The following is a 54,855-nucleotide window of genomic DNA, read 5'->3' as shown; positions in this document are numbered from 1 at the left end:
TACCGATGGGAGTCGTCATCCCCCGTGACGCCGAGGATGTGGAGACGGTGGTGCGGCTCGCCGGAGAGGCGAACGTGCCCCTTGTGCCCAGAGGGGGAGGCACCTCGCTCGCGGGACAGTCGATCGGCGAAGCCATCGTGATCGACTTCGCGAAGTACATGAATCGTGTCCTCTCCATCGATCCCGATCGTCGAATCGCCGTCGTCGAGCCGGGTGTGAGGCTCGACCGCCTCAATCGGGCGACGTCGAAGTACGGGCTGCACTTCGGTCCGGACCCGCAGACCATCCGGCAGTGCGCGCTGGGCGGCATGATCGCGAACAACTCGTGCGGCTCGCGCTCCCTGGTCTACGGGAAGACGGGCGATCACGTGCACTCGCTGAAGTGCATGCTCCCGGACACGCAGTGCCTGCACTTCAAGCCCGTCGAGAGGGGCGCGGTGGCGACCATGCCAGGCCGGGAGGGCGAGATCGCGCGGGAGGTCATGTCGCTGCTCGAGCCGCATCGCGATGGCATTCTGGCGCGCTACCCCAAAGTCCCACGGCGCGTCAGCGGCTACAACTTCGACATGCTGCTCGAGGAAGAGAAGCTCAACCTGTCGAAGCTGATCGTCGGGTCGGAGGGCACCCTCGCCACCATCCTGGAGGCGGAGCTCGGGCTGGTGCCCCTGCCCCGCGCCCGCAGCCTGGTGCTTCTCTCCTTCCCCGAGCGATGGACGTCGATGGACGCCATCCCCGCCATCCTTCCCGAGCCGGGGCTCTCTGCGCTCGAGATCGTGGACTCGCGCGTGCTGCGCGGTGCGCGCGAGATCATCCACTACCGGCCGGCCGCCGCTTTTGCCGCGCCGGACGCGCTGGGTGTGCTCTTCTGCGAGTTCTCCGGTGACACACCCGAAGAGGTGGCCGCGCGCGCTCAGGACTTCGCCGCCCGGGCGCCGAGCCTGCCCGGGTCTCCCTCGGCGCGGGTCTACCTCGACCCCCGTGACCAGACGGCGGCGTGGGCGCTGCGCCAGGCCGCCACGGGCCTGCTCTATCGCACGACCTCCAGCCGGGACGTCAAGCCTCACGAGTTCGTGGAGGATACAGGTATCCCGCCCGAAAAGCTGGGCGCCTACACGCGGCGCTTCGAGGAGATCGTGCATCGCAACGGCACGACCCTCGGCTTCTTCGGACATGCGGGCCAGGGCTGTCTGCACATCCGCGTCGACCTCAACCTCAAGCAGGGTGAGGACGTGCGTCGCATGCAGGCGATAGCCGAGCAGGTGGCGGAACTGGTGGTTGAGTTCGGCGGGTCCCTCTCGGGCGAGCACGGCGACGGGCTTTCCCGGTCGCAGTTCCTGCCGGTGATGTTTGGCCCCGAGATCATGGACCTCCACCGGAGGGTGAAGACGATCTTCGATCCGCAGGGACGCATGAACCCGGGGAAAATCGTCCCTCCAACGCAGCGGATGTCGGAAAACCTCCGCTTCGGCGAGGGCTACTCCGCGTTCGCTCCGAAAACCTATTTCGACTACTCGGCCGACGGGGGATGGGACCTGGCGGTGGAGAAGTGCACCGGCATGGCGGTGTGTCGCAAGCTCGACGCGGGCACCATGTGCCCCTCGTTCATGGTCACCCTGGAGGAGGAGCACTCGACTCGGGGAAGGGCGAACAGCCTGCGGGAGGCCATGAAGGGCGGACTTCCGGGGATGAAGAGCGAGGAAGTGCTCGAGGCGCTCGACCTCTGCCTGGAGTGCAAGGCGTGCAAGACCGAGTGTCCCGTCGGGGTGGACATGGCGCGGTACAAGTCGGAGTTCCTGGCGCAGCACTACCGCGCGACGGGGCGTATCCCACCCTCGGCGCTCTTCGCGGGGAAGATCCACGACCTCGCACGGCTTGGAAGTCTGGCTCCGGGGCTGGCGAACCTCGGCAATCGGCTTGTCGGACCGCTTTTGAAGCGGGTGTCGCACACGGATCAGCGTCGCAAGCTGCCGGAGCTCGCCCCTCGCACCTTCCGCGAGGAGTTCCGGGGGATTCCCCGCAGTCGCAGCGCCCCGCGTGGCAGGGTGATCCTCTTCGACGACACCTTCCACAACTTCTTCAACCCCGCGCCGCTACACGCCGCGGTGCGGGTCCTGGAGCGTGCGGGCTTCAGCGTGGAGCTGCCGCGGCGTCAGGTCTGCTGCGGACGGCCGAACATTTCAAAAGGGTTGCTGGACGAGGCCAAGCGGCGGCAACGCGAGCTGGTCGCCACGCTGGCGCCGCAGATGGAGGGCGGCGTCCCCCTTGTCGGGCTGGAGCCCAGCTGTGTCCTCACCTTCCGCGACGAGCTCCCCGATCTGATCGGGCGCGAGCGCGGCCGGGTCGTGGCGGAGAACAGCTACACCCTCGAGGAGTTCCTGGATTCCCTGCCGGACTACGCGCCGGGGAGACTCGAGCGGCAGGCCATCGTCCACGGTCACTGCCACCAGAAGGCGCTGGTGGGGATGGAGCCGACGCGACGCCTCCTGGACCGCGTGGAAGGTCTCGACTACCGGATTCTCGACTCGGGGTGCTGCGGAATGGCCGGATCCTTCGGGTACGAGGAAGGGCACTACGAGATCTCGAAAGCCATCGGTGAGCGGGTGCTCTTCCCTGCGGTGCGAGGCGCTCCGGACGCAATCGTGGTGGCGCCCGGCTTCTCCTGCCGCTCTCAGATCGCCGACTTCTGTGCTGGCCGGAGGGCGCTGCACACCGCCGAACTGTTGGCGCTAGCCGGGTGAGCGGCTCGATGGTGGCACCGCGGCGAAGCGGAACACGCCGCGTGGAGAGAAGCGCGGACCGTCATCTTCTGCAACAAGGCTGGCGCGCGTCGCTGCACGGCAGCCTGATCGCCGTGCTCGTCGCGCTTGCGGGCGCCTGTGCGCCGCTGAGTGCTCGATCTGGCGCCCCCGCTGGAGAGAAGGGGCTGACGGCGCAGATCGATTCGATCCTCTCCGACACCGCCTTCTCGCACGCGCACATTGGTGCGCTGGTAGTCTCGCTCACCGACGGCGACACGCTCTACCAGCGGAATGCGAGCGAGGTCTTCCTTCCTGCGTCGAATCAGAAGCTGTTGACCGGTGCGGCGGCGCTGGCGACGCTGGGTCCCGCCTACCGCTTCGAGACCACGGTGTGGGCCAGCGGGCAGGTTCGGGACGGGGTATTGCGGGGCGACCTGATCGTTCGCGGCAGCGGGGACCCGACCTTCTCCGGGCGCTTCTACGCCGACGCCCGTGCAGTCTTCTACGCTTGGGCGGACTCCCTTCGTGCGCGGGGGATCACTCGGATCCAGGGCGGCATCGTCGGTGTGGACAGCGTCTTTCCCGGGCCGACGCTGGGTGCCGGTTGGGCCTGGGACGACCTCGATCAAGGTTACGCGGCGGAGTACGGAGGGCTGCAGTTCAACGAGGGGATCGCCACCCTTCAGGTGGTGCCGAGCCGCGACGTCGGGTCACCTGGCGTCGTGATCGTGGACCCGCCAACGCAGCACGTACGAATCTACAATCTGACGCGCACGACGCCGCCAGGAAGCGAGGTCCAGCTCACTCTGCGCCGCGACCCCTCGGGTCCGGGGGTCACGGTGGAGGGATCCCTGCCCGCCGACACGACCGCGGTGACGCTACGCCTCGCCGTACGCGATCCGACCGCTTACTTCCTCACGGCCCTGCGCGAGACCCTGCGAGAGGTGGGTGTCGCCGTGGAGGGGCCGGCACTCCCGGCAGACCAGTGGCCGGTAGACCGAACCGGCGTGGTGGAGGCGCTGCTCTTCACTCATCGATCGCCCCCACTTTCCGAGATCCTGGCGGGGATGATGAAGCCGAGTCAGAACCAGATCGCGGAGAGCCTCCTGCTCACGGTCGGGCGCGAGCTGAAGGGCGAGGCGACCGCGGAGGCCGGAGCGGCGGTGGTGGACAGCCTGTTGCGTGCGTGGAACCTCGCTGCCGACGAGCTGCGAATGGCGGACGGCTCGGGGATGTCTCGCTACAACCTCGTATCCCCGCGTCTGCTCGTGGGACTGCTGACGGCGATGGACCGGACGGGGAGTAGAGAGGAGTGGCGGGCTGCGCTGCCGGTTGCGGGGATCGACGGGACCCTCGCCGAACGGATGCGAGAGCCGCCGCTGCGTGGCAACGTGCGGGCGAAGACGGGAACCCTCACCGGGGTGCGCACCCTCTCGGGTTACCTGACAACGGCGGGTGGGGAGGAGGTGATCTTCTCGTTCATGGTCGACCACCATCTGCGGCGCGCCGCGCGGGTTGACGAGATGGTCGAGGCGGCGCTGGAAGCCATCGCGCGCCAGCGCTGAGTCGCTGGCAGGCCGCTGTTCTTCAATCCCCGCCGCGTGGGTGTCGCAGAGACGGATTGGCGGCGCGTTGCTCCAGCTCGTCGAGCTCGATGTCGGTGAGTCGTTTCATCTTCGCGTTCAGGCGACCGAGCAGGATCCGCGTGGCGCGCAGGTCGTGGTTCGACTCGATCAGCATCAGGGCGATGTCTCCGGCTCCCCATAGGAAACCTGCGAAGACGATCAGGCGCGTCGCCTCCACCACCAGGGTAGCGACAGCGTCCCCTCCCCGCTGAACCAGACCGATCACCACCTCGAAGACGAGCATCAGCAGGAGCAACACGGCCAGAACCTTGAACAATCGGGCGATGTACCGCAGGCCCTCGTGCGGCTCCAGGTCTTCGTCGCGAACCGTCGCCTCCGGAGGCGTCCCGCCCGGACCCTGCTGAGATCTGCGCTCGTCGAGGCTGTCCTCGGGGAACTCCCGCGCGCTGTGGCCCGACCTCTCTGCGCGTTCGTCCATGCTTACTCCTTCCACTCGATCCCTGGTGTGAGGCCAAGGCGTCCGCGCGACCGCGCGCCTACCAGCGCGCCCGATAGCCCCGGGTATCCAGGTGCACGAAGCCCGCGTGGGCTCCCGTGGGCGCGTAGATGCCGATCCCGCCGATCATCTCCGGGTAACGCTTTTCGACCTCTTCCGCGGCGGCCGCGATTACGCGTGCGTCGGCGACGGTCACCCGGCCATCGCCGTTGAGATCGTCCATTCTGCCGTCGCGGTCGTTGTCGACGGCGAAATCGATCGCATCGCCATACATGTGCCGCGACAGAGCGCCTCGCCCACTGGTATCGCCGCCGGTCTCGTTGTACCACGGCGTTCGAAAACCGCTGATGACGAAGATGTTGTCCACCGGGTGCCCGCGTCCTTCCAGCTCCTGGATCGTCAACTCCACCTTGTCGAGCGCGCGAGGCGAGACCACCACGTACTTCGGCCAGACATCCTCCTGCCCCTTGGTGAGCAGGTCCGCGAGCCGGACGTGCTTCGAGACCCGGGTGTTCATGTTTTCCGGGGTTACCCGCACGAAGCCACGGGGTGGGACATATGCACCCGATTCCTGCGGCCAGGAGCCGATCCGGTACGATCCGATCCTCCCCTCGTTCAGCTCGCTGGCCGGGACCAGGGTGACCAGGTTGAGATCAGAGACCGGTCGCAACGCGTCGCGCGCGCGGGCAAGGATGGCCCAGATGCCGGCAGAGGATGGCGGGGCGCTGCGAGCGGCCCGGCTGCTGCCGGCTATCGCGCCCATCGAGTCCACCGCTTCTACCGGTGCATAGACGATCTCGACGCCGGAGGGAACGGAATCGGGGAGCGGGAGCGTGTCCCCGGGCTCCTGCACGACGATACGCACCTGGCCGCTCTCTCCTCGAAAGCGCTCCTCCCAGTCCGTGAACGCGTTGATGGCGGCCTCGAGCAGGAAGGTGGCCGGGGCAGGAGAATTCCGTGAAAGGAGTGATGGCTGCTGGCTGATCCGCCGCGCGATGGAGGGGACGCCACCGGTCTCGATTGCGTGGATGGTGGCGTAGATCCAGCCGGAAAGGAGCAGCAGGGTGATCGCCACCATCACCAGGGTGAGGTAGCGCTGCTGCCGCGGGTTGAAACCCCTTCGTTCCCAGATCGAGCGCGGTTCCCGCCAGACGGGGAAGAGCTCCTCGTTCGATGCGTAAGTCATGGCGTCCGAAGCACTTCATTAACCGTGCCCGGCGCAAGCACGAGGAGATCCGCCCCGTGAGGCGGATCCATCGGGGTAGCGCGCTCAGCCCACCTGGAGCAGAGCCGCTAGCTCTTCGGGGCTGAGCTCCTTGCGCGCCCGCGAACCCATCCGGAAGCCCCGACTGGCCCGGACCGCCTTGCGATCGAGCGTCGGCAAGGGTCGGTCCTCGGTGGTGAGACCGAAGCCGTAGCCCTCCAGCTCGACCTTGGGGAGCTCGCGCCCGATGTGGTACTCGATCGCTCGCACCTCACCGATCTCAGCGGGCGACATGAAGGTGATCGCCTCGCCCGTCTGCCCCGCCCGCGCGGTCCGTCCGACGCGGTGGACGTAGCTGTCGGGATCCTGCGGGACATCGTAATTGATGACGTGCGAGATCCCCTCCACGTCGAGGCCTCGCTGAGCCACGTCGGTGGCGACGAGCACTCGTGCACGTCCCTCGCGGAAGTCGTCGAGGGCTTTGACCCGCTCCTTCATTCCGCGGTCCCCATGCATCACCACCGCGCTCACGTTGGCGCGCTCCAACTGGGCGATGACCCGATCAGCGCCCACCTTGGTGCGGGTGAAGACGATCACCGAATCCATGCCGGGGCGCTTCAGCAGCTCCAGAAGGAGCTGCGTCTTCTTTCGCCCGTCGACCGGATAGACGAACTGCTCCACCCCCTCGGCGGTGGTCCGGTGCGGCGCCGCTTCTACCGAGACCGGGTTGTGGAGCGAATCGTAGGCGAGCGACTTCACGTCGTTGGGAAGCGTCGCTGAGAAGAAGAGAGTCTGTCGCTTCTTCGGAACGTGTCGCAGGATCTCGTTGATCTGCGGGCGGAAGCCCATGTCCAGCATCCGGTCGGCTTCGTCAAGAACCAGCACCTCGAGCTCCGACAGGTCCACGTTCCCCCTCTCCAGGTGATCGATCAGGCGGCCGGGAGTCGCGACCAGGATGTCGAAGCCGGCCCGGAGATCGCGGACGTCCTTCTGCACCGGGGTGCCCCCGTAGATGCACCCCACCCACATCTCGCAGTATTTCGCGTAATCGCGGGCCGACTCGGCTACCTGAATGGCCAGCTCTCGGGTGGGGCAGAGTACCAGCGCGCGGAGTCCGTCTCCGCCGCGCAAGCGGTGAATGATGGGGAGCATGAAGGCTGCGGTCTTGCCCGTGCCCGTCTGGGCCCGACCGAGTACGTCCTTGCCAGCGAGTGCTTCCGGGATCGCCATCGCCTGAATCGGCGTCGGCAGTTCGTAGCCAAGCTCCTTCACGGCCCGCACCAGCTCCGGCGCGAGCCCGAGTTCCTCGAATGTCATCCAGTATCCTTGTGTGTGGCGGCCCGGGCTCTCACTTCCGGGTCCATCGCAGGGCGGGAACAAAGGAGGCGCCCCCGGGGCGCCTCTTCCCGACGCAAAAAGGCTCGCACCGACGCGTACTTGCGAGCCTGACCTCGTACACCCCGCAGTTATGAATGTTCACTACATGTTGCCCGCGGAATGATGTGGCCCTACCCGGGACCTGCGAGGCGTGCAACCTCCGAGTCGCGACAAGGGGTCTCGTCTCTTCGAGAATGGGTGAGCGCGTGGGCTCCCGCTGAGCGCCTTCACCCGAGCGGCGACGATCAACAGGGCAAGAAACCTATTGACACATATTATCCCCCCACGGGGTGTAGCAGTCTGGATGGGGTCGCGCGACGAAAGGGCAACGTTCCGGGGAGAGCGACCCCGCCCGGACTGTTGCCCCCCGAACAAGCCCGCCGCAGGCGAAACTCATGAGTTCCAATTCAATCCGCTCGCTCTGGCAACGAACCAACAGCTTGCCAGCCGGCAATCTCATTTTCAGCCGTCTCCTCGGCCGCTTCGTGCCGTACACCGGAACGATCGGACCGAGGGTGGAGGCGCTTTCCGACGGGTATGCGCGCGTGTCCATGCGGGATCGTCGACGCGTGCGCAACCACCTTAACTCGATTCATGCCATCGCCATCATGAACCTGGCGGAGGTGGCGGGCGGGCTCGCTCTGAATTATGGTCTCCCCTCGGGCGCTCGCGCGATCCTGATGTCGCTGGGGATCGACTACCTGAAGAAGGGGCGCGGCACGCTGACGGCTGAAGCGCGCATCGAGCTGCCGGACACGACCCAGCGGGCGGAATACGAGTTCGAGACCATCGTGAGGGATCGAAGCGGCGAAGTAGTCGCTCGAGTTCGCGCGCGCTGGCTCGTGGGTCCGGAGGAAGAGCGCGTTGGAGACGCCCCCGGTTAAAGCCGAGCCAACCCGATGCCGATCAACTAGTTGGAACATCAAGCACAGAAAGCCGGTAGAAGGGGTCGACTCCCGACAACTCCACCGGATCATCCAGCCGCGGCGGCGAAGGCGCGAACGGCCCGCCGCGGCGCTGTCATCCTACGTTCGCGGAAGGTGCAGTAATGAACCGTACCGTACTCCTCACCGTTCTGCTTTTGCTGGCGATCGCCGCTCCGTGCGTCGCCATGGAGCGAGCGACCCTCGCGGGATCGCCCGCGTCGATGGTCCGTCAGAACAGCGTCGCGAAAGCGAACGAATTCAGCTTCATCAGAACCGCCGACCAGGTCGAGCGGTTCGTCGAGGAGGGGTACCTGGTACGGATCGAGCCGACCGGCCCACTGCAGGTAGACGACGATGTGTCGTACCCGGTGGGCCGGCCGGAGATGAAGCTCTTTCTGGAGCGACTCGCCGAACAGTATCAGGACGGTTGCGGTGAGCCGCTGGTCGTGACCAGTCTGGTACGCCCCACCACCGAACAGCCAAGGAACTCGCACCCGCTCTCCGTCCACCCCGCCGGAATCGCCGTCGACCTGCGAGTGAGCTCCCGGGCGGACTGTCGTAGCTGGCTGGAATCGGCCCTGCTGGGCCTCGAGACGCGGGGCGTGCTGGATGTGACACGGGAGCGCCACCCACCGCATTACCATGTCGCGCTCTTCCCCGACCGGTACGCGGAGTACGTGAAGCCCCTGCTTGCCCGCGACTCGGCCCTGGCCGCCGAGAAGGCGCGTGAGGAGGCGGCCCGGCTGGCCATGGCGTCGCTCGAGCGAGTCGGCACTCCCCTGGCGGCCACTCCGGCTACCGAGCAGCCCCGCTCAGAGGGAGAGGTGAGCCCTTTTGCGTGGCTCAGCGGCGTGGTTCTGGTGCTGGGTGCGCTGGGGACGAGGCGGCTAGCGAGCACGCGGAGGCGGGAGGAGCGCGAATAGAAGCGGGGTAGGTTGGCGAGGCAAGTGACCAGGCTGTAGGGGGACCCGACCCTGTCAGCCCGGGCGCAGCGAAGGATCCCGCCGGAGGCCGGCACGAAGGTCCTTCGCTTCGCTCAGCAGAACATCGAGGCCTCAGAGCAACTCCGCCTGCATCACCGAAACCGCTTGCCCAGCGAGGATAGCGCGATCCCCCCGGACCCGCGTCCGCACCTTCCCGCCCCGTGCGGACACCTGATATCCGATCAAGCCCATCCGGCCCAACCGCTCTTCCCAGAAGGGTGCAAGCGTGCAGTGGGCGGACCCGGTCACCGGGTCCTCGTCGATCCCCACCCGGGGAGCGAAGAATCGCGAGACGAAATCGCTCCCGCCGGAGACCGCTTCCGCGGTCACGATCACCCCGCGTACATCGATGCGGCGCAGGAGCGAGAAGTCCGGCGTGAGGGAACGCACCTGCTTCTCGTTGTCCACCAGCACCAGCAGATCCGACTGGCTGGCGCCGACCCACCGAGGCACCACCCCGAGGGCTTCCACCAGGTGATCCGGCACCGGACACTCGCGCGCCGGAAGGAGCGGGAAGTCCAGCTCGATCCAGTTCCCATCCTGCCGCGCGGTGAGCAGCCCGCTGCGGGTGTAGAAGCGCGCCGGTGTGCCGGGGGATAGGTGCCCCTCGGTCCAGAGGACGTGCGCACTGGCCAGGGTCGCGTGACCGCAGAGATCGACCTCCGCGGTGGGCGTGAACCAGCGCAGATCGAAACCGTCATCGTGGGGAAGCAGGAAGGCGGTCTCGGAGAGGTTCATCTCCCGCGCCACATCCTGCATCCACGAATCGGAAGGGATGTCCGACAGGATCGTCACGGCCGCCGGGTTCCCGGTGAACGGGCGGTCAGTGAACGCATCGACCTGGGTAATCCGGATGCCCATGGGTATGGTGACAGGGTGGCGGTGAGACCGTTGCTTCAGGCGCTGCGCGGAGCACCCGAGAGGCGCGGCCGCTCGGCCGCCTCCAGCTCGCGACGGAGTTGCGCCCGCCCGGCAATGATAAGGTCGCGCACACGGTCGCGGAGGGCCGGCACGTCGGCGACCGTCAACCCCTCCGTGGAGATCGGCTCGAGCGCGCGAACCTCGGCGACGGCGCGACCAAAGACCAGCGAACCTTTCTGCATCGCCCCGCGAGTCCCCGCAACCACCAGCGGCAGGATCGGAACCCCTGCTTCGATCGCAAGCCGGAAGGCCCCGTCCTTGAACGGCAGGAGGTCGTCGGTACGGGAGCGGGTTCCCTCCGGGAAGATCATCACCGAAACGCCTTGCCGGAGTCGCTCGCGACAGCCCTCGAGCGCCTGGGCGCGGCTGTTCAGCTCGTTCCTGCGAACAGGGATATCGCCGGCCATCCGCATCATCCAGCCCATGACGGGAATGCGGAAGATCGACTCCTTGGACAGCCACTTCATCTCCCACGGGAGATGGCTGATCAGGAAGATGTCCGCCAGCGATTCGTGATTGGAGACCGCCACGTAGGGCCGTCGCGGATCAGTGACCCGTACCCCCGATGTGCGGAACTTCCAGAGTGGATTCAGAGCTACAGCCACCACCGCCGCCCTCCTGAACCAGCGGCCGACCACGTACCGCCCCGGATCGAAGGGGACGGTCACGGCGTAGATGAGCGCCAGCCAGGGCAGCCACAGAATCGTAATGATCGCGGTGACCGCCCAGACCCAGACCGACAAGATGCGCTGCAGCATCCTCGGAAGTTAACAGACGACCGGATGGCGCGGAACGGGGGGTGACCGCAGAGTCAGTTTCCGCTGCCGCAGGCGGCGCAGTTCAGCGTCTCGGGAAAGACGAGGAGGCGCTCGAAGCGGATCGGGGCCCGACAGTCGGCGCAGTAGCCGAAAGTCCCGTCCTCGATTCGCTCCAGGGCTTTCAGCACCTGCTCGAGCTGCAGCCGCTCGCGCTCGTGCAGGTTCTGCGTCATGCCTTGATTCTGGAGCGCTTCAATGCGGGAGAGGCGCCCCACGGCGGACTGATCGAGATCAGGCGTCCGGCTGGCGCCGTTGGATCTCATGCTCCGCTCCAGGCGGGCCAGGCTTCGCTGCAGCTCCTGCCGGATCTGTTCCAGCTGCTCGGGCGTCAGGAAGGACTGAGGTTTGGTCATGCTCGTTCCCGCGGTGAGTCTTGCGGCTTCCCCCTTCGGATGGGCACCAGGGGGAAGCGGGCATACGTGTCCGGGGCGCAGAGCGCTGCGCTCCGGGGTGAGAATCATCGTGCGAGCTGTCCCGGCAGGTTGTCCGGCAGCACGTCCGCGCCGCCAGAACCCTCCGCGCTTCGCGCCCCGTCCACCGAGCGCCGCCTGCTCGCTTCAGGGGCGTTCCGCTGCGCGTCCTCCGGCCGTGGCGGCAAGAGGGCGCGGCCTCCTCCAGCCTATTCGTCGATCAGGTAGAGCCTGTTTTCCTCGACCTTGTAGAGCATCGGCGCGACCAGCACTTTGGGGTAGCGAAGCCGGAGGCGGTTCGCTTCCGCGCAGACGAAGTCGATCTCGCTGCCGATCTCGAAGATGGGTGCGAAGTGGTGAAAGTGCTCCGCCGCCGCGCCGCGGTCCCACCCCGCCTCCACCAAGCCATCCACGAACGCCTGCTCGCGGGCCATCAGGTTGACCATCCCGCAGTGATTGTGGCCGATAAGGACGATCGCCCGCACACCACCCACCGCGATCGCGTACGACACCTTGAACTCAGACGGGCGCATGTTCGCCCCCCCGGCCCGAAGGATGTACGCGAAGTTGTCCGGAATGCTCAGGTGATTCCGGTTGTCCATGCACATGCCGATCAACAGCTCGGCCTGTGTGTACTGATCGTGAGGTCTGCGAAGGTTATGGTACTCCAGGAGTCGGCTGACGGGGGTGTCGCGGTACCGCGGGAAGATCTGGTCGACGCTATCGACGGGGTAAACTCGTTCCAATGCCTCGCCTCCTGCCTGAAATGAAAGCAAGGCCCGCGGGGTTGGCAGCTCCAGATGCCCGCCCGGGACGCTCGCGTTTCGTGGCGCCCCGACTGCCGACTGCCCGCGTACGGCTGCGGAACGACGTTCTCCAAAATCGGCGGGATGCCCGCCGCGCTTCCAGCGGAAGCCGCGGACACCCCGCGTCTACTCGTGCTCGGACCCATCGGCGCCGGGGCCGACGCGCGGCGGCTGCCCTGGCAAGCCGCGTGCGGTTTGCACGATCGGGACCCCGCCGCTCTGTGTGAAGTATGCTGACGCGATTGGCGTGCGTCAACGGGGAACCTGCGAGACGAGACTGTCCTATCGATTCGCAGACCAACGGTTTGCCATGATTAGACCGCCCGTCTGGGTATTCGGTGCTGCGTTTCTCTGCGCCTGTGGAGGGAACGCTCCCCCTGCGGTGCCTCCCAGCGACGACCCGGCTCGCGTGGAATGCGATCGCCTGGCGGCGCGCGCGATCCAGCGAGGTGATCCTGACGAGGCCGCCCGCCTTTCTTCGGAGGCGTCACGTTGCTATGCAGCCCTGGATTCGCTTACGACCTGAGCCGATTCCCAGGCACTCCCTTCCGCCGCCAGCATTCGACCACCTTCCACAATTCGCGTGGTGACTCACCCGATCATATCACAGCGGACCACCGACCATGACCCTCTCGCGACGCGACCTGCTGCGAAACGCCATCGGCTTTGCCTCGGCGATGGCCATCCCCGCGCCACTCCTTGGCTGTCTGGAAGGGGGGCGCGAGGGCTCCGCCGCCGCGGCGACCGACGGCGCCGGTCCCGCGCTCAGCGAGTCTCCCTTCACGCCACCGCCGTCGCCCGAGGACGAAGAGCGGCTGATCCGCTGGGCGGGCGTGCTCCGCGAGGAAGGGCTGGTCGACGCTGACGACTCCACCGGTAGGGCCGCCACGCGGGTAGGGGAGCTGGCCGCCGGCACTCCATACGAACCATATACGCTGGAGCAGTACATCCGCGTGGCGGACGGTCCGCCGCGGGCTGAGCCGCTCACCCTCCACCTGGACCGCTTCGACTGCGTCACCCTGGTGGAATCGTGTCTCGCCATCGGGCGAGTGGCGCACGCGGAGGGTCCCGTGCAATGGCAAGCCTTCGCGCGGGAGATGGAACGGATGCGTTACCGCGGGGGCAAGCGGGAGGGCTACACGAGTCGCCTCCACTACTTCAGCGAGTGGCTCAGCGACAACGAGCGCCGCGGCCTGGTGAGGCTACTGGGAGAGGAGCTCGGCGCTCGTCCGGACACGCGGCCCCTACGATTCATGTCTTCACACCCCGACTCGTACCCTGCGCTCGCGTACCCGGAGATTCTGGCCGAGATCGAGGCGATGGAGCGGACGCTCGACGACGAGCCGCGCTGGGTGGTCCCGACCGACCGCATCGCCGCGGTGGAGACGCAGATCGAGACCGGTGACGTGCTGGCGTTCGCGACCTCGATCGAAGGGCTGGATGTAACGCACTCCGCCTTCGCCTACCGCGACGACGGCGGGGTACTGCGTGTCCTCCACGCTCCGTTGTCGGGCGGCGTGGTGGAAATCACCCGGAGCACGGTACCTGAGTACGTAGCCGCGATTCGGTCGTCTACCGGGATACTGGTGGCACGCCCATTGTGGGGGTTAGCACGCTGACGGGTCAGTGCCAGCGGTACACATCAACTTCTGCGATTGACATCAGCTCTGGAAGCGGCGACGCGCGAAGGCGCCGGAAGCGAATCGGGCGACTTCGATTCGCTCCCGACGCCTCTGGATTATCCGACCTGATCCTTACCGTGAGCCGCTCGGCTCAGGGATCGTTGCCCTCGGTCGGGTTGACGTCGATATCCGGGGTCTCGACCTGCTGGGTGTCGGTGCCCACCTCGACCTCGGCCGGATCGACGTCTACTTCCGGAAGGTTGCCCTCATCCGTGACCTCGACGTTCGGGAGATCACCTTCCTCCTCGACTTCGGCGGTGCATGCGGCGAAAGCCGCCGAGATTGCGAGAACTGGAAGGGCACGAAGGATTCTGTTGCGGAACATGTGATCTCCTTTGCGAGGGCACTGGCCAGGACCGTCGGTCCTGTTCCGGACGATCCGGCTGCTTGGAATGGCGGTGCCTTCGGCAACTCGCATGCCGTACCGGGTGGCCCCGAGGATCCGGATCGCTGAAAAACGCGCGCGCAGGCCTGCCTCGCGCTCGACTTCCAGGCTCTGGGGAGAAAGCGATGGAACCCTTTCCGCGGCTTCTAGTCCTTGGTGACCGAGGAGCTCCCGATGTGGCTCTGGAGAACACACTGGAGTCGTTGGCGCGCGCCCGTGCCCAGGGCGCCGACGGAGTAAAGGTAGATATCCGCATCGCTGCGGACGGCGTCCCGGTGGTCATCCACGACGGAACTCTCCAAAGGACCTTCGGCCGGCGCGAGGAGGTAGCCAGAATCACCTGGCCCGCGTTGCAGCAACTCACCGGGGCCCGCCTTCCGGACCTGCAACAGGTGGCGGCCTGGGCCGCGGCGTCGGAATCGTGGCTGAACGTGGAGATCAGGGCGGGCGGATCCGAGCAGACCGTCGTTGAAATCCTTCGCGATCATGGTCTCACCGAACGCTGCTTTCTCTCTGCGTCCGACGATGCGGTCCTGACCAAGCTGGGACGCATTGCTCCCTCAGTGCGACGTTTTCTGGTGGCCGAGAGCTGGAACGAAGCGGTAGCGGAGCGAGCGGCCCATTGCGGAGTGAACGGCGTCTGCCTGCGGGTCGATGAGGCCTCGCCGTTCACCATCGAGGTCGTGCGCCGGGAAGGGTACGCCGTGGCGGTCTGGACAGTGGATGACCCCGCTCACTCGGTCACGCTGGCGCGCGAGGGCGTCGCGGCGATCATCACCAATCGACCAGGAGAGATCGCGGAGGCGCTGATTGCGTCGGGGTACCGCTGAGGATGGCGCAGGGATTGCCGGGGCGCAGCGGGGTTTTCGACTGCGGCGATCGCCGCGATCTCTCTTGCTCAATCGACCGGAACGCAGCCGATGATCGTTGCCGCCGCCCTGGCCCTCCTCTTCCAGCAAATCGACACCCTCCCTCCTCCGTCGTTCGATTCGCCGGAAACCCAGGCCCTGGTCGAGTTCACCATCGGCCAGTCTGGTCAGATTCCAGCAGACCTGCTGGATTACCGCGCGGACGTGCAGACCTCGATGTACATCACCCTGGCCACCGATTCGGTGGGAGGAGGCGACCTTCCTGCCACGGTGGACGAGGTCGTCTCCGAAGTGCGGTGGCACCGAGGGGAATTCGTGCGGCAGGAGGTGAAGGGGCATCGGGCGCGCGTGCTGATCCCGCTGCCCTACACGCTCGCGACGATCATGGAGGACCCCTGGATCGTTCCGCACCTGTACGGGATCGAGATCTTCACGCCTTTCGCCGGGCGGAGGGCGGTGAACCCCTTCGGTCAGCGAGGTCCGGAGGTCTACCGCTACGACGCGCTGGAGCCGGTGCGTCTGCGGGTGCAGGAAGAGTTGATCACGCTGATCCCCATCTCCGTACGCCCCCGTGGGGGTCGTGCGCGCGAGGACGACCTCCTGGTCGTCGGAACCTTCTACCTGGACGCCGATCGCGGGGCGGTCGCCAGGGCTAGGTTGGGCTTCGTCGGCGGAGGCAGCGAGGTGCCCTCTTCGGTGGCCGAAATCGGCACCTTTGTGGAGCTGGAGAACGGCCTCTGGGAGGGCCGCTACTGGCTCCCTTATCGCCAGCGGCGGGACGTCATCTTCGAATCGAAGGTCCTGGGAGGGGCGATCTCCGGTCGGGTCGTGAGCCAGTGGATCGACTATGACCTCAACACCGGATGGGAACCGCAAGGGCCACGCGAGCAGCTGAGCTGGAATCTACAGCCGGCCTCGGAGGCCTTCGTGGGTTGGCGATCGCAGGTGGGCGAAGATGCGGGACGCTACTCGATGGACGACTTTGCCGACCTGCGGCTCGCCACGGCCACCGCGGCCCGGTCGGAGAACGCGGGACCCACGGTCGGGCTTCACTTCGAGCGCGGCAGTCACCTGTTCCGCTACAACCGGGTGGAGGGACCCTTCCTGGGCGTGGGCGCCCGGTTGCTGCCGTCCGATCCGCAGCGTCAGCCGTGGCAGGTGTATGGTACGGCGGGGTGGGCCTTCGCCGAGTCGACCGCCCGGGGCGAGGTCGGCCTCCTCTGGGGGGAACCAGTCGCGCGGGCCGGCGCCGGTGTCAGCGATTTCGGATTCGGCCTCTCCGCCTATCGCCGGCTGATCGACATTCAGCCATTCCGGCCCACCTACGACTGGGAATGGATCTACACCTTCCCGGCGCTGCTCTTCGGCTCGGACGAGCGCGACTACTACGACGCAACCGGGGTCGAGTTGTTCGGTTCCGTCCGTCACGGGCGGTGGGATGGCCGCCTCGGCGCGCGGTACGAGCGCCACGACTCGGTCACCGTGAACACCTCGCGCTACCTGTTCGGCACGGCCGACGAGTTCGGCCCGCTGGCGGGAATCGAACCGGGCAACCAGGTGGCGGTGGAGGGATCGGCCGGGTACTCGCTCGGGCCGGGTGCGTTCGGGATGGGAAGAAGCCTGGTGTTTCGCCTCAGCGGCGAGGCGGGGCTCGGCGACTTCAGGTATCAGCGTCTGTGGGCTTTGAGCAGCGCTCGCTATCAGCTCGGACCCATCACGGCGGCGGCCCGGATCGATGGCGGGCACAGTTGGGGTTCCGTCCCGCCCCAGCGGCTCTTCCGCTTCGGCTCGCTGGAGGGACTGCGCGGCTACGAGAGCAACGAGTTCGGCGGATCGACCGCCCTGCTCGCGCGCGGTCGGGTGACCGTAGGTCTGCCGCCCCGGTCCACGCAGCCACTGGGGCGTGTCGATATCTTTCTCATCCCGCCTCTGCGGCCGGCGCTGGTGCTGCTGGCGGAGAGCGGCTGGACCCGGGTGAACGACGGGCTGCGCGACGAACTGGGCCGACTGGGCTCGGTGCCCACCGACGGCTTCCGCTCCTCCCTCGGGGTGGGGCTGAGCTTCTTCGAGGATGCGATCACCGTCGAACGCCTGGAGCCCGTGGGCGCAACGGCGGGAGATCGAGAGGGGCGATGGTACGTCGGGCTGACGTACTGGTACTGATGGTACGGGCCTACGGAGCCGCCTCCGGCCGGCTCCTTGCAAGCACTGGCCGGGCAGCTCCAACCTGAACCGACGGCGTGGAGAGACCCTATGTCATCGATCAATCGCCCGCTGACCGCTCCCAACCTGATCTTCGATCTCGCTGACCAGCTTGCCGAGCTACGGCAGGAAGAGGCCTACCGACGAAGCGGGCGGGCGGGTCGAACGCTGGCGAAGTCTGGCCGGCTGCGGGTCACGCTCGTCGCCATGGCGAAAGGGAACGTGATCGCCACGCACCAGGCGGACAGTCCGATGACGCTCCATGTGCTCTCCGGGCACATCCGCTTCCGAGCCGCCGGTGAGGACCAGGAGCTCAGCGCCGGGCAGCTCCTCTTCTTCGGTCCGGGCGACGCGAACGACATTACAGCCACTGAAGAGAGCGCCTTGCTGCTGACCCTCTCCGCGATCGGCGACGATTTCGGCGGGGACGACGATGGGGCGAACTGAACAAACCAAGAAGCGTAGGCAAAAGGGGAAGGGGGAAGGAAAGCCAGACTTGCTCGCCCCTGCACGGGATCCTAGCTTCCGGCAGCCAACCCATCACCGCTCGCCGCGTCCCGTGAAGCCCCAGCGACACGCAGCCATTCTCGACCTGGTCCGGATCCAGCGCATCCCCTCGCAGGAGGTCCTGCGCGAACGTCTCGCCGAGCGAGGATTCGAGGTCGCCCAGGCCACGCTCTCCCGCGACATCCGCGAGCTGGGCCTGATCAAGATGCCGGACGAGGACGGCGGCTCGGTCTATACCGTCCCCGCCCACGTCACCGATCCGACCCCCGCTCTTTCCCGCCTGCTACCCGCGCTCTACCTCGGCGCGGACGGCGTGGGCAACCTGCTGGTCGTGAAGACGTTGACCGGCGGGGCTCAGCCAGTGGCGGTCGCCATCGACTGGCAGGAATGGCCGGAGATCGTCGGGACCATCGCTGGCGATGACCAGATCCTGTTGATCCTGCGCGAGCCCGAGCACCTGCCCGAGATCGTCCGCCGCCTGGAGGAGCTGGCGGGAGGCTGAGCGCTTCCGCCTTTCAGGGCGTCCCCACCCACTCCCGCAGAAGCTGCAACATCTCCACATCCCAGGGGTCCGGAGTGGGATCGTCGGGGGCCACTTCCGGATGCTTCTGAGGGGTCTCCAGGATCAGGGGGACGCCGCGGGCTCGTCGATCCGCCAGCAGCCATCGGAACGGCTCGAGGCCGATCTTGCCCTTGCCCAGCAGGGTGTGCCGATCCCGGTTGGAGCCGAGCTCCCCTTCGCTGTCGTTGAGATGGAAGAAGGCGGGCGGCTCACCGGTCTCCTCCTCGAATTCGTCCAGAACGCGGCTGAGCGCCTCGGGCGATTCGCGCAGGTCGTACCCGGAAGCGAAGAGATGGCAGGTGTCCAGGCCGTACCCCGCGCGCGGCCGGAGCGCAGGCGGCACGGCCCGGAGAATGGCTCCCACCTCTGCCGCCGTCCGACCCACCGTACGGCCGGCGCCGGCGGTGTTCTCGACGAGCAGCCGGGTCTCTCCCTTCACACCCTGCAGCGCGCGGCTCATCGCCAGCGCCACCCTGGCGGTCGCCTCCTCTACCGAGCCCTTCCCCGCTGAGCCGGGATGAAAGCAAACCCCGCCCACTCCGAGGGTGGTCGAGCGCTCCATCTCCTTAGCCAGACCCGCCGCCGCGCGCTCCCACTTGTCGTCCTCCGGCGTCGCCACCCCCAGCACATACGCCCCGTGCACCACCACCTTGCGGGGGTCGATCCCCGTTTCCTTCAGGGCGGTGCGGAACCGCTCCACCCGCTCCGGACGGATGCCCGAGCGGTCGCCATAGAAGCGCGGCGGCGCGGTGAAGATCTGGAGGGCGCTCATGCCCGCGGCCGCCGCGCGCCGCACGGCCATGTCGATCCCGCCGTTGTCGCTGGTGTGCGAGCCGAAGTAGTATTGCATTGTCTTCCGTATCCTGGGTCGAAGCCGATCGCCCCCACGATGGCTCCGACCACGCACACCCGCAAGCGACCGTGTGCCCGAATGAATGGAATTTCATTCGGCTGGTTGACAATTCATTGCAGGTCACTAGCTTTCAACGCCTGATGAGCGACTCTGTCCAACGTATCGGCATTCTGGGCGCGACCGGGTACACGGGTCGGGAGCTGGTTCGGCTTCTGGTTCGTCATCCGGCGGCGCGCATCGTTTTCGCCACCTCGGAGAGCGAGGCGGGTCAGCCGCTGCGCGCGATCGATCGCGCGGCTCCGGATCTGACACTCGTTCACGCCGCGGAGGCTCCGCTCGGGGATTGTGACGTGGTGTTCTCCTGTCTGCCGCACGGCCTCTCTCTGGAGTGGGTGGAGCGGGCAGTGGAAGCCGGGCCGCGGGTGATCGATCTCTCGGCGGACCTGCGGGTGCCGAAAGCGAACGCTCCGGCGTGGACGCGACGGGCGGTGTACGGTCTGCCGGAGCTACACCGTGAAAGTATTCGTGGAGCGCGGCTGGTGGCCAATCCGGGTTGCTACCCGACGGCCGCCATCCTGGCGGTGGCGCCCCTCGCGCGGGCGGGCCTCGCCGGGACCGCGCCGATCATCATCAACTCCGCCTCCGGGGCAACGGGTGCGGGCAGGTCGCCCAAACGGCACCTGCTCTTCGCCGAGATCGCGGAGGATTTCAGCGCCTACGCCGTCGGAAACGTGCACCGGCACCTAGCCGAGATACGCTACCAGGTGGGGCTGGCCGCACAGGGCAAGGCACCGGAGCTGGTCTTCACCCCGCACCTGGCTCCCGTACGGAGGGGCATCCTCCAGACCACCTACCTCCCGTTGGCGGAGGGGGTGAGGCCGGCCGATGCGATCGGCCTTTGGCGGGAGGCATACGCGAACGAGCCGTTCGTGGAGGTGCTCGAGGATCGCATGCCGACGCTGCGCGACGCGGTGGACAGCAATCGGGTATCGATGGGGGTGACCGGCGTCGCGGACGTAGAGGTGCCCATGCTGGTGCTGGTCGCCGCCATCGACAACCTGTTGAAGGGCGCGGCGGGGCAGGCGGTGCAGAACATGAACCTGATGTGCGGCCTGGAGGAGACCCTCGGGCTGCCATGCTGAGTTCCGTCACCGTCGCGAAGATCGGCGGCAACGAGATAGACGATACCCTCTGGCTGGAGCGGCTGGCGCGCATCGTGGCCCACCGGACCACCCCTCTGGTGGTGGTGCACGGGGGCGGTCGGGAGGTGACCGAGCTGCAGCGGACTCTGGGGGCGGAGCCGGAGTGGCGCGATGGCCTCCGGGTGACCACACCGGAGGGGCTCCGCGTCGTTTCGATGGTGTTGTCGGGCCTGGTCAACAAGCGGCTGGCCGCTCTGTTGATCGGGGCTGGCGTCGAGGCGGTTGGGATCTCGGGTGAGGACGGGGGATTGCTTCGGGCCGAGCCGGCGCAGGGTGGGGCCTTGGGACTCACCGGCGAGATCCGGGAGGTCCGCCCTCAGCTCCTCCTCTCCCTGCTCGAGAGTGGCTATGTGCCGGTGGTATCCCCGGTTTCTCGGGGGCCGCAGGGAGGGGCGCTCAACGTGAACGCCGACGACGCGGCGTCCGCGGTGGCCACCGGGGTCGCCGCCGAAAGGTTTTTGCTCGTCTCGAACATCCCGGGGGTGTTGCGCGACGGCACGGTGATCCCGGAGGTGAAGGTGGAGGAGGTGGAAGGGTTGATCAGCTCCGGCGTCGCTTCGGGAGGTATGGCGCCCAAGCTCAGAGCGGCGGCGCGGGCGGCGAAGGCGGGCGTGCGCGAAGTGCGCATCGGCGGGCTCGAGCTGCTCGCCGGCGAGGGCCCGGGCACCCGGGTCGTCGCCTGATCGTTCTGTTCGACATCGGTTCACCGACTTCAGGACCTCTGTCATGACCACTGTCATCTCCGACCCCGCCCAGGCGCTGCTGGGAGTCTACCGCCCGGCGGAGCCGATCTTCGTTGCCGGCGAGGGCTCCAGCCTGATCGCGGAGAACGGAGAGCGCTACCTGGACTTCACCAGCGGCATCGCGGTGAACGCCCTCGGCTACGGCGACGAGGACTTCGCGGCGGCCGTGCGTGAGGCTCTGGACACGGGGGTGGTGCACACCTCGAACCTCTTCCGCACCCGGCCGGCGGCAGAGCTGGCGCAGTGGCTGACGGAGCATTCCTTCGCCGATCGGGTCTTCTTCTGCAATTCCGGGGCGGAGGCCAACGAGGGGGCCTTCAAGTTCGCCAGACGTTGGGCCCGGGAGAACGGGGGGGCCGAGAAGTACGAGATCGTTGCCTTCCGCGGGAGCTTTCACGGCCGGACCTGCGGCGCTCTGGCGGCGACGGATCGGCCTGCTTACCAGGAGCCGTTCCAGCCGCTGATGGGCGGGGTTCGCTTCGCCTCCGCAAGCGACGCGACGGACGTGCGCGCGCTCGTCTCCAGCGACCGCACGGCCGCGATCATCATAGAGCCGCTGCAGGGCGAGGGCGGGGTTCAGCCTGTGGCCCCGGAGTTCCTCCAGGAGCTGCGGGAGCTCTGCGACGAAGTCGACGCCCTCCTCATCTTCGACGAGGTTCAGGTCGGGCTCGGTCGCACCGGAACACTGTGGGCCTACGAGGCCGCCGGCGTGGTGCCGGATCTGCTCACGCTGGCAAAGCCCCTCGCGGGCGGTCTGCCCATGGGCGCGGTGCTGATGACCGAGCGCGTTGCACAGGCGATCCGGCCCGGCGATCACGCCACCACGTTCGGAGGTGGGCCGCTGGTGGCTTCGGCAGCGCTCGCCGTGTGCCGAAAGATCGGCGACCCTCGGTTCCTGGTGGAGGTCCGGCGCAAGGGTGCTCTGCTGGCGGAGCGCCTGGAGACCATCGCCCAGACGAACGAAGAGGTCGTCGCCGTTCGCGGGGCGGGATTGATCTGGGGCGTCGCGGTGCGCGGCAACGCTGCCGATGTGGTTGCTCGGGCCCTGCAGTCCCATCTGCTGCTGTGCGTGGCCGGCCCGAACGTCGTGCGCGTGGTCCCACCCCTCACGATCACGGACGAGGAGCTGGAGCGGGGTCTCGGCATCCTCGAAGCCTCCCTGTGATCGCCACCACCCAGTCCGGGAGTGACACTCTGGTCCAGATCGCTCCCGGCACCGGCCTTCCGCCGGCGATGAGCGCGGTCGCCCGTCCGCGCCGCGAAGCCGTCTCCGAGCGCGTCGTTCGGCCCGCGCCCGAGATCACGGTCCGCGCCGCACGGATCTCGGACATGCGTCAGGTCGAAGCCCTGGTGAACGGCTTCGCCCGTGACAACCTCATGCTCCCCAAGACCTACGATCAGCTCGCGCGGCTCTTCCGGGAGTTCGTGGTAGCGGTGGACCCGGAGGAACGCGTCGTCGGCTGCGGGGCGCTGCGCGTCTACAGCGAGGAGCTGGCCGAGATCGCCTCGCTCGCGGTGGACGAAGCGGTTCACGGAGCCGGGATCGGCCGTCGGCTGGTGGAGCGCCTCATCGCGGAGGCCCGCAGTCTCGGCCTCCGGCGTGTCTTTGCGCTGACGCTGCAGGAGGGATTCTTCCATCGCCTCGGCTTTCGCACCGTGCCGCGGGACAACTTCCCCGGTAAGGTCTGGGCGGACTGTCGCAGCTGTCCGAAGCTCCACGCCTGCGATGAGATCGCAGTGGCAATCGACGTGGAATAGCAGGGATCCGCCGGGTAGAGGAGCAAGTGCCACCCGGCCCGATTTTTATCGATTTCCTTGAAGGTTGAATCATCGATGCAGAAGATCGTTCTCGCCTACTCGGGCGGCCTGGATACCTCCATCATCGTTCCCTGGCTGAAGGAGAACTACGGAGCCGAGGTGGTGTGCGTCGCCGCCGACGTCGGACAAGGGGAGGAGCTGGAGGGGTTGGTGGCGAAAGCGCTGGCCTCCGGGGCGAGCGCGTGCACCGTAGAAGATCTGCGCGAGGAGTTCCTGACCGGCTTCGTCTGGCCCGTGCTGCGCTCGGGCGCGGTGTACGGGCGCAAGTACCTGCTGGGGACCTCGATGGCGAGGCCCATCATCGCGCGCCGGCAGGTGGAGGTGGCGCGGGAGGTGGGAGCCACCGCTCTCGCCCACGGCTGCACGGGAAAAGGGAACGATCAGGTCCGCTTCGAGCTGACCTATGCGGCGCTCGCGCCGGAGATGGCGGTCATCGCGCCCTGGAGGGAGTGGTCGATCCGCTCTCGCGAGGATGCGCTCGACTACGCGGCCCTGCACGGCGTTCCGGTCACCGCCACGCGCGAGAAGATCTACTCGCGGGACCGCAACCTCTGGCACATCTCCCACGAAGGTGGGCCACTCGAGGATCCCGACTATGAGCCTTCCGAGGACCTCTTCCTGCTGACGCGCTCGCCGGAGGAGGCACCGGATTGCCCCGAATACGTGACGATCGGCTTCGAGGAGGGTTACCCGGTGAGCGTGGACGGCGAGGCGCTCTCTCCCGTTGCCCTGCTCGAGCGCCTCAACGAGATCGGTGGATTGCACGGCATCGGACGGGTGGACCTGGTGGAGGACCGCCTGGTGGGGATGAAGTCACGCGGGGTGTACGAGACTCCCGGGGGCACCCTGCTGCACGCCGCGCATTCCGAGCTCGAGCAGCTCGTGCTGGATCGGCGCACGCTCGCGCTCAAGGACGCGCTCGCCCCGCGCTACGCGGACCTCGTCTACGAGGGGCGGTGGTGGACGGTGGAACGCGAGGCCCTGGACGCCCTGATCGATCGGACGCAGCGCACGGTGACCGGCGAGGTGCGCCTGAAGCTGTACAAGGGGTCCTTCTCGATCGCGGGTCGCAAGTCCTCATACTCCCTCTACGACGAGCGCTTCGTCACCTTCGGGGAGGACGACGTCTACCAGCAGTCCGACGCAGGTGGATTCATCCGGCTCTATGGACTGCCCATGCGGGTGGCGGCGCTGCGTCAGGCCGAGGCGCCCGCGCAGACCGGTCGACGGGCCCCGCAGGCTGAGGGGCGGGCCGAGCGGGTGCCGGTGGCGCTCTGATTCGTCGCTCCGAACCCAGCCGAGCACGATGAGCGATCGTTCAGCGGGCGCGAACCCGCCCGCTACGCCGCGCCTCTGGGGCGGGCGCTTCGCCGGCGAGCCGTCCGCGGAGATGGATCGCCTCAACCGGTCGCTGCCGGTGGACCGTCGCCTCTGGCGCGAGGACATCACCGGCAGCCAGGCCTGGGCCACCGCGCTCGGCGCCGCGGGCGTCATCACTGAGGCCGAGGCGGCGGAGCTCCGCGCCGGCCTCGAACGGGTGGCAAGCCGGTTGGCGGAGTGGACCCTCGCCGACTGGGACGCGGCGCCCGACGAGGACATCCACTCCCTGGTCGAGCGGCTCCTGCGCGAGGAGGTGGGTGACCTTGCAGGGAAGCTCCACACGGGCCGGTCGCGGAACGACCAGGTCGCCACCGACTCGCGCCTCTGGGCGCTCGGAGCGATCTCGCGGATCGATACGCTGCTTGCGGATTTGCTGAAAGCGCTGCTCGGTCAGGCGGAAAAGCACGTGGAGACGGTGATGCCCGCGTACACGCACCTGCAGCGGGCCCAGCCGATCTCCGCCGCACACTGGCTGCTCTCACACGCCTGGCCCTTGGAGCGCGACCGCGCGCGCCTGCGAGATGCGCTGGCGCGCGTTTCGGTGCTGCCGCTCGGCTCCGGGGCCATCGCCGGCTGCCCCTTTCCCATCGATCGCGAGCTGCTGCGGGAGCGGCTCGGCTTCCGGGAGGTCTCTCGCAACAGCATCGACGCCGTGGCGGACCGCGACTGGCTCGTGGAGCTCCTCTTCGTGGCGGCGATGATCGGCACGCACCTCTCCCGCCTGGCGGAGGACCTGGTTCTCTTCGCCTCCGCGGAATTCGGCTTCGTGCGCTTCTCCGACGAGTACTCGACGGGGTCTTCGCTGATGCCTCAGAAGCGCAACCCTGACGCGATGGAGCTCGCGCGCGGGAAGGCGGGAGGCCTGACGGGCGGCTTGATCGCCATGCTGACGACGTTGAAGGGTCTTCCCACCGGGTACAACAAGGACCTGCAGGACGACAAAGCGACAGCTTTCTCCGCCTTTGACACCCTGGAGACGTTGCTGCCCGCGGTGACCGGAAGCCTCGTCAGTCTGGAGATCCGTGCTGAGCGCTGTCGAGAGGCGGTGGATCCGGCGATGCTCGCCACCGACGTCGCCGACTTCCTGGTGCGCGCCGGCATTCCCTTCCGCACCGCGCATGAGATGGTCGGCCGGCTGGTCCGGGCGGCGGAGGACGGCGAAACAACCATCGACCAGCTCCCTCCCGAGGTCTTCAGCGAGGTGTCCGAGGCCTTTGCCGGTGCCGACCTCGCACGACTCTTCGATCCATTGGCGTCGCTGGAGGCCCGCGCTGGCGTCGGGGGAACGGCTCCGGCGGCCGTCCGGGAGCAGATCGCAGAGCTTCGTCGCAGGGTCTGAGGGCCTCGCAGCGCAGACTGGAGGGTTCGCTCGACCGGGCGTGGGTGCGCAATCGACGCGAGCGGATCACGGCTGGAGAACAGCGTGAGTAGATGGCGCCTGTACAAAGACGCACCTGGGTCGGCGCCCGGAGTCGGCACCGCGAAAGGCGTGGAGGCCATGGGAACCCGGAAACGCTTGAGCCAGCCCTGCCGCGCCGATACATTGCCCGCTCGCGCTCGAGCACCCTGTTATTGGTGGTGAACTGAATGGCTGAGATTACCTGTCCCGCCTGCGGCCAGCCCGCGAGCGGGCGTTTTTGCTCCAACTGCGGCGGGAGTCTTCCCGGTCAGGTGCACTGCGCCGCCTGCGGGAACGAGATCCCGGCCGGAGGGCGCTTCTGCAACCAGTGCGGTGCGGCCGTTGCCCGCAAGGCCACCGGTGCGCACTCCGGCGCGACGGCCGCTACAGATTCCCCCTCAGGCACCGCGTCCTCTTCTGCCAAAGCGCCAGCCTCCACCCTGCCCTGGGTGGTCGCCACGCTGGCGGTGCTGGCGCTGGTCGTTGCCCTCGTTGTCCCGCGAGGCGGTGACTCTTCGGGCCCCGTGGCTACGCCGGCGCCGTCGGCGACCGGCGGGACGGACGGCAGCGCAGGGTTCGGTGATCCCAGCTCCGTGGACCTGAGCTCGATGACGCCGCGCGAGCGGGCTGATCGGCTGTTCAATCGGGTGATGCAGAACGTCTCGGCCGGCGATAGCGCACAGGCGCGCTTCTTCCTCCCCATGGCCCTGGCGGCCTACGCGGACGTTCCCGAGCTCGACGCCGACGGGCATTACCACGTGGCCGTGCTGAACCTGGCCGGCGGGGACCCGCAATCGGCGCGGGCGCATGCGGACTCGATCCTGGCAGAGACGCCGTCGCACCTGTTCGGCCTGTTCACTGCCGCACAGGCGGAGCAGGCTCTCGGCAACACTGAGCGGGCGAGGGAGTTCTACGAGCGGTTCCAGGCGAGCTTCGCGGCAGAATCGGCGCTGGCGCGAAAGGAGTACACGGAGCACGCGGCGGTGATGCCGCTGATGCGCGAGGAGGCCGCCCAGGCATTGGGGAGCGAGTAGAGGATCGCTGTCGTCCTCCCAGTGCCTCGAGGGGTACCGCTCCTCGATGTTGGTGTCGGGATCAGCACGGAGGAGGGCAGGGACCGCGGCGCGGCTAGGATCAGAGTCCGGTGGGGTGCTCGATGAACGTCCAGGGGAGTCCGAATCGTTCCTCGAGATGGTGGGCGAGTGCCCGGACGCCCCACGTCTCCGTCGCGTAATGGCCGCCGAGGATGAGATTCACCCCCGCCTCCTCGGCGTCGAAGTAGTTGTGATGGGCGGCCTCACCGGTGATGAAGGTGTCGATCCCCGCCTCTCTTGCCCGCTTCACCTCCCCGGCCGCGCCGCCGGTGATCACCGCGATCTGCGACACCCTTTCCGGCCCCGCCGCGATCACCCGCACCGAGCCAGCCAGACGTTGCTCGAGGCGCTCGACGAGCTCCTCCCTGTCGATCTCTAGACGGCCGCGGACCCCGATCGGGAAGCCGCGGTACTCCCCGAAGCTCCCCTCTAGCTCCACCCCGATCTCCCGCGCCAGAACCGCGTTGTTCCCCACCTCCGGGTGCACATCCAGAGGTAAGTGTGCGCTGTAGACGGCCACATCCGCTTCGAGCAAGCGGCGGATTCTCCGGTAGCGCCGATCCGTCAGCCGCGGATCCGGGTCCCAGAAGAGACCGTGGTGCACGATCAGCAGGTCGGCACCGGCTTCGGCCGCGCGATCCACGGTCGCCTGAACCGCATCCACCGCCACCGCCAGGCGCGCCACCCGCCCCGAATTCGCCACCTGCAGGCCGTTGTGCGCCGTCGGATAGTCGGGCACTTCCGAAATGCGCAGGTACTCGTCGAGATGCGCGCAGATCTCTGCCAGATCGACTGACTGTGGTCCGCGGGATTTACTCACGGTTGTGGGAAAATCCGGTGGAAAACTCCAGGAAATCTCTGTGGAAAATCTGCAACAGCCGACGCCGCAATAACTTAGCCGATTGTGGAAAACTTGGGCTGCAAGCGCTGCTCGTCCCCGCTTTCGTCGGCTGATGACTTCGATTCCGGGCGCAGCGGCGTTGCGGTGGCGCTTTGCGCGGCGTCCTCGTTCTTCATCTGGATCTGGCCGTTGAAGGTGGCGCCCTCCTCCAGATGAAGGTGGAAAGCCGGTGCCTGGATCTCGCCTTCGACGACGCAGGACGCCTGCAGCTCGAGCCGGTTGTCGGCGATGACACGCCCCTTCACGCGCCCGCCGATCATTGCGTCGTGCGCGAAGATGTCGCCGCTCACCTCACCGCTCTGCCCGAGCACCACGGCCTTCGCCGCCCTCACGGTTCCCGTCACCATGCCCTCGATGCGCACCGTCCCATCGGTGTCGACATTCCCATCAATGCGCATTCCCGGCCCGATGATGGAGATCGCGCCCTCCCCCGCACCGTTGCGCGAAAGAGGAAGGGACCGGTCACGCGGCTTGCCGTCCGACTTGTTGAAGACCGCCATGGTGACTCTCGTGGTACTGGGTTGATTCAGGGGGCCGCGCCCGGCGGCTGGTTGACCCGGGTTCGCGGATCGATCGGCTCGCCATTCCTCCAGATCTCGAAGTGGAGATGCGGCGCGGTCGATCGGCCGGTGTTTCCGCTCAGCGCGATGACCTCGTTCCGGCGCACGGTGTCCGCCGGAGCGACGAACAGCTCGGAGGCGTGGCCGTAGACCGACTCGTAACCGCCCGCGTGCCGGATGCGGATGAAGTTGCCGTAGATGTCGTCGGATCCCGCTTCTTCGACTACTCCGCCGCCCGCCGCGCGGACGTAGGTCCCTTCGGCGACGGCGATGTCGATGCCGGGGTGCTCGCCGGGGATCTCGGCCAGGTGCTCGCGCGTCACGAAGCCGCGCCCGGCGAGCGGCCAGGCGGTGGGCAGCATGGCCTCGGCTGAATCGGCCGGGGCCTCTGCCGCCGACTTGGCACCGCTTTCACCGGCGCGCGGGAGCCAGATGCTGCCTGGCTCGCCGGCGCGATCGGCCCCAAGCATTTCCCTGACCTGTTCGTACTGTGCCTCGAGGCGCCGCAACGCCTCCGCCAGCTGCCGGACCTGCGCGTTCTCCTCCTGCAAGCGAGCGATCTCTCTTTCCAGCATCGGCACGCGTGCCGCCCGAGCTGAAACAAAAAGCCACGAACCGACCGATACCACCCAGACGACGACAGCCAAGAGGAGGAGAATGCCCACCACGCGGAGACGCCGGTAGGAGACCTCGAACGAGCGGGTGTTGAGGTCGCGGCCACCGTGGGGAACCACGATGAAGGTCATGCGGCGTTCGTCTCGCGCCATGCTTCTACGCTGATGGACTGGAGGGGCCAGGGCTGTTCAGCGGCGTGCGCAAGCGAGCCCGGCACGCCGGGAGACGCTCCAGGCAGGCCGGGCACGTTCGAGCAGTCGCAAGTCCCGGACTAGGACTCGCTGCTTCCGAGGAGCAGCTCCGTTACCCTCTCGAAATCTTCGGTCGAATAGAACGGAATCTCCACTCTGCCGCTGTTCCCCTTACCGAGGCGAATCCGTACCGCCGTGCCGAGGGCTCGCTGCAGCTCGCTCTCGATCTGTCGTAGGTGGGCGCCTCCGGGGCGCTCCGGTCGGGGCTTGCGAGCGGGAGGAGCCTGCCGGCGCCGCACTTCCTCCTCGATCGCCCGGACGGAGAGCCCCTCCCGGACCACGCGGCGGGCCAGATCGGCCATCTGACGGGGGTCGGCGATGCCGAGCAGGGCGCGAGCATGACCCATCGACAGCTCGCCACTCGAGACCATGCTCTGGATGCTGGCCGGGAGCTGGAGCAGTCGTAGCAGGTTGGTCACCGTCGAGCGCTCACGACCGACGCTCGCGGCTACCTCCTTCTGGGTGTAGCCGAACTCCTCGATGAGCCGCCGGTACGCCTCCGCCTCCTCGAGCGGGGACAGGTCCGCGCGCTGGACGTTCTCGACGATCGCCAGAACGAGGAGCGTACGATCGTCGATCTCCCGGACCACCACCGGCACCTCGGTCCAGCCGAGGCGCCGCACGGCCCGCCAACGGCGCTCTCCGGCCACCAGCTCCCACTCCGCGCCGGCGGGCGCTGCGGAGGACGCCGGGCGTACCACGAGAGGCTGCAGGAGCCCGTTTTCGCGGATGGAGTGCTCCAGTTCCGTCAGCTCCTCTTCGGTGAACTGGCGGCGTGGCTGGTAGGGGTTGGTGGCGATGCGGGCAACCGGCACCACCCGGTAGCCGCTGTCACTTGCGTCCGGCTCGTCGGGCAGATACTCCCCCAGCAGCGCACCCAGACCCTTGCCGAGCCGAGTGCGCCGGCGCGCCGACTCCGCGGGCGCGTCGGCAGCCGGCGTGCGTCGTGCGTTCACGCCTCACCCCCCGCGGAGCTCGCCAGCGGGAGCTCGGTCGGCCCGGAATCCATCGCGCTGCGGGCGATCACCTCCTGGGCTAACGCCAGGTAGCTCTTCGCCCCCACCGAGAGAATGTCGTAGAGGACGATCGGCTCGCCGAAGCTCGGCGCCTCCGCCAGACGGACGTTCCTGGGGATGGTTGTCTGGTATACTTTAGGACCGAAATATTCCTTGGCCTCCTCCGCCACCTGCTTGGACAGGTTGAGACGACTGTCGAACATGGTGAGGAGGACCCCCTCGATCTGCAGCGCCGGGTTCAGGTTCTTCTGAACGATGCGGACGGTGTTGAGCAGCTGCGAAAGCCCCTCGAGCGCGTAGAACTCGCACTGGATCGGGATCAGCACGGAGTCCGCGGCCGCCAGGGTGTTGAGGGTCAACATGCCCAGAGAGGGCGGCGCGTCGATCAGGACGAAGTCGTAGCGATCCCGCAGTGGCGCGAGCGCATCTCGTAGGAGCGTCTCCCTGCCGCGCCGGCGGACCAGCTCGACCTCGACGCCCACCAGATCGCGCGTAGCCGGGGCGACATCGAGGTAGGGAAAGTGAACCCGGGAGTTGATCACCGCTTCCAGCGGAACGTCGTCCACGAGCACATCGTAGATGGAGCGCTCCACCTCTTCCTTCTTGATCCCCACGCCGCTGGTGGCGTTGGCCTGGGGGTCGACGTCGATGACGAGGGTGCGCTTCTCCGCCACTGCGAGGCAAGCGCCCAGATTGATGGCGGTGGTCGTCTTGCCCACACCGCCCTTCTGATTGGCGATCGCGATGATCCGGGACAACGTCACTCCACGGCTGGGGTGTCGACGGGGCAGTCAATATAACCCGGCGGATCCAGCCGCGTCCAGAAACCGTGGCGACGTTTCACGTGGAACTCGTCACGCAGCGCTCGTAGCCGCGCGCAGCTTGCGCACTTCGATCACCAGGTTCTGCAGATCACTGGGCGAGATCCCGGGGATGCCGGCGGCCTGCCCCAGAGTGGCGGGGCGAATCCGCACCAGCTTCTGCCGCGCCTCCGTGGATAGGGAGGTAAGCTCTGCGTACGGGAGGTCGTCGGGCAGGATGAAGTCGTGCTGCCGGCGGAGACCTTCGGCCCGTTCACGCTCGCGAGCGAGATACCCGCTGTAGCGGAGCTCCATCTCGGCACCGGTCAGTGCCTCTTCGAGGTCGGCCGGATCCACGTCCGGATCGGGGAAGCCGCCGCAAGCCGCGACCAGCTCATGTACGTCCACTTTAGGGCGCTTGAGCACGGTGGCGATGCGGGTGGGCTCGCGCAGCGGCGTCGACCCGGCTTCTTCGAGCAACTCTCGCGTCGCCTCCGGCGTTGCGTTGGTCTGGGTGAGCCAATCGGAGACCCGGGCGGCGAGCTTCAGACGCTCCTCGAGACGGGCGCGCTGCTCATCCGTTAGCAGGCCAACTTCCGCGGCTACGGGGCCCAGACGAGCCAATGCGTTGTCCTGCCGGAGCAGGAGGCGGAACTCCGCCCGCGAGGTGAAGAGCCGGTACGGCTCGTCGGTGCCCCGGGTGACCAGGTCGTCGATCAGAACCCCGATGAAGCCCTGGTCCCGCCCCAGAATGAGGGGATCGCGGCCCCGTGCGCGGAGCGCAGCATTGGCGCCTGCGATCACGCCCTGCCCCGCCGCCTCTTCGTACCCGGTCGTTCCGTTCACCTGTCCCGCCAGGAAGAGCCCCTCCAGGGCCTTGAGCTCGAGGGTCGGGCGGAGCTGGTGCGGGGGGAAGTAGTCGTACTCGATCGCATAGCCCGCCTTGGTCAGGCGGGCGCGCTCCAGCCCCGGCACCCTGGACAGCATCTCCACCTGCACCTCCAGGGGCAGCGAGGTGGAGAGACCGTTCACGTACAGCTCAGTGGTCTCCAGACCCTCCGGCTCCAGGAAGATCTGGTGGCGGGGCGCGTCGGGGAACTTCACGACCTTGTCTTCGATCGACGGGCAGTAGCGAGGCCCCCTTCCCGCGATCTCTCCCCCGTACAATGCCGACCGCTCGAGATTGCGCCGGACTATCTCCTGTAGCTCTGGACCGGCCCAGGTGATCCAGCAGGGCCGCTGCGGCAACAGGGTCTCCCGCCGCCACGCAGAGAAGCGATACTCCGGCAGCTCGCCCTCCTGCACCTCGAGGCGGTCGAGGTCCACCGAGCGCCCATCGACGCGCGGTGGGGTTCCCGTCTTGAAGCGTGCCACCTCCAGTCCGAGCGCCTCCAGCTGCTCCGCCAGCCGGACCGAAGGCGGCTCGCCGGCGCGTCCGGCCGCGACCGTCGGGGACCCTCCGACGTGAATGCGACCGCGCAGAAAGGTTCCCGTGGTGAGCACCACCGAGCGTCCCCGGAACTCGACCCCGTCCTCCGTGCGCACCCCGGTCACCCGGTCCCCCTCCAGCAGAAGCGAGCCAACCATTCCCTGGAAGAAGCGAAGCAGCTCGAGCTCCTCCAGCAGGGCACGCACCACCCGCGGATACAGCCCGCGATCGCACTGCGCTCGCGGCGCCCAGACCGCCGGGCCCTTGGAGCGGTTCAGCATCCGGAACTGGATGCGCGCTCGGTCCGTCGCCAGGCCCATCACCCCGCCGAGCGCGTCCACCTCCCGCACGACCGTCCCTTTCGCCACCCCGCCAATCGCGGGATTGCAGCTCATCTGACCGATCGCGCTCAAGTTGGGCGTGACAAGCAGCGTGGTGGCGCCCAGGCGGGCTGCGGCAGCGGCCGCCTCCACGCCCGCGTGGCCCCCACCGATCACGATCACATCGTACGCTCGCTCCATCACACTCGACCCAGCAGGGGTTTGCGTTCACGAAAAGCGTGCGCTACTACGCCCCTCCCAGAAGCAGGTTCCACGTGAAACCATCCCCCCGCGGACACCCGTCACACCATCCTTCCACCTCGAAGAAGAAGGCCCGTTCCGTCCCCGCCTCGGCTCCGGGGATGGCACATCCATTGCACCTTTGACAAATTCCCTGCGGCCTTGCCTGCGTCCCTGGGAGGAGGAGATGATGCCGAACGAGGAACCCGCCGCCCCTGTGGGCGGCCCCTCCGATTACGAGCAGAGAGAAGACCGCCCCAGTCGACAGTCTGCCGAGCTCTTCGAGGCGGCGGAGCGGCTTGAGCGCGCGAGTTGGGATCGTATGGAACGCGAGCACCGCCGTGGGGCACCGTCCCCCGAGGAGGGGGCCGACGATGGCGCTGGTCTGACCGGCTTCCTGGAGCGCCAGCTCCGCGAGCGACCGCTCCCGACCCTGCTGGCTGCGGTGGCGGCCGGGTGGCTGGTGGGCAAACTCCTGCGCTGAGGTATCCCCATGGCAACCAAGGTCTCGATTCCGCCCACCGAAGCTCCACCTCGCCCGGTCGGGCGCGAGCCCGAGCTCGCCCCGCTGTTCCGACAGCTCGCGCAGGACAGCTCGGCGCTCATCCGGCAGGAGATCGCCCTCGCGAAAGCCGAGGTTCGGCAGAGCGTTCGCCAGACCACCAACGGGGTGCTCAAGCTCGCGATAGCCGGCGGGCTGGCCGCCGCGGGTGGCCTCGTTCTCACCGCCTTCCTGGTGATCCTCGTCGGGCAGCTACTCGGCAACTACTGGGCTTCCGCACTGATCGTCGGGGCGGTTTACCTGTTGATCGGTGCCCTCTTCGGCTTCGCCGGGATGAGGCGCCTGCGCGCCTTGCAGGGTCCGGACGCGACGATCGCCACTCTCAAGGAGGATCGCGACTGGGCCCGAGCCGAGATGCAGGAGCTCAAGCGCGACCTCAGAGGCTGACCCCGACCGCAACGACAGGACGCTTCCATGGAATCCAGCAGCAGCGGCAGCGGCGACGTACACGCCCACCTCTCCTCCCAGCCCGACAAGGGCGTGGGGATGAGCGGGAAATTCGACGCCCCTGGACAGGATCCCGAGCGCGAGGGGGAGAGCCTACGCGACCGCGCGGCGGAGGCCTTCGAACACGGAGGAGAGCTCCGCGATCGCCTGGGCGACGCCGCACACCGCGCACGCCGCAGCGCGGGGCGCCTCTTCGACGCAGCAGAGGAAAAGCTCGAGGAGCGTACCGGCGCGCTCCGCGCCGTTGAGCGAAATCCACTGGCCGCACTCGGGATCGCGTTCGCACTCGGCTTCCTGCTCGCGGGCGACAGCGACGAAGCCGAGAGCAGCCGCCCCGCGCTGGCGAAGGCGAAGAACCAGATCAAAGGCGCGATCATGGGCGGGATCAGTGCCGCAATCTCGCAGCAGATCCGCACCTTCATCGAAGAGCAGGGTGGCCTGGGCGCCGTGCTCGCCACCCTGGGGATCCCGCTCGGCGGTCACGAGGAAACCTCGTCCGAACTGGACGATGAGCCGGATTACGGGTGAAGCCACGCCCCAGCGGACGGAGCGCTTCCTGATTCACGGCCGCGTGCAGGGCGTCGGCTTTCGCTGGTGGGCCCGGCAGGAAGCCAACGCCCTGGGGATCTCCGGCTTCGTGCGCAACCGGAGGGACGGGGTCGTCGAGGTCGTCGCCCGCGGCACGGTGGACGCGCTGGACGATTTCGCTTCCCGGCTGCGGAGGGGTCCCCCGGCCGCCCGCGTCGACCGCCTGGAGCGAGAACCGGCCGACGTGGCGCCTACTGGCGGATTCGAGATCGCTCACTAGCTGTCCGCAAAGCAAACGGCTTCCTCCCATGGGGCGAAGCCGTTCTGCATCCGTCCCGAGGTTGTTCGCTCGGCGACTCAGCCGACTCCCTCCCCCAGCCAGCCGTGGCTCCGCATCCACGCCTCCGCCAGCGCGGTCCAGCGCGAAAGCACCGGGTTGTCCGGCGCCAGGCCGAAACCGTGACGCCCGGTCTCGAAGAGGTGCATTTCGACAGGCACCCCCGCTTCGCGGAGCGCCCGGTAGAATCGCAGGCTGTTCTCCACCGGCACACCGGCGTCATCCGTCGTGTGCACCAGGAAGGTCGGGGGCGTACGCGGGGTCACCTGAGTCTCGTTCGACAATTCCCACACCAGGGCGGGATCCGCGTCTTCCCCCAACAGATTGGTTCGCGAGCCGCGGTGGGTGTAGCTCGCCTGCATGGTGATGACCGGGTAGATCAGCATCATGAAATCCGGGCGCGCCGACTGTCGATCCACCTCGTCCCCGAGCACCGGGATCTCGTCATCGAAATGGGTGCCGGTGGTGCTCGCGAGATGACCTCCGGCGGAGAACCCGATCACCCCGACGCGCGCCGGATCAATGCCCCACTCCCGTGCACGCGCCCGGACCGTCCGGATCGCCCGCTGCGCATCCTGAATCATCGCCGGATGGTGGTATTGGGGACCGAGCCGGTAGCGCACAACGAAGGCGTTGATCCCGAGCGAATTCAGCCAGCGCGCGACCTGGTCACCCTCATGGTCGACGGCGAGGTGTCCGTAGCCTCCTCCAGGGAATACCACGACCGCCGCCCTCGGGCGCTGAGTCGCCGGGAGCAGATAGGGCGTGATGGTCGGTCGATCGGAGGCCGAGTCACCGACCGCGCCCGGCGCGGCCCGCTCCCACAGCGATACTTGCGAGCCGGCCTCCTGGGCGCTCCCCTCGATGGGCCACAGTCCCGCCACGAGCACTCCGAGCAGTGCCATTGTCGCATAGCGCATCCTCTTGCCTCCGATCGATAGGGTTGAGAGTCCGCGGCGAGACCCGAATACAACCCGAAGAAACCGAATCGCCAGAATCGCTTTAAACACACGATCCCCACCGAGGGCGACCCACAGGTCGATTTCAGGCGCCGAACAGCTCAGATGGGCGCAGAATGGCCCGAAAGCTACTTCCCCACGCAGAAGGATCCGAACACCTCAGCGAGTACGTCGTCTGGCGTGACGACGCCGATAAGCTCCTCGAGGCGCAGTGCCGCGGTGCCGAGGTGGGTCGCCGCCAGCTCCATGGGAACGCCATCACGCATCGCCTTCCGGAAGGCGCTCAGCTCCTCCAGCGCGCCGCGCAGCGCCCTCGCATGTCGTTCACGGGTGACGAGCGGGACCTCCCCGTCCAGCTCCTGCAACCCGGCGAACACTCGCGTGACCACCTCCCGTCGCAGCGCGTCCAACCCCTCACCAGTGATGACCGAGACGGCCACACTGCCTGAGCTCTCCCCATTTCCGTCTTCCGCCTCTCGCCCCAGGAGATCGCTCATCGTCCGCACCAGTAACCGCCGCTCCTCCGGCATGGACGCGAGGAAGCCCTGCTCCTCGGAATCGATCTCGCGTCCCGCCGGCACGCAGAAGAGGACGAGCTGGGCTGCCTCCAGGTAGCGCCGGGCAACCTCGATCCCGATCGCCTCCACCCGGTCCGCCGCGGGGCGAAGCCCGGCGGTATCCACCAGCCGGAAGGGATATCCCTCCAGGGTCAGCTCCGCCTCCAGAGCGTCGCGCGTCGTTCCGGGAATCTCGGTAACGATGGCTCGTTCGAGCCCAAGCAGGGCATTGAAGAGGGAGGACTTTCCCGAGTTTGGACGCCCGGCCAGCACCAGCATTGCTCCCGAACGCAGCAGCTCGCCGTGCGGCACGGTACGCACCAGCGCCTCGAGACGCTCCATCACCGCCACGGCGGCCGTGTCGATCTGCTCAGGCGGGACAGGCGGCTCGTCCTCCTCGGGAAAATCGATCGAGTAGGCGACCATCCCTTCCAGGCGAATCACCTCTCGGCGTAGCTCCTCTACGCGGCGCGACAGTCCGCGCTCCATCTGGTGAACCGCCACGCGGTGCAGGGCTGGGGAGTGGCCGTCGATCAGGTCGCCGATGGCTTCGGCCTGCAGGAGATCCAACTTGCCGTTGAACAACGCACGCCGCGTGAACTCGCCGCGCTCCGCCTGGCGCGCCCCGGCGGCCAACAGCGCGTCCAGCACCAACTGCGGGGTGAGCATTCCTCCGTGGGTGGAGAGCTCGACCGTGTCCTCGCCAGTGTAGCTGGCCGGCCCGGGGAAGTAGGTAACCAGGGCATGATCGAGTCGCTCACCCCGTTCCGGGTGTACGACGGCGAGCAGCCGCGGCTCGCGCGGTCGAGGTAGCTCACCTTTCAGGGTGGGACAGATCCGGAGGAGGAGGGCGGCGGCGGCAGGTCCGGAAACCCGAACGAGCGCCACCGCCCCACGGCCGGGAGGGGTCGCGATGGCGGCGATGGTGTCGTCGAAGATGCCGCGCATCGGACGGAAGGCGGTTCAGCCGCGAGCCTGCCTCTTCTTCCGGCCTTTCGAGCCCGAAGGCATCGGAGCCGGCCGGGGCGAGCCTTTCTGTGCCTTCATCTCTTCCTGCGCCCGGCGCCGCTCCCGGGCGATCATCAGCTGCTGCGGCAGCCCGGCGACGTTGGTGGTCGCGTAGTAGAGGTTCAGACCCGCGGGCATGCTGTAGAAGAAGATGCCCATCATGATGGGAAGGACGTACATCATCATCTTCATCTGCGGGTTCTGCTCCACGCCGCTCATCTGTGTCGTCACCCACTGCATCGCGAACATCGACGCCACCAGGAAGAGGGGCAGGACGTACAGCGGGTCACGCAGAGACAGGTCGGGCAGCCAGAGGAAGCCCGCGCCCCGGAACGCGATCGTGTTCTGGAAGACGAAGAACAGCGTGATCAGCACCGGCCACGGTAGCAGCATGGGGAGGCAGCCCGCGAGCGGGTTGAATCCGTGCTCTTTGTAGAGCCGCATCAGCGCTTCCTGCTGCTTCTGCGGATCATCCTTGTACTTCTCGCGAATTTCCTGCATCAGCGGTGTGACCGCCATGTTCTTCAGCTGGGCACGGAATGCCTTGGCGTTCAACGGCCACAGCAGGATCCGCAGGAACACGCCGAAGATCACGAGCACCCATCCGTAGGCGAGGTCGAGGGTGTCGTGCAGGAAGTCCAGGATGATAAGGATGAGGGCCGCAAACGGGCGAATGACCGGCTCCAGCCAGGCGTACGCGTACTGCGTGACGTCCTCCAGCTCGTACCCGGCGGCGGCGAGCTGCTGGAAGTCCTGCGGCCCCGCATAGAGGTCGTACTCGACTACCCCGTCGGCCGACACGGGCAGCGCGGCGATCACCTCCGCCCGGGGTAGGCTCGCCGCGATCGTGTCCTCACCCTCCACGAAGAAGTGGCTGACGTCGCGGAGGCGGGTAGCGGTTCCCTGCGTGAAGGGATGCTCGTCTCCAGCGATCTGGGCGACAACGAAGTACTTGTCCTTCAACCCCACCCAGGTCATGGGGCCCGGCAGCGGAACGCTACCCTGCAGGTTGGCCATGCGCAGCCGTTCCACGTCGCCGTCGCTGCGCAGCACCACCGCGAGCTCTCGCTCGCTGTGGTGATCTCGAGCCTCGTGCGGCGCCAGCCCGGGACCCATTGCGGTCACCAGCGTGGCCGGCCGGCCGGCGAGACCGATCACCTCCCCCCGCACGCGGATCAGGTATCGGTCGGGCTGGAAGGTGTAGCTGAGATTGACGCCAAAGCCCGACGGGTCGGCGTAGGAGAAGCGCAACGTCTGCGGCTCACCACCCTCGGCCAGCGTGATCGACGCCAGGTTCGGCGTGAAGACTACGCGGCTGAGGTCGATCGTATCGGAGCCGACGACCAGGCGGAGCGAGAGGAACTCGTCCGCGTCCTCGGGCGCGAGCTGAACCGACTCGCCCGGTCTGGTATACGACGGGTATTCCGGGAGCTCCGCGCGCACCAGCGACGCGCCACGGGTGGAGAAGGCGTAGCGGTACAGGCCTGAGGTGACCACGACGGTGTCCGCCGCGACCGTATCCTCCGGTGCCGTGATCACCGGGGCGGCGACCGCGGGTGCAGCGGGCGTACTGACCGCGGCCACGCTGTCAGTCGGTTCGCCCGCAGACTCCTCGACGGGCGGTGGTGGCGGAAAGAGAAGGTTCGTGATCACCATCACGGCGCTGATCAGCAGCACCGCGAGGAGCAGACGCTTTTCCATTCAGGTCAATCCGATCGGGATCGCGCGGCCGAAGAACGGCCCGCGACCGTCTGCCATGTAGATTCGCCCGGCGATCTCCGGGCTCCGCGTGATGTCGGCGGCTCAGGGCACGGGGTCATACCCACCTTTGCAGAAGGGGTGGCATCGCAGCAGCCGGCGCAGAGCCAACCAGCTCCCCCGGGCCGCTCCGTACCGCTCAATGGCCTCCAGAGCGTAGGCGGAGCAGGTCGGAGTGAACCGGCACGAAGGCGGCGTGAGCGGCGAGATCGCAGTACGATAAAAGCGAACCGCGGCAATCAGGATGCGCTGGAGCATAGCTCCTCGGCGAGCCGGACCATCTCCGTTCGGAGCGACTCATAGCTGGCCACATACGCCTCGGGGCGGGCGCGAATCAGCACATCGAAGGTACAACCGCCGGCGTCCAGGCGCGGTAGCAACTCGCGCCGACCCGCCTCCCTGAGTCGCCGCTTCAGGCGATTTCGCCGGACGGCCGTCTGCTTGTGTTTCGGCACGACCAGCCCCAGTCGCGAATGCGAGACGGGGGAAGTGGAGACGAACACATCCAGATGACGTGTTCTCTTCCGCTTCCCCCGTCTGAACAACGCCCGGATCTCTCCGGAAGCCGTGATACGGGCGATTCTCGGGAGACCGAATCCCTTTCGCCCCCCCGGACGCGCCCCCTCCATCTCAGGGCACGGGCGGCAGGACCGCCTACTTGCCGCGAATCGCAACCACCAGCTGGTGCCGCCCCTTGCGACGACGCGCGTTGAGGACCTTCCTCCCGGCCTTGGTCGCCATGCGAGCGCGAAATCCATGCTTGTTGATGCGCTTGCGATTGCGCGGACGATAGGACGGCTTCATCAGATCCTCTTACGGCAGTTCGATGATCACGGTTTCTGCGGCGACATAGACCGTGGAAATTAGTCGCTCGAGCTGCTGACGTCAACCGCTGTGCCGGCGTCAAGGTGTATCGGAGGCCGTGCGGATGGTCGTTGACTGGTCTTCGCTGCGGGTGCCTCGAGGCAGGCTTCCGGCCCCTTCCGGGCCTCGTGAGGAGGGGTGTCAGCAGGAGCTGCGAGCCTTCCTCTAGGGAGACGTCCACGGGTTGACTTTTCCACAGCCGGCGCCTAGGTTGGCGCTCCGCTTCCGTTAGACAGCTCGTGGGATTTCGAGGGGTTGCATGGAGTTGACCGCAGCCGAGGTCTGGTCGCAGATCCTGGACGAGGCCAGGGCGACGCTGCCCGAGCAAGCCTACCGGACCTGGCTCGCCCCGACCGAGGCGGTCGCCTTCTCGCAAGACACTCTGATCATCGCCACTCCCAATCCCTTTGCAGCGGATTGGGTCGAGGACAAATACGCCGAGCTCCTCTCCTCCCTCTCCGAGAAGCTGTTCGGCCGCAGACTCCGGCTCTCCGTGCGGCACGACGGCGAGGCGAACCTTCAGCAGCTTCCACTGCCCATGGGCCTCGACGCCGCAGCACCGCCAGCAAGCTCGGCTCCCCGTACGCCGCAAGCGCCTTTCGTAAAGGTTTCGACGTCGAGCAGCCACACCCGCGTCGGCACCCCCCTCAACGAGCGGTACACCTTCGACCGCTTCGTGGTCGGGAACAACAATCAATTGGCCGCAGCCACCGCGCACGCCGTGGCGGAGGCGCCGGCCCGCATGTACAACCCGCTCTTCCTGTATGGCGGCGTGGGGCTCGGCAAGACGCACCTGATGCACGCCATCGGGCACGCGATCGCGGCCAAATCGCCCGAGAAGCGTGTCGTCTACATCTCCTCGGAACGCTTCACCAACGAGCTGGTGAACGCGATCCAGGAAGGGACGATGGCCGAGTTTCGGCGCGCGTACCGGCAGATCGATCTCCTGCTGGTGGACGACATCCAGTTCCTCGAAGGGAAGGAGAGGACGCAGGAGGAATTCTTCCACACCTTCAACGCCCTCTACGACGCGCAGCGGCAGATCGTCCTGACCTCCGATCGTCCCCCCAAGGAGATCGGTCTCGAGGATCGGCTGATCTCCCGCTTCGAGTGGGGGATGGTGGCAGACATCAAGCCGCCCGACTTCGAGACCCGGGTGGCGATCCTGCGGAATCGGGTGGAGGAGGACGGCCTCGAGATCTCCTCGATGGAGGAGGTGCTCGAGTTCATCGCGCGGCACTGCACCTCGTCCGTCCGCGAGATCGAGGGCGCCGTGATCAAACTGCTCGCCTACTCCTCGCTCACTCGCCGGGAGATCACTCTCGACCTCGCGCGCGAGGTGCTCGGGGGCGTGCTGCGCGCTGCTCCCGAGGACGCCGAGCAGGTGAGTCCCGACCTCGTCCGCCGCAAGGTGGCCGAGGAGTGGAAGGTCTCTCCGGAGGCGCTGCAATCGCCGAAGCGGACGAAGACGCTCACCGTGCCCCGCCAGGTGGCCATGTACCTGATCAAGGAGCTGTTCGACCTCTCATTGGTGGAGATCGGACGCCTGTTCGGGGGCCGGGACCATTCCACCGTGATCCATTCCATCACCAAGGTGGAGGAGGAGCTCCAGACGAATCCCGAGCTAGCCGCGCGGGTGGAGCAGCTGCGACGCCAGCTCACCGGCGGCCGGGGCTGAGCGCGAGACGGCGGTGGATAACGGAGTGGAAATTGTGGGGATTGATGTGGAGAGATTTCGTGACTGTGGGAAGCTGAAGTTGGCGGTGGAGTAACGAAGCCGCTTTCCGCACCGTTTCCACAGCGTCAAGCAGCGGCACAGGTGGGTGAGCCGCAAGCGGTTACGGAGATGTCAGTGCGGCTTTCCACCTTTCCACGTCCTCTACTACTGTTACGAGGTAAATCAATCAGGGTGGTGCTGGTGTAGTTCCCTGTGGAATCGCGGCGTGGACCCCCTCGGGTGCACGTCCGTCGCCGGGATGATCCTTGGCCCACCGGACGGTGGTCCCGTTACCGGACGCTTACGAGACCGAGATGAGATTCACGATTACGCGGGAGAAGCTACAGGAGGGGCTGGCGGCCGTCGTGGGGAGCATTCCGACCCGGACGACGCTGCCGGTTCTGTCGAATCTCCTCGTCGAGACCGAGGGGGACGGCGTGCGCTTCAGCGGGACCGACCTGGATACGGCCGTATCGGTTCGTGTGCCGGCAGAGGTCGAGGAGGTGGGGGCGATCACCGCACCCGCTCGCAAGCTCCAGGAGATCGCCCGAGAGCTCCCACCCTCCCCGGTCGTCGTGGCTACCCAGGGTGACGCCGTGACCCTGAACAGCGGGCGTACCCGCTTCCGCCTGAACGGGTTGCCCAAGGACGAGTTCCCGGCTTTCCCGAGCGTCAGCTTCGACACCAGCTGGCAGCTCACGGGGGCCGAGCTGAACCAGCTGATCTCTCATGTGGCCTTCGCTGTGTCGACCGAGGAGACCCGGCCGATTCTGAACGGCGTGTTGTGGGAGCTGCGCGAGGGGGAGATGCGGATGGTCGCCACCAACGGCCATCGCCTCGCCAAGATGACCGTCCCTCGGCAGGGATCGGGGGTCACCGCTGATCTGATCGTGCATCCGCGCGCGCTGGCGCAGGTGCAGAAGCTGTTTGCGCCCGGAGACGAGGTGGAGGTGGGCCGCTCCGAGAACCACCTGGGCTTCCGGGGCAACGGGGTACAGATCTACACCCGGCTGATCGAAGGCCCCTATCCGAACTACGAGCAGGTCATCCCCAAGGACAACGATAAGATCCTGATCGCCGACAAGGCCGCGCTCAACGCGGCGATCCGGCGAATGGCCATCGTCGCCTCCGATCAGACCCACCGGATCCGCCTCTCCCTGGGTGGGCCGATGCTCAAATTCTCCGTACAGACGCCCGATCTCGGTGAGGCCTCGGAGGAGCTCGCGGTGGAGTACGAGGGCGCTCCGCTGGAGATCGGCTTCAATGCGAACTATCTGCTCGAGCTGCTCCGGTACATGCCCACGGACGAGGTGAAACTGAGCTTCAAGGCGCCGGAGCGGGCCGCAACGATGGAGCCCATCGGCAACGAGGACACCCCGGACTTCCTCTGCCTCGTCATGCCCCTGCGGCTCCTCGATTGACAGCCGGGGTGGCCGCGTCACAGCGTCGGGATCACGGCGCTCCGGGAAAAGTCATCCGCTGGATTCGTCGCCGGCGTCCGTTCCTGACGGCCATCTTCGTGGCGGCCGTCCTCGTGCTCGCGTGGTTCGGGCCGGCGATGCCATCCGACCTCATCCACCCACGTCTGGATCCGGCCTTTCTGCTGCCGTGGGTCCTGATGATCGCGGGGGTCGGCATCCGCGTGTGGGGATCGGGAAATCTCCGGAAGAACCAGGAGATCACCAGCACCGGGATCTACCGGATGGTGCGGCATCCGCTCTACTCGGGTAGCCTGGCGATGTTTCTCGCCCTCTTCATCACCGTGGGCGATCCGCTGCTGGGAGCCGTCCTGTTCACTGCGATGGTGGTGCTCGTCTACTACCCCACCATGCTGGACGAGGAAGCGTACCTGCAAAACAAGTTTCCCCACCAGACGGCCGCGTACGCCCGCCTACCTCGCCTCATCCCCAGCCTTCGGAGGCTCCCGGAAGCCCTGCGCACCGACCGCTTCACCCTGCAAGCGGCCTACGGAAACCTCGGCCTGCGAAGCGTCGGCTTCCTTGTTGCTCTTCCTTCGTTGCTCGAGCTGCTGCGCTGGCTGAAGGGAAGCCGCTAGCTAGAATTCTCCTCTCGTCCGGATCCATGTCGCGGAGAGGATAGCCGCATCGTCCCTACTCACCTCCCTCCCCGCTGCAATCAGCCCCCCGATCCGGCAGTTTCGATCGCTGTGCCCGCCCTTCCGACAGTCCTCGCCTCCGTCGTTACACCGTCAGCGGGTTTACGACGATCTCGCAAACGGCATCTCCCATCGCCACGCAGCGGGTCTCCGCGGCGCGGAAGCTATGCGGATTGCGGAAGAGTGTGTGGTAGAAGGAGGGTGTGAGCGCCTGGGCGGGCATTTCCGAGGGTGAGCGGTAGAGCAGGTTCATCAGCGCCGCCAGTGCGCCGCCGGCGACGGTGCAGCGGGGTGCCGGGGTCCGACCGAAGAGACGGCGGTGGCCGCGACCCTCATACGAATCAGAGGCCCGCACGATCAACCGCTCGCCCGGGAGGAACGACTGGATGCGCCACGTGCCCCAGCGGAGCCGGCCCAGCACATCCAGCAGACGTTCCGCCCGAGTCGCTTCGTCTACGCCATCCAGATCCTGCGCCTCAAGTGCCTCCCCGAACAGGTGGAAGCCGTTCCGATGCGCCGCCTCGGTGAGCAGGATACCGGGAAGGTTCGCGAACTTCGCGCCGCGGACGCGTGGGATCTCGGTGGTGAACAGGTGCGTGATAGCCGCGTAGAAGTCGACCGGCAGCGCCACGAGCGGGGAACCGGGCAGCTCATGTGCCCGGGCGAACACCTCAGCGGGGGAATCAATGTCGGTGAGCGCACTCCTCGCCGACCCGCTGGCGTTGTTAGGGATGGGAGGGTTGGATCCTCTGGTTCCGTGTGCGACGTTCCTGCGGGTCGCTGCCGCGGCTTCTCCCGCGCGAAGCTCGCCAGGCACGACCTCGAAAAGACACCGCTCCGCTCCCATTGCGGCGCATTCAAGCTCGCGGGACCGTCGCGGCTCCCCGAGAAGCAGGCTGAGCGACCGTCCCAGCGCCGCGGAGGCGATTCCGCAGACCGGCCGGTCGGCGGGGGGATAGCGCAGGCGCCAGGCGGTCGCCGAATGGGAATCCCGCAGCTCAGCCCTCCCCGTGCCGCCCGTCGCAAGGGCGTCCGTCACGAGCGTCCCCAACCCCGATGCCCGAAACCCTTCCACGACCAGGGAGAGTGCATTGTCGTTCGAGGGCTCAACCGGCTCGGCGAAGACTTCGTCGCAGACCCCGACAGCCTCTTCCAGCAGCCGGACCGCGTCGATTCCGGAGGCCTCATAGAGCACGCGCAGGAGCGCGGCATGGTAGTGGTGCGAATGGAGGACGAAGAGGTCATCCCTCTTTTCGCCACTCCGCTCCTGGCTCGTGGCTGATGCGTTCATTCCGATCTCCTGGATCACCACCGGCGCGGGTGCATGGACCGGCATCGGGCGCGGGGAGGGTGCATTGGCCTGCTCGAGGTTCTGAAGAGCTTCGGCACCCCACCGGGCCGTCTTAACGCGGACGGCGTGGCGTTCCGGGCACACTTTCGGGGGCCTTCTCTGCGATGGAGCACGGGGATTGCAAGGATCCGCTGCAATGCCTTCTACGTAGGAGCAGCCAACGACATGAAGCGGGAGTTCGAAGTAGAGGTGGTGCACCGACAACGAGCGGTGTACCGGGTGTGTGCCCCGGACCGGAAGGCGGCGGAGCAGCAAGCATCCGAGCGATGGCGCCGGGGTGAGCCGAGTGACGTCCCCGGCTATGAATGGTCTGAGCTGGTCTCCTGCACAGCGCACCCCGCTCCCGACCCGGAGCGCGTGCGTCAGGACGTCGAACTGGTCTATCGATTTCTGACCGAGAGGGAACGGCTGATCCAGCAGATTGGCGGGGATCCGTTCAATCCGAGCGCGAACGACGCGATCTCGGCAGCTCAGGTTGCAGCGGACCTGGGGTGGCTCCGGCCGGAGGACAGCGGCGGAGTGACAGCCGACGACGCCCGCGCCACCGAGGCGCTGGAGCAGCTCTGCACCGCCCGCCGGGCGGTTTGCTTTGCGCGCCAGAGAATGCGGAACCGCGAGCGGGGGGAGATCCGACTGTACTGCACGCCCGAGTACCTGGAGCAGCTGAGCTCCGATCACGAAGTGATCGAGCCGCAGGTCGTGTAGACGCTTCCCGCGCGGATCGGGTTTGCCGCGGAGCGGTCGTACGGTCTAATTTGGTCGCCGCGTCCTGCCGCTGGTGGTGGGCGCGGGCGTTCCTCGAGAGGTTGAGACCGTATGGCTCCTCCAGAGACAGTTCGTCTCCAGCTGCAGGACGGCCCGCCGCTGGCCGTTCAGATCCGCAAGGAGACTTCGGTCCGTTCTCTCCACACCGGGCGGTCGCTGCAGGAGCTGCACGGCTGGGTGGTTACCGCCGACGCTGCCCTTCACCAGCGTCTCGCCACGCTCTTGCCAACCATCGGTGAGCGACCCCTGCGAAGCGAAGACGAGCAGGGCGAGTTCACCGGTCGCTGGTGCGTTTCCTGGAACTCCTACGGCGAATCCGCCGGCGTCCACACCTACACGCTGATCCTGCGCGAGGCCGAGGAGCTCTCACTTCGCTCCCTCATTCTCGACGATCTGGAGCTGCACCCCTACGAGTACCGGGAAGAGGCTTCTGCGACGGGCCTGCGAATTCGTGCGAAGCTGGTGGGGACTGAGCAGGACGTGCTCGACCTGCGGCGGAAGGCGATGGAACAGGGAACCTTCGCCGTGGTTCGTCAGGGGATCCAGGACGAACCCCGGCGCATGCGGCTGGAGGTGGAGGAGTGGTCCCCCTTCGAGGACCGGGTCAAGTACCGGATCTCGCTTTCCGACCCCGGTCTGGAGGTCGCCGACGAGGAACCGGAGACCGACGCCGACAGCAGCCGCGCTCCGCTCGTGTTCTATGCCAACTTCCTCGAGCAGCTCGCCGAGATGCTCGTGCGGAAGCAGCTCATCAGCCGGGAGGAGTTGCGCTCCCTGCGCGAGGCGGCGCGACGGGACCCCGGCCTGACACGACACGAGCTCTGGAAAGTGGCAGACGTGGACCAGCTATAGGGAGATGACGTTGGAGCCTGCGGCCTGGGAATTCTATCACAACACACTGTACACCTGGATCCTAGCGCTCGCCACCGGCCTGCTGGTGTTCGCGGGGCTCAGCCTCCTGAGACGGTTTGCACTCCCACAGCTACGTCGTCTGATCCGTACCACGCGCACGGACGTCGACGACGTCGCGGCCGAATCTGTCTCCGCAACCCGGACCTGGTACCTGGCCGTCGTCGCGATCTGGGCGGGAAGTCTCTTCCTGGACCTTCCCGAGGATGTCCGCAGAATCGTCGTTCGTGGTGCAGCCCTGGCGACCCTGGCGCAGATCGGCATCTGGGGAGTCACCGCCATCCGGGCCTACGTCACGCACTACACGCGGGTCAAGCTCGCCGACGATCCGTCCAGCATCACGACGGTGCGGGCCCTCGGCTTCCTCGGGATGGTGCTGGTCTGGGTCGTGGTCGTCCTCGTGGCCCTGGACAACCTGGGCATCGAGGTCACCGCGATGGTGGCCGGTTTGGGGATCGGCGGCGTGGCGGTGGCTCTCGCGGTGCAGAACATCCTCGGCGATCTCTTCGCCTCTCTCTCGATCGTTCTCGACAAGCCGTTCGTCTACGGTGACTTCATCGCGGTCGGGGACATGTTGGGGAGTGTAGAGAAGATCGGGCTGAAGACCACCCGTCTCCGTAGCCTCTCCGGCGAGCAGCTCGTCTTCTCCAACTCCGACCTTCTGCAGAGCCGCATCCGCAACTACAAGCGGATGTTCGAGCGCAGAGTGGTTTTCAACTTCCGGATCCCGTACGGCACTCCACCGGAGCTGGCCCGGCAGGCAGCCGAGATCGCTAGACGGGCAGTGGAGGCCCAGGAGGATGTGCGCTTCGACCGCGCACATTTCTCCTCGTTCGGTGAATGGGCGCTCGTCTACGAGGTTGTGTATTACGTGCTGGTTCCCGACTACACTCGTTACATGGATATTCAGCAGGAGATCAACCTGACGATCATGCGCGATTGCGCTGAGGCGGGAATCGGCTTCGCGTATCCGACTCAGATGTTGTTTCTGGAGCAGATGTCCGCATCTGCGTGAGGGTCCGCGGATGTAGCCCCGGCGCGAAGAAGGAAGCTGCGGGGCCCTCAGGTCGTCCGGCCGGCGATCCGTGTCGCCGGCCTTTCTGTGATTTGATACGGTCGCTCGGAACGAATGGCGTACCTGGCCCTGATCATCTACTGCGCGAGCATCGTCGCGGCGAACTGGCTCATCCGGCACGTGGGCACCGCAGTGCTGCCGGACGGGACCCACCTTCTCCCCGTCGGGTTTGGTCTGATGGCTCCCTCCGGATCCTTCGCCGCAGGGGTGACCTTCGTTGCGCGTGACGTGGTCCAGCGGGCGGCGGGGCGTCGCTGGGCGATTGTAGCGATTCTGGGGGGGACGGTGCTCTCGGTGCTGGTCAGCCCGCGTCTGGCGGTGGCCTCCGGTTCGGCCTTCCTCTTCTCCGAGCTGGTCGACTTTGCGGTCTACACTCCGCTGCAGGAGCGTCGGTTCGTGCTGGCGGTCGTGCTCTCGGGAATTGTGGGCAGCGTGGTCGACAGCGTGATCTTCCTCTCCCTCGCCGGCATCCCGCTGGCAGCGGCACTGCCAGGCCTGCTTCTGGCCAAATTCTGGGTGCAGCTCGGGGCCGGTCCGGTGGCCGCGTGGCTGCGGACGCGGGTTTCCCAGGCGGTGTAGGTCAACCGAACCCGAGTAGCCGCAGCAGCTCGATCGCCAGCCAGGCGCCGGCGCCGACCAGGAGCACCAGCAGGACGGCAATCGATGCCGCCGTCAGGAAAAGCCAGCGGCTGCCGGCTCGCCCCGAGGCTAGAGGGTTTGCGAGATGCGTCTCGATGAGACTGACGTTTCGCGTGTTCGCGCGCCAACCGGCGTCGAACAGGTCGCCGAGAATCGGCACCGTGCCGATCAACGCCTCGAGGCCGATGTTGAAGCCCATGCGAATCAGGACCGGAACGGGCACCCGTAGCCGCGCAGCGGCAACGAGGATCGAGGCAGAGAGCAGGACGCCCGCGAGATCTCCCACGCCGGGGATCAGACCCAGCAGCGGATCGAGACCGATCCGGAAGCGCGTGCCCGGAATGGTGATGGCTGTGTCGAGGAGGCGCGCAAGCGCGCGCGAACGCTCGAGGCGGGCGAGATCGGAGCGGTCAGCTGAGCTCAGGGGCGGCATTTTCCCGCGAAGGGGCCGGAGGAGGGCACGGCAAGGGGGACACTCCTCCGACACTCGCAACGTAGATGCCGGATCATCACGACCGGGGTGGAGCGCGGGAGCAACCGCACGCATTCCCGATCCTTGTCACGACCATTGCGACGCCTTCCGAGCTGAACCGCACCGCGAGCGATCTGTTGGGCTTCTATGACGCAGTCCCCTTCGCTCCAATCCGAGCAGATCACCATGCTCACCGACCTGCTGCTCTCGTTGGTAGCGGGTGCGCTGGCGGTACGCGTCCTGGCGCGCCTGGAGAGCGGTGCGGACGGCTGGTTCGCCGCGTGGAGCCTCGCCTTCGGTTTCACCTCGGCCGCAGCGCTGATGGGAGGCCTCTTTCACGGCCTGCGGTATCGCGCATCGCCGGAGGCCTCCCGCCGCCTATGGCGACTGACCCTGGTACTCACCGCGGGAGTCGGCTTCAGCCTCATGGTGGTCGCGGCGCAGGTAGGGATCTCTCCTCTGACCCACACCCTGCTCCTCGGCGCAGGTGTGGTGAAGTTCGCGGTCGTGCTCTGGCGCTTGCGGGGATCGTGGAGCTTTGGCCTCGTCGCCGCGGACTCGGGAATATCGCTGGTCGTACTGGGGCTGGTGGCCTGCTGGGGACTGCGAGCGGGTGTGCTGGGCGGCGAGGGCTGGTGGATCGTGGGCGGCGTGACCATTTCGCTGCTAGGGGCAGCCGTCCAGCAGACTCGCGTCTGGCACGGCCGCCCCTTCGATCACAACGACCTTTTCCACTTGGTTCAGATCGTCGCCAGCATCCTCTTCTTTCGCGGCTCAGGGCAGTGGTGACGCCCCGACTTCATCGCAGCGGCATCCCGCGTAGGGTGAGTAGGATGGGCTCCGTCGGGGAACCGCGATCCTACTCGTCCTGCCCCGTCTTGCGGAGAATCAGCTTGTGCGCGCGAAGCCGCAGTGCGTTGATGCGAATGAAGCCCCGAGCGTCTTCCTGATCGTAGCCGCCCGCCACGTCCATCGACGAGAGCTCGCGATCGTAGAGCGAGCTGGGTGACTCCCGCCCTTCGCAGATCACGTTCCCCTTGTAGAGCTTGACCCGCACCCGCCCGTCGATCAGCCGTTCCGCCTGGGAGAACGCGGCCGCGATGAAGTCCATCTCCGGCGAGAACCAGAAGCCGTTGTAGATGATCTCGGCGAAGCGCGGCGAAAGCATATCCCGCAGGCGCAACACTTCGCGGTCCATGGCCACGCCTTCCAGGTCGCGCAGGGCGTAGTGCAGGATCGTGCCTCCCGGAGTCTCGTAGACGCCGCGGGATTTGATCCCCACGAAGCGGTTCTCGACCATGTCGACGCGGCCGATGCCGTGGCGCCCTCCCAGCCTGTTCAGATAGACGAAGAGATCCAGCGGATCGATATAGACCGTGCCGTCGTCGAGATTCTCGACCCGCACCGGCGTCGCGTCCTTGAACTCGATCTCGATGTGTTCAGGGACGTCGGGGGCGTCCTCCGGCGCGACCGTGAGCTTGAACATGTCCGCGGGAGGCGGAGCGAAGGGATCCTCCAGCAGCCCCGCCTCATAGGAGCGGTGCATGAGATTCTCGTCGCTGGAGTATGGCTTCTCGGCGGTGGCCTCGACCGGGATGTCGTGCTGTCGGGCGAAGGCGAGCAGGTCGCTTCGACCCCGGAACTGCTGCAGGAACTCGCGGTCCTTCCAGAGCGAGATGACCTGCAGGTGCGGGGCGAGCGCCGCGTAGGCAAGCTCGAAGCGGACCTGGTCGTTCCCCTTCCCGGTGGCACCGTGCGCCACGTGAGAGGCGTCCTCCTCCAGTGCGATCTCCACCTGCTTCTTGGCGATCACCGGGCGCGCCAGCGACGTCCCCAGCAGGTAGCGGTTCTCGTAGACGGCGTTGCCGGCGATGGCCGGGAAGATGAAGTCGGTGACGAACTCCCGCTGCAGGTTCTCCACGTACACCTTGGACGCGCCGGTCCGGCGGGCGCGATCGGCGATCTCGTCGAAATCCTCCTGCTGACCCACGTCGGCGACGTAGGCGATCACCTCGTAGCCGCGCTGCTGCAGCACCTTGAGAATGCAGGCAGTGTCGAGACCACCGCTGTATGCCAGCACCACCTTTTTCGCGTGCACTTGTGTCTCCAGGGGTAGGAAACGAGAATACGGGAGTTCGCGCCTACGTAATAGACCCGCCGCCTCGCGGGGGCAAGCATCGTGCACTCGAGCGACGGGAGCGGATCAGAATGGTGGACGGGCCGTGGCTGAGGTGGGCGCGGCGCATCGCGGCGCTGGCACAGAACGGGCGCACCTACGCAGGCACCGTTTTCGATCGACAGAGGTACGACGAGCTGACGCAGATCGCGGCGGAGATGCTGGCGCAGCCGACAGGCCTTCCGGTAGACGAGATGCGTCGCTTGCTGGAGGCCGAGCAGGGGTACGCCACTCCCAAGGTCGACGTGCGAGGGGTGGTCTTTCGCGGGAAACAGGTGTTGCTGGTCCGCGAAGTGGAGGATGGGAGGTGGACGCTGCCGGGCGGCTGGGCGGACGCCGGCGAGTCGCCGCGCGAGGCGGTGGAGAAGGAGATCTTCGAGGAGTCGGGCTTCACCACGCGTGCGGTGAAGCTGCTGGCGGTGTACGACCGGGATCGGCACGCCCCCTCGCGCCTGCCGTGGTCAGTGTACAAGCTCTTCATCCGATGCGAGATCACCGGGGGCGAGGCGAACGGCAGCGTCGAGACGAGCGAGGTGGGCTTCTTCAGCGAGGACGAGCTTCCGCCGCTTTCGGAGGGGAGGGTCACCGGCGCTCAGCTGAAGCGCATGTTCGACCACCTGCGGAATCCGGAGCTCCCCACGGATTTCGACTGAACCCGTAGATCGGCGCCGGCACGGGGAAGACGGACGACCCCGGCGGCCTTACGAACCGAGCGAGCAAAATGAGCGACTACATCAGGCTGAACGACGAGGACGAGGAGCCGGCGCAGGCCCCGGATCAGCAAAAGTCGGACATGCCGACGACTCCGCTGACCGATCCGATTCGCGAGCGGCTCTTCAAGAACCGCACGATCATCATCAGCGGAGAGGTCAACCAGCGCCTCGCCTCCAGCGTCATCGCCCAGCTCCTGGCGATGGCCTCCGAGTCGGAGGAGCCCATCAACATCTTCATCAACTCGCAGGGTGGACACGTCGAGTCCGGCGACACCATCCACGACATGATCCGCTTCGTGCGGCCGCGGGTGCGGATCATCGGCACGGGCTGGGTGGCGAGCGCCGGGGCGCTGATCTACGTGGCGGTGGATCGGAAGGACCGCTACTGCCTGCCCCACACGCGCTTCCTGCTGCACCAGCCCGCGGGCGGCGTGGGCGGAACCGCGGCCGACATCGACATCGAGGCGCGGGAGATCATCCGTATGCGGGAGCGCCTGAACCGGCTGTTCGCCGAGCAGACCGGGCAGCCGATCGAGCGCATCGAAGAGGATACGAGGCGAAACTTCTGGCTCTCCGCCAGTGAGGCCCAGGAGTACGGACTCGTCGGGAAGATCATTACCTCGGAGAGCGAGCTGGACTGACGGTCCGTACCCGCACGTCCCGAATCTCCCACCGCCGCTCGGTTCAGGATTGCGCTTCTGAACGCGGGTAAGGAGCACAAAAAAGCCCACGTCACCCCGACCCGTGAAAGCCGTTGAGCACCGCTCTCATAGGTCGGGGCGTGGTCTTTCCACCTGCAACGTTTGCTTCGCCAGGGGGCGATGCGGGGCCACCGCGAGGCGACCCCGCTGCGTGCTTACTTCCGCGACCGCACGATCTTGTCTACGTAGCGATCGAGATTGCTGAGCACCCCGACGATCTCCGCGCGACTTTCGGCGTCGGAGAAATCGCGCGCGAACTCCAGGAGGGTGTTCCTCACTCGATCCCGATCGATGTCGGCAGCGCCGCTGGCCGTCGAAGCCGCCGTAGGGGCCCGGGCGGCGCGCCTCGGCGCCGGGGCCTCGGCGGAAGGCTGTGGGGCCGCCCTTCTCCGTCCTCCTCGGCGGCGCCCGCCCGCAGCTCCCGCGGCAGCACCGGCACCCGTCTTTGCCTTCCGCCCGCGCCCGACACCGCTCCGCTTCAATGGCAGCACATAGCCCGCATTGAACTGGCGGAGCGATAGCTCACCTATGGACGCGTCGACGCTCTTGGCGGCCTCCTGCAGTTCCTTCGTGGTCGCATCGGGATTTTTCTCGAGCTCCTCGCGAACTCGCGCCTGGACCTTTTCGCTCCGATCGGGCATCAATCCTCACTTCGTCAAGGATGTCGACCTGGACATTCAACGGGCGTATGAAGCCTACGCTGGAAATTCGCATTGCACAAGGACTCCGAATGTGCGACGGGAACGCCGCACATTTGCGCACATTCATGGCGTCCCTTCGGATCGGCTGAACGGCATGGTGCGTGCCCGCAGTATTGCCGTATGAACACGGCCTACGAGCTCGCTACCTGCCCGGTGTGCGACAGTCCCGACGACGACGAGGTCGCATCTCGGGAAGCCATCTCGCGGGAGCTCGAGGAGCTGTGGGAATTCCACATTCGCCGGCTCCGTCCGGGCACTCCGCCGCGCTTCCTGATGGATCGCGTGGTCTTCTCCCAGGATCCGCCAATCCGTCTCAGCCGCTGCCGGGAGTGCGGCTCGATCTACCGGAACCCGCGTGAGCGCAGCCGCGATCTGGTCGATCTGTATGCGGGCGAAGCTCTCGATCAGGGGGTACTGAAAGGTCTCTTCGAGGCGCAGAAGCGCAGCTACGGTCGACAGGCCCGACGCCTGACCCGGCTGGTGGGGCATGCCGGTCGGGCGCTGGAGATCGGCAGCTATGTGGGGGCATTTCAGGCGGCCGCGAAAGCGAAAGGATGGGTCGTCGACGGAGTGGACGTGAACCCGGCCGCCGTCGCTTTCGCACGCGAAGCCGGGTTTCGCGTGTTCGAGGGTGAGATCACCGATGCCCCGATGGAGCCACCCTACGACGCGGTGGTGATCTGGAACTGTTTTGATCAGCTACCGAACCCGCGGGAGGTCGTTCGTGCCGCTCGCGATCGGCTGCGGTCCGGAGGGCACATCGCCATACGCGTGCCGAGCGGCGAGTTCTATGTGCGATACCGGCGACGCCTGGAGGGACCGGGCAGGTCGTTTGCCCGTGCGGCCCTCGCCCACAACAACCTGCTGGGCTTCCCCTACCGCACCGGCTACACGGCGGCTTCGCTCGCGCGCCTGCTCCAGGAGGCAGGTTTCGAGTCGGTGCGGGTAGTCGGCGACAACCTCGTTCCCATCGCGGACCGATGGACCCTCCCCTGGGCCCGGCTCGAGGAGCCGGTTGTGAAGCAGATTCTTGCCACGATCGAGCGCAGGGAGCGGGCCCCCTGGCTCGAGGTATATGCCCGTGCACCGTCCGCCGGCTGAACTCGTGCCGAGAGCGGAATCAAGCCGACGATGCCTGACCCCAGTTCTCATACCCTCGTGAAGAAGTCATGAAGAAGGGCGCCGCGCGGCGCCCCTCCCGTTTTCTCAGACCACGCTCAGTCACCGCCAGCCGGTACTTCCACCTGCTGAGGGTGCGATGCGGCTGTGGCGGGTACCGGTGCGCGACCGGTGATCCATGCCTTCCAGCGGTCGCCCGCGCGCTGGAGGATCACGTAGGTGCAGGGCACCACGAAAAGCGTCAACAACATGGAAACGGAGAGCCCGCCCACCACGGCGATCGCCAGA

57 protein-coding genes (1 of these 57 only partly in view) are annotated in these 54,855 nt (G+C 67.1%); 31 read left to right on the top strand and 26 right to left on the bottom strand.

Annotated features, from left to right (window positions below; translation table 11 throughout):
- Nucleotides 1–2,738, top strand: partial view of an FAD-binding and (Fe-S)-binding domain-containing protein gene (locus VF167_01355; protein ID HEX6924048.1) — the 3' portion only. Its footprint begins 136 nt before the window's first position; the window shows 2,738 of its 2,874 coding nt (coding positions 137–2,874); the start codon falls outside the window, past its left edge; the stop codon is at nucleotides 2,736–2,738.
- Between the two features lie 41 nt (nucleotides 2,739–2,779).
- Complete coding sequence (dacB, locus tag VF167_01350; GenBank protein HEX6924047.1) at nucleotides 2,780–4,303, top strand: D-alanyl-D-alanine carboxypeptidase/D-alanyl-D-alanine-endopeptidase; 1,524 nt, start codon at nucleotides 2,780–2,782, stop codon at nucleotides 4,301–4,303.
- Nucleotides 4,304–4,325: 22 nt separating this feature from the next.
- Here the strand turns inward: dacB and VF167_01345 are convergent, their stop codons facing one another.
- The 3 genes from VF167_01345 to VF167_01335 all read right to left on the bottom strand — a co-directional run bounded on the left by VF167_01345 (nucleotide 4,326) and on the right by VF167_01335 (nucleotide 7,341).
- Nucleotides 4,326–4,802: a hypothetical protein gene (locus VF167_01345; GenBank protein HEX6924046.1), complete on the bottom strand. Its 477-nt coding sequence runs from the start codon at nucleotides 4,800–4,802 to the stop codon at nucleotides 4,326–4,328.
- A 58-nt stretch (nucleotides 4,803–4,860) separates the two neighbouring features.
- Nucleotides 4,861–6,006 (bottom strand): hypothetical protein, encoded by a 1,146-nt coding sequence (locus tag VF167_01340; GenBank protein HEX6924045.1) that lies wholly within the window; start codon nucleotides 6,004–6,006, stop codon nucleotides 4,861–4,863.
- 84 nt (nucleotides 6,007–6,090) lie between these two features.
- Entirely contained in the window at nucleotides 6,091–7,341 is a 1,251-nt protein-coding gene (locus VF167_01335; GenBank protein HEX6924044.1) for a DEAD/DEAH box helicase, read from the bottom strand.
- 455 nt (nucleotides 7,342–7,796) lie between these two features.
- On the opposite strand from VF167_01335, the gene VF167_01330 reads away from it, so the two are divergent.
- Complete coding sequence (locus VF167_01330) at nucleotides 7,797–8,285, top strand: hotdog fold domain-containing protein (GenBank protein HEX6924043.1); 489 nt, start codon at nucleotides 7,797–7,799, stop codon at nucleotides 8,283–8,285.
- A gap of 164 nt (nucleotides 8,286–8,449) precedes the next feature.
- Nucleotides 8,450–9,250 (top strand): DUF5715 family protein, encoded by an 801-nt coding sequence (locus tag VF167_01325; protein HEX6924042.1) that lies wholly within the window; start codon nucleotides 8,450–8,452, stop codon nucleotides 9,248–9,250.
- Between the two features lie 132 nt (nucleotides 9,251–9,382).
- Here VF167_01325 and VF167_01320 read toward each other — a convergent pair whose 3' ends face one another.
- The 4 genes from VF167_01320 to VF167_01305 form a co-directional block, all read right to left on the bottom strand.
- Nucleotides 9,383–10,171: a PhzF family phenazine biosynthesis protein gene (locus VF167_01320; GenBank protein ID HEX6924041.1), complete on the bottom strand. Its 789-nt coding sequence runs from the start codon at nucleotides 10,169–10,171 to the stop codon at nucleotides 9,383–9,385.
- 35 nt (nucleotides 10,172–10,206) lie between these two features.
- Nucleotides 10,207–10,989, bottom strand: coding sequence for a lysophospholipid acyltransferase family protein (locus VF167_01315; GenBank protein ID HEX6924040.1), 783 nt, complete (start codon nucleotides 10,987–10,989; stop codon nucleotides 10,207–10,209).
- Nucleotides 10,990–11,042: 53 nt separating this feature from the next.
- Nucleotides 11,043–11,402 carry a TraR/DksA C4-type zinc finger protein gene (locus VF167_01310; GenBank protein ID HEX6924039.1) on the bottom strand — a complete coding sequence of 120 codons (360 nt, stop codon included), beginning with the start codon at nucleotides 11,400–11,402 and terminating at the stop codon, nucleotides 11,043–11,045.
- A 266-nt stretch (nucleotides 11,403–11,668) separates the two neighbouring features.
- Nucleotides 11,669–12,205: a carbonic anhydrase gene (locus tag VF167_01305; protein ID HEX6924038.1), complete on the bottom strand. Its 537-nt coding sequence runs from the start codon at nucleotides 12,203–12,205 to the stop codon at nucleotides 11,669–11,671.
- A gap of 683 nt (nucleotides 12,206–12,888) precedes the next feature.
- Between VF167_01305 and VF167_01300 the strand changes: the two genes are divergently transcribed.
- A complete protein-coding gene (locus VF167_01300) occupies nucleotides 12,889–13,884 on the top strand; it encodes an N-acetylmuramoyl-L-alanine amidase-like domain-containing protein (GenBank protein HEX6924037.1) in 996 nt (331 codons plus the stop codon).
- Nucleotides 13,885–14,038: 154 nt separating this feature from the next.
- On the opposite strand, the gene VF167_01295 is transcribed toward VF167_01300, so the two are convergent.
- On the bottom strand, nucleotides 14,039–14,272 hold the full coding sequence (locus VF167_01295) for a hypothetical protein (GenBank protein HEX6924036.1): 234 nt from the start codon (nucleotides 14,270–14,272) through the stop codon (nucleotides 14,039–14,041).
- On the opposite strand from VF167_01295, the gene VF167_01290 reads away from it, so the two are divergent.
- From VF167_01290 to VF167_01275, 4 genes are all read left to right on the top strand, one after another.
- Nucleotides 14,209–15,162 (top strand): glycerophosphodiester phosphodiesterase, encoded by a 954-nt coding sequence (locus VF167_01290; GenBank protein ID HEX6924035.1) that lies wholly within the window; start codon nucleotides 14,209–14,211, stop codon nucleotides 15,160–15,162. The genes VF167_01295 and VF167_01290 overlap by 64 nt on opposite strands.
- Nucleotides 15,163–15,252: 90 nt before the next feature.
- A complete protein-coding gene (locus VF167_01285; protein ID HEX6924034.1) occupies nucleotides 15,253–17,364 on the top strand; it encodes a hypothetical protein in 2,112 nt (703 codons plus the stop codon).
- Nucleotides 17,365–17,454: 90 nt separating this feature from the next.
- Nucleotides 17,455–17,850 carry a cupin domain-containing protein gene (locus VF167_01280; GenBank protein HEX6924033.1) on the top strand — a complete coding sequence of 132 codons (396 nt, stop codon included), beginning with the start codon at nucleotides 17,455–17,457 and terminating at the stop codon, nucleotides 17,848–17,850.
- A 112-nt stretch (nucleotides 17,851–17,962) separates the two neighbouring features.
- Nucleotides 17,963–18,412, top strand: a complete 450-nt coding sequence (locus VF167_01275) for a hypothetical protein (protein HEX6924032.1) — start codon at nucleotides 17,963–17,965, stop codon at nucleotides 18,410–18,412.
- Nucleotides 18,413–18,425: 13 nt separating this feature from the next.
- Here VF167_01275 and VF167_01270 read toward each other — a convergent pair whose 3' ends face one another.
- Nucleotides 18,426–19,322 (bottom strand): deoxyribonuclease IV, encoded by an 897-nt coding sequence (locus tag VF167_01270; GenBank protein ID HEX6924031.1) that lies wholly within the window; start codon nucleotides 19,320–19,322, stop codon nucleotides 18,426–18,428.
- 143 nt (nucleotides 19,323–19,465) lie between these two features.
- Here VF167_01270 and argC point away from each other — a divergent pair, with 143 nt between their 5' ends.
- The 7 genes from argC (at nucleotide 19,466) to VF167_01235 (ending at nucleotide 26,901) form a co-directional block, all read left to right on the top strand.
- On the top strand, nucleotides 19,466–20,467 hold the full coding sequence (gene argC, locus VF167_01265; protein HEX6924030.1) for an N-acetyl-gamma-glutamyl-phosphate reductase: 1,002 nt from the start codon (nucleotides 19,466–19,468) through the stop codon (nucleotides 20,465–20,467).
- A complete protein-coding gene (gene argB / locus VF167_01260) occupies nucleotides 20,461–21,210 on the top strand; it encodes an acetylglutamate kinase (GenBank protein ID HEX6924029.1) in 750 nt (249 codons plus the stop codon). The genes argC and argB overlap by 7 nt, the downstream gene beginning before the upstream one ends.
- 43 nt (nucleotides 21,211–21,253) lie before the next feature.
- Nucleotides 21,254–22,435 carry an acetylornithine transaminase gene (locus VF167_01255; GenBank protein ID HEX6924028.1) on the top strand — a complete coding sequence of 394 codons (1,182 nt, stop codon included), beginning with the start codon at nucleotides 21,254–21,256 and terminating at the stop codon, nucleotides 22,433–22,435.
- Nucleotides 22,432–23,028: an N-acetyltransferase gene (locus VF167_01250; protein HEX6924027.1), complete on the top strand. Its 597-nt coding sequence runs from the start codon at nucleotides 22,432–22,434 to the stop codon at nucleotides 23,026–23,028. Before VF167_01255 ends, VF167_01250 begins: the two co-directional genes overlap by 4 nt.
- Nucleotides 23,029–23,103: 75 nt before the next feature.
- The gene (locus VF167_01245) at nucleotides 23,104–24,366 is read left to right on the top strand and encodes an argininosuccinate synthase (protein ID HEX6924026.1); all 1,263 of its coding nucleotides are present in this window, start codon (nucleotides 23,104–23,106) and stop codon (nucleotides 24,364–24,366) included.
- A gap of 28 nt (nucleotides 24,367–24,394) precedes the next feature.
- Entirely contained in the window at nucleotides 24,395–25,807 is a 1,413-nt protein-coding gene (gene argH / locus VF167_01240) for an argininosuccinate lyase (protein HEX6924025.1), read from the top strand.
- 248 nt (nucleotides 25,808–26,055) lie between these two features.
- Nucleotides 26,056–26,901, top strand: a complete 846-nt coding sequence (locus VF167_01235; GenBank protein ID HEX6924024.1) for a zinc ribbon domain-containing protein — start codon at nucleotides 26,056–26,058, stop codon at nucleotides 26,899–26,901.
- A 100-nt stretch (nucleotides 26,902–27,001) separates the two neighbouring features.
- On the opposite strand, the gene VF167_01230 is transcribed toward VF167_01235, so the two are convergent.
- From VF167_01230 to mnmG, 6 genes are all read right to left on the bottom strand, one after another.
- Complete coding sequence (locus VF167_01230; protein HEX6924023.1) at nucleotides 27,002–27,781, bottom strand: Nif3-like dinuclear metal center hexameric protein; 780 nt, start codon at nucleotides 27,779–27,781, stop codon at nucleotides 27,002–27,004.
- A gap of 74 nt (nucleotides 27,782–27,855) precedes the next feature.
- On the bottom strand, nucleotides 27,856–28,362 hold the full coding sequence (locus tag VF167_01225) for a polymer-forming cytoskeletal protein (protein HEX6924022.1): 507 nt from the start codon (nucleotides 28,360–28,362) through the stop codon (nucleotides 27,856–27,858).
- 26 nt (nucleotides 28,363–28,388) lie between these two features.
- On the bottom strand, nucleotides 28,389–29,189 hold the full coding sequence (locus VF167_01220) for a peptidoglycan DD-metalloendopeptidase family protein (GenBank protein ID HEX6924021.1): 801 nt from the start codon (nucleotides 29,187–29,189) through the stop codon (nucleotides 28,389–28,391).
- A gap of 119 nt (nucleotides 29,190–29,308) precedes the next feature.
- On the bottom strand, nucleotides 29,309–30,244 hold the full coding sequence (locus tag VF167_01215) for a ParB/RepB/Spo0J family partition protein (protein HEX6924020.1): 936 nt from the start codon (nucleotides 30,242–30,244) through the stop codon (nucleotides 29,309–29,311).
- Nucleotides 30,241–31,062 (bottom strand): AAA family ATPase, encoded by an 822-nt coding sequence (locus VF167_01210; GenBank protein ID HEX6924019.1) that lies wholly within the window; start codon nucleotides 31,060–31,062, stop codon nucleotides 30,241–30,243. Before VF167_01210 ends, VF167_01215 begins: the two co-directional genes overlap by 4 nt.
- Before the next feature lie 96 nt (nucleotides 31,063–31,158).
- The gene (mnmG, locus tag VF167_01205; protein HEX6924018.1) at nucleotides 31,159–33,054 is read right to left on the bottom strand and encodes a tRNA uridine-5-carboxymethylaminomethyl(34) synthesis enzyme MnmG; all 1,896 of its coding nucleotides are present in this window, start codon (nucleotides 33,052–33,054) and stop codon (nucleotides 31,159–31,161) included.
- A gap of 226 nt (nucleotides 33,055–33,280) precedes the next feature.
- Between mnmG and VF167_01200 the strand changes: the two genes are divergently transcribed.
- From VF167_01200 to VF167_01185, 4 genes are read left to right on the top strand one after another with little or no spacing between them, the layout of a single operon-like run.
- Nucleotides 33,281–33,577, top strand: coding sequence for a hypothetical protein (locus tag VF167_01200; GenBank protein ID HEX6924017.1), 297 nt, complete (start codon nucleotides 33,281–33,283; stop codon nucleotides 33,575–33,577).
- A gap of 9 nt (nucleotides 33,578–33,586) precedes the next feature.
- Nucleotides 33,587–34,042 carry a phage holin family protein gene (locus VF167_01195; GenBank protein ID HEX6924016.1) on the top strand — a complete coding sequence of 152 codons (456 nt, stop codon included), beginning with the start codon at nucleotides 33,587–33,589 and terminating at the stop codon, nucleotides 34,040–34,042.
- A 27-nt stretch (nucleotides 34,043–34,069) separates the two neighbouring features.
- Nucleotides 34,070–34,630, top strand: a complete 561-nt coding sequence (locus VF167_01190) for a hypothetical protein (protein ID HEX6924015.1) — start codon at nucleotides 34,070–34,072, stop codon at nucleotides 34,628–34,630.
- On the top strand, nucleotides 34,611–34,910 hold the full coding sequence (locus tag VF167_01185; protein ID HEX6924014.1) for an acylphosphatase: 300 nt from the start codon (nucleotides 34,611–34,613) through the stop codon (nucleotides 34,908–34,910). The genes VF167_01190 and VF167_01185 overlap by 20 nt, the downstream gene beginning before the upstream one ends.
- 77 nt (nucleotides 34,911–34,987) lie before the next feature.
- Here the strand turns inward: VF167_01185 and VF167_01180 are convergent, their stop codons facing one another.
- The 6 genes from VF167_01180 to rpmH form a co-directional block, all read right to left on the bottom strand.
- The gene (locus tag VF167_01180) at nucleotides 34,988–35,887 is read right to left on the bottom strand and encodes an alpha/beta hydrolase (protein HEX6924013.1); all 900 of its coding nucleotides are present in this window, start codon (nucleotides 35,885–35,887) and stop codon (nucleotides 34,988–34,990) included.
- A 167-nt stretch (nucleotides 35,888–36,054) separates the two neighbouring features.
- Nucleotides 36,055–37,431, bottom strand: coding sequence for a tRNA uridine-5-carboxymethylaminomethyl(34) synthesis GTPase MnmE (mnmE, locus tag VF167_01175; GenBank protein HEX6924012.1), 1,377 nt, complete (start codon nucleotides 37,429–37,431; stop codon nucleotides 36,055–36,057).
- Nucleotides 37,432–37,446: 15 nt separating this feature from the next.
- Nucleotides 37,447–39,192: a membrane protein insertase YidC gene (gene yidC, locus VF167_01170; GenBank protein ID HEX6924011.1), complete on the bottom strand. Its 1,746-nt coding sequence runs from the start codon at nucleotides 39,190–39,192 to the stop codon at nucleotides 37,447–37,449.
- Between the two features lie 102 nt (nucleotides 39,193–39,294).
- Nucleotides 39,295–39,507 (bottom strand): membrane protein insertion efficiency factor YidD, encoded by a 213-nt coding sequence (gene yidD, locus VF167_01165; protein HEX6924010.1) that lies wholly within the window; start codon nucleotides 39,505–39,507, stop codon nucleotides 39,295–39,297.
- Nucleotides 39,489–39,878 (bottom strand): ribonuclease P protein component, encoded by a 390-nt coding sequence (rnpA, locus tag VF167_01160; GenBank protein ID HEX6924009.1) that lies wholly within the window; start codon nucleotides 39,876–39,878, stop codon nucleotides 39,489–39,491. The genes yidD and rnpA overlap by 19 nt, the downstream gene beginning before the upstream one ends.
- A 25-nt stretch (nucleotides 39,879–39,903) precedes the next feature.
- The gene (rpmH, locus tag VF167_01155) at nucleotides 39,904–40,053 is read right to left on the bottom strand and encodes a 50S ribosomal protein L34 (GenBank protein ID HEX6924008.1); all 150 of its coding nucleotides are present in this window, start codon (nucleotides 40,051–40,053) and stop codon (nucleotides 39,904–39,906) included.
- 319 nt (nucleotides 40,054–40,372) lie between these two features.
- Here rpmH and dnaA point away from each other — a divergent pair, with 319 nt between their 5' ends.
- The 3 genes from dnaA to VF167_01140 all read left to right on the top strand — a co-directional run bounded on the left by dnaA (nucleotide 40,373) and on the right by VF167_01140 (nucleotide 43,886).
- Nucleotides 40,373–41,791, top strand: a complete 1,419-nt coding sequence (gene dnaA / locus VF167_01150; protein ID HEX6924007.1) for a chromosomal replication initiator protein DnaA — start codon at nucleotides 40,373–40,375, stop codon at nucleotides 41,789–41,791.
- 353 nt (nucleotides 41,792–42,144) lie between these two features.
- Entirely contained in the window at nucleotides 42,145–43,251 is a 1,107-nt protein-coding gene (gene dnaN / locus VF167_01145; GenBank protein HEX6924006.1) for a DNA polymerase III subunit beta, read from the top strand.
- Between the two features lie 8 nt (nucleotides 43,252–43,259).
- Complete coding sequence (locus VF167_01140) at nucleotides 43,260–43,886, top strand: isoprenylcysteine carboxylmethyltransferase family protein (protein HEX6924005.1); 627 nt, start codon at nucleotides 43,260–43,262, stop codon at nucleotides 43,884–43,886.
- A 145-nt stretch (nucleotides 43,887–44,031) separates the two neighbouring features.
- Here the strand turns inward: VF167_01140 and VF167_01135 are convergent, their stop codons facing one another.
- Entirely contained in the window at nucleotides 44,032–45,237 is a 1,206-nt protein-coding gene (locus tag VF167_01135; protein HEX6924004.1) for a V4R domain-containing protein, read from the bottom strand.
- A 225-nt stretch (nucleotides 45,238–45,462) separates the two neighbouring features.
- Here VF167_01135 and VF167_01130 point away from each other — a divergent pair, with 225 nt between their 5' ends.
- The 4 genes from VF167_01130 to VF167_01115 all read left to right on the top strand — a co-directional run bounded on the left by VF167_01130 (nucleotide 45,463) and on the right by VF167_01115 (nucleotide 48,625).
- Complete coding sequence (locus VF167_01130) at nucleotides 45,463–46,002, top strand: hypothetical protein (protein HEX6924003.1); 540 nt, start codon at nucleotides 45,463–45,465, stop codon at nucleotides 46,000–46,002.
- Nucleotides 46,003–46,113: 111 nt separating this feature from the next.
- Nucleotides 46,114–46,914: a hypothetical protein gene (locus VF167_01125; protein ID HEX6924002.1), complete on the top strand. Its 801-nt coding sequence runs from the start codon at nucleotides 46,114–46,116 to the stop codon at nucleotides 46,912–46,914.
- A 4-nt stretch (nucleotides 46,915–46,918) separates the two neighbouring features.
- Entirely contained in the window at nucleotides 46,919–47,986 is a 1,068-nt protein-coding gene (locus tag VF167_01120) for a mechanosensitive ion channel family protein (GenBank protein ID HEX6924001.1), read from the top strand.
- A gap of 114 nt (nucleotides 47,987–48,100) precedes the next feature.
- Nucleotides 48,101–48,625 carry a VUT family protein gene (locus VF167_01115; protein ID HEX6924000.1) on the top strand — a complete coding sequence of 175 codons (525 nt, stop codon included), beginning with the start codon at nucleotides 48,101–48,103 and terminating at the stop codon, nucleotides 48,623–48,625.
- Nucleotide 48,626: 1 nt separating this feature from the next.
- Here VF167_01115 and VF167_01110 read toward each other — a convergent pair whose 3' ends face one another.
- Nucleotides 48,627–49,118 (bottom strand): DUF4112 domain-containing protein, encoded by a 492-nt coding sequence (locus tag VF167_01110; protein ID HEX6923999.1) that lies wholly within the window; start codon nucleotides 49,116–49,118, stop codon nucleotides 48,627–48,629.
- Nucleotides 49,119–49,304: 186 nt separating this feature from the next.
- Here VF167_01110 and VF167_01105 point away from each other — a divergent pair, with 186 nt between their 5' ends.
- Complete coding sequence (locus VF167_01105) at nucleotides 49,305–49,946, top strand: hypothetical protein (protein ID HEX6923998.1); 642 nt, start codon at nucleotides 49,305–49,307, stop codon at nucleotides 49,944–49,946.
- A 70-nt stretch (nucleotides 49,947–50,016) separates the two neighbouring features.
- Here VF167_01105 and VF167_01100 read toward each other — a convergent pair whose 3' ends face one another.
- A complete protein-coding gene (locus VF167_01100) occupies nucleotides 50,017–51,255 on the bottom strand; it encodes an argininosuccinate synthase (GenBank protein ID HEX6923997.1) in 1,239 nt (412 codons plus the stop codon).
- Nucleotides 51,256–51,365: 110 nt separating this feature from the next.
- On the opposite strand from VF167_01100, the gene VF167_01095 reads away from it, so the two are divergent.
- A complete protein-coding gene (locus tag VF167_01095) occupies nucleotides 51,366–51,986 on the top strand; it encodes an NUDIX hydrolase (GenBank protein HEX6923996.1) in 621 nt (206 codons plus the stop codon).
- Between the two features lie 68 nt (nucleotides 51,987–52,054).
- Entirely contained in the window at nucleotides 52,055–52,687 is a 633-nt protein-coding gene (locus VF167_01090; GenBank protein HEX6923995.1) for an ATP-dependent Clp protease proteolytic subunit, read from the top strand.
- A gap of 215 nt (nucleotides 52,688–52,902) precedes the next feature.
- Here VF167_01090 and VF167_01085 read toward each other — a convergent pair whose 3' ends face one another.
- The gene (locus tag VF167_01085; GenBank protein ID HEX6923994.1) at nucleotides 52,903–53,388 is read right to left on the bottom strand and encodes a hypothetical protein; all 486 of its coding nucleotides are present in this window, start codon (nucleotides 53,386–53,388) and stop codon (nucleotides 52,903–52,905) included.
- Between the two features lie 180 nt (nucleotides 53,389–53,568).
- Here VF167_01085 and VF167_01080 point away from each other — a divergent pair, with 180 nt between their 5' ends.
- The gene (locus VF167_01080) at nucleotides 53,569–54,549 is read left to right on the top strand and encodes a class I SAM-dependent methyltransferase (GenBank protein ID HEX6923993.1); all 981 of its coding nucleotides are present in this window, start codon (nucleotides 53,569–53,571) and stop codon (nucleotides 54,547–54,549) included.
- A gap of 116 nt (nucleotides 54,550–54,665) precedes the next feature.
- On the opposite strand, the gene VF167_01075 is transcribed toward VF167_01080, so the two are convergent.
- Nucleotides 54,666–54,855 (bottom strand): hypothetical protein (locus VF167_01075; protein ID HEX6923992.1); only part of this gene is annotated, 190 nt, incomplete at its 5' end.

The organism is Longimicrobiaceae bacterium (assembly GCA_036375715.1).
Lineage (GTDB): Bacteria > Gemmatimonadota > Gemmatimonadetes > Longimicrobiales > Longimicrobiaceae > DASVBS01.
The sequence above is the reverse complement of the archived record's forward strand: the minus strand, read 5'-3'. Positions and strand labels throughout refer to the sequence as shown.

What these genes read in the sequence shown, in the direction of transcription:
- VF167_01340 (HEX6924045.1), bottom strand. Translation starts at nt 6,006, where the DNA reads ATGACTTACGCATCGAACGAGGAGCTCTTCCCCGTCTGGCGGGAACCG.
- VF167_01085 (HEX6923994.1), bottom strand. Translation starts at nt 53,388, where the DNA reads ATGCCCGATCGGAGCGAAAAGGTCCAGGCGCGAGTTCGCGAGGAGCTC.
- mnmE (HEX6924012.1), bottom strand. Translation starts at nt 37,431, where the DNA reads ATGCGCGGCATCTTCGACGACACCATCGCCGCCATCGCGACCCCTCCC.
- VF167_01245 (HEX6924026.1), top strand. Translation starts at nt 23,104, where the DNA reads ATGCAGAAGATCGTTCTCGCCTACTCGGGCGGCCTGGATACCTCCATC.
- yidD (HEX6924010.1), bottom strand. Translation starts at nt 39,507, where the DNA reads ATGCTCCAGCGCATCCTGATTGCCGCGGTTCGCTTTTATCGTACTGCG.
- VF167_01190 (HEX6924015.1), top strand. Translation starts at nt 34,070, where the DNA reads ATGGAATCCAGCAGCAGCGGCAGCGGCGACGTACACGCCCACCTCTCC.
- VF167_01330 (HEX6924043.1), top strand. Translation starts at nt 7,797, where the DNA reads ATGAGTTCCAATTCAATCCGCTCGCTCTGGCAACGAACCAACAGCTTG.
- VF167_01310 (HEX6924039.1), bottom strand. Translation starts at nt 11,402, where the DNA reads ATGACCAAACCTCAGTCCTTCCTGACGCCCGAGCAGCTGGAACAGATC.
- VF167_01120 (HEX6924001.1), top strand. Translation starts at nt 46,919, where the DNA reads ATGACGTTGGAGCCTGCGGCCTGGGAATTCTATCACAACACACTGTAC.
- VF167_01255 (HEX6924028.1), top strand. Translation starts at nt 21,254, where the DNA reads ATGACCACTGTCATCTCCGACCCCGCCCAGGCGCTGCTGGGAGTCTAC.
- VF167_01110 (HEX6923999.1), bottom strand. Translation starts at nt 49,118, where the DNA reads ATGCCGCCCCTGAGCTCAGCTGACCGCTCCGATCTCGCCCGCCTCGAG.
- VF167_01090 (HEX6923995.1), top strand. Translation starts at nt 52,055, where the DNA reads ATGAGCGACTACATCAGGCTGAACGACGAGGACGAGGAGCCGGCGCAG.
- argB (HEX6924029.1), top strand. Translation starts at nt 20,461, where the DNA reads ATGCTGAGTTCCGTCACCGTCGCGAAGATCGGCGGCAACGAGATAGAC.
- VF167_01180 (HEX6924013.1), bottom strand. Translation starts at nt 35,887, where the DNA reads ATGCGCTATGCGACAATGGCACTGCTCGGAGTGCTCGTGGCGGGACTG.
- VF167_01130 (HEX6924003.1), top strand. Translation starts at nt 45,463, where the DNA reads ATGAAGCGGGAGTTCGAAGTAGAGGTGGTGCACCGACAACGAGCGGTG.
- VF167_01195 (HEX6924016.1), top strand. Translation starts at nt 33,587, where the DNA reads ATGGCAACCAAGGTCTCGATTCCGCCCACCGAAGCTCCACCTCGCCCG.
- VF167_01135 (HEX6924004.1), bottom strand. Translation starts at nt 45,237, where the DNA reads ATGAACGCATCAGCCACGAGCCAGGAGCGGAGTGGCGAAAAGAGGGAT.
- VF167_01080 (HEX6923993.1), top strand. Translation starts at nt 53,569, where the DNA reads ATGAACACGGCCTACGAGCTCGCTACCTGCCCGGTGTGCGACAGTCCC.
- VF167_01185 (HEX6924014.1), top strand. Translation starts at nt 34,611, where the DNA reads ATGAGCCGGATTACGGGTGAAGCCACGCCCCAGCGGACGGAGCGCTTC.
- VF167_01200 (HEX6924017.1), top strand. Translation starts at nt 33,281, where the DNA reads ATGATGCCGAACGAGGAACCCGCCGCCCCTGTGGGCGGCCCCTCCGAT.
- VF167_01320 (HEX6924041.1), bottom strand. Translation starts at nt 10,171, where the DNA reads ATGGGCATCCGGATTACCCAGGTCGATGCGTTCACTGACCGCCCGTTC.
- rpmH (HEX6924008.1), bottom strand. Translation starts at nt 40,053, where the DNA reads ATGAAGCCGTCCTATCGTCCGCGCAATCGCAAGCGCATCAACAAGCAT.
- VF167_01315 (HEX6924040.1), bottom strand. Translation starts at nt 10,989, where the DNA reads ATGCTGCAGCGCATCTTGTCGGTCTGGGTCTGGGCGGTCACCGCGATC.
- VF167_01270 (HEX6924031.1), bottom strand. Translation starts at nt 19,322, where the DNA reads ATGCAATACTACTTCGGCTCGCACACCAGCGACAACGGCGGGATCGAC.
- argH (HEX6924025.1), top strand. Translation starts at nt 24,395, where the DNA reads ATGAGCGATCGTTCAGCGGGCGCGAACCCGCCCGCTACGCCGCGCCTC.
- VF167_01345 (HEX6924046.1), bottom strand. Translation starts at nt 4,802, where the DNA reads ATGGACGAACGCGCAGAGAGGTCGGGCCACAGCGCGCGGGAGTTCCCC.
- VF167_01225 (HEX6924022.1), bottom strand. Translation starts at nt 28,362, where the DNA reads ATGGCGGTCTTCAACAAGTCGGACGGCAAGCCGCGTGACCGGTCCCTT.
- VF167_01285 (HEX6924034.1), top strand. Translation starts at nt 15,253, where the DNA reads ATGATCGTTGCCGCCGCCCTGGCCCTCCTCTTCCAGCAAATCGACACC.
- mnmG (HEX6924018.1), bottom strand. Translation starts at nt 33,054, where the DNA reads ATGGAGCGAGCGTACGATGTGATCGTGATCGGTGGGGGCCACGCGGGC.
- yidC (HEX6924011.1), bottom strand. Translation starts at nt 39,192, where the DNA reads ATGGAAAAGCGTCTGCTCCTCGCGGTGCTGCTGATCAGCGCCGTGATG.
- VF167_01125 (HEX6924002.1), top strand. Translation starts at nt 46,114, where the DNA reads ATGGCTCCTCCAGAGACAGTTCGTCTCCAGCTGCAGGACGGCCCGCCG.
- dnaA (HEX6924007.1), top strand. Translation starts at nt 40,373, where the DNA reads ATGGAGTTGACCGCAGCCGAGGTCTGGTCGCAGATCCTGGACGAGGCC.
- VF167_01220 (HEX6924021.1), bottom strand. Translation starts at nt 29,189, where the DNA reads ATGGCGCGAGACGAACGCCGCATGACCTTCATCGTGGTTCCCCACGGT.
- VF167_01105 (HEX6923998.1), top strand. Translation starts at nt 49,305, where the DNA reads ATGACGCAGTCCCCTTCGCTCCAATCCGAGCAGATCACCATGCTCACC.
- VF167_01335 (HEX6924044.1), bottom strand. Translation starts at nt 7,341, where the DNA reads ATGACATTCGAGGAACTCGGGCTCGCGCCGGAGCTGGTGCGGGCCGTG.
- VF167_01295 (HEX6924036.1), bottom strand. Translation starts at nt 14,272, where the DNA reads ATGTTCCGCAACAGAATCCTTCGTGCCCTTCCAGTTCTCGCAATCTCG.
- VF167_01300 (HEX6924037.1), top strand. Translation starts at nt 12,889, where the DNA reads ATGACCCTCTCGCGACGCGACCTGCTGCGAAACGCCATCGGCTTTGCC.
- argC (HEX6924030.1), top strand. Translation starts at nt 19,466, where the DNA reads ATGAGCGACTCTGTCCAACGTATCGGCATTCTGGGCGCGACCGGGTAC.
- VF167_01235 (HEX6924024.1), top strand. Translation starts at nt 26,056, where the DNA reads ATGGCTGAGATTACCTGTCCCGCCTGCGGCCAGCCCGCGAGCGGGCGT.
- VF167_01325 (HEX6924042.1), top strand. Translation starts at nt 8,450, where the DNA reads ATGAACCGTACCGTACTCCTCACCGTTCTGCTTTTGCTGGCGATCGCC.
- VF167_01280 (HEX6924033.1), top strand. Translation starts at nt 17,455, where the DNA reads ATGTCATCGATCAATCGCCCGCTGACCGCTCCCAACCTGATCTTCGAT.
- VF167_01115 (HEX6924000.1), top strand. Translation starts at nt 48,101, where the DNA reads ATGGCGTACCTGGCCCTGATCATCTACTGCGCGAGCATCGTCGCGGCG.
- VF167_01290 (HEX6924035.1), top strand. Translation starts at nt 14,209, where the DNA reads ATGCGGCGAAAGCCGCCGAGATTGCGAGAACTGGAAGGGCACGAAGGA.
- rnpA (HEX6924009.1), bottom strand. Translation starts at nt 39,878, where the DNA reads ATGGAGGGGGCGCGTCCGGGGGGGCGAAAGGGATTCGGTCTCCCGAGA.
- dnaN (HEX6924006.1), top strand. Translation starts at nt 42,145, where the DNA reads ATGAGATTCACGATTACGCGGGAGAAGCTACAGGAGGGGCTGGCGGCC.
- VF167_01095 (HEX6923996.1), top strand. Translation starts at nt 51,366, where the DNA reads ATGGTGGACGGGCCGTGGCTGAGGTGGGCGCGGCGCATCGCGGCGCTG.